Genomic DNA, 54,448 nt, shown 5'->3' on the forward strand with positions numbered 1-54,448 from the left:
TCGCGCGCACGCCGGCGGTTTTGTCGGGCGCGGGTTCAGCGTGGTACGACGTGGTCGCGGAAGAATTCGTGAAGGCGTCGGAGACCGGCAAGGTCGAGATCGTGCTGCGTCCCGGCTGCTATCTGACGCATGACGTCGGCGTCTATCGCAAGGCGCAGACGGATATTTTCGCGCGCAATCCGGTTGCGAAGAAAATGGGCGAGGGATTGCTGCCGGCGTTGCAGTTGTGGGCTTACGTACAGTCGATTCCCGAGCCGGATCGCGCGATCGTCGGTCTGGGTAAGCGCGACTCCGCTTTCGACGCGGGCCTGCCGGAGCCGTCGCGCCACTATCGTCCGGGGAGCACCGCGCCGCGCGACATCGCGCAGAGCGAAGGCTGGGAGATTTTCGGCTTGATGGATCAGCACGCGTATCTGCGGATTCCCGCCGGCGCCGATCTGAAAGTGGGTGACATGATCGCGTTCGACATCTCGCACCCGTGTCTGACATTCGACAAGTGGCGTCAGGTGCTGGTGGTCGATCCGGCGTATCGCGTCACCGAGGTAATCGAAACGTTCTTTTGACGGTACCGCGAGTGAGGCGCTGTGCGGTCATGCGGCGCGTCGTTCGCGGCACGCACGGCTTATCGCGTTAGGCAAACAAGCTTTGGCGAGTCTCGCGGTTCAGCGGGCTTGCCGGTCATGCTTAATACGCCTCAGCGCGGCCGGCCGCGCCGTGCCAGTTGTGCGTCCGAGTCACAACTGAGGCGGCGCTGCACGACCCGCGGCTTCAGCCGTCTGCTCGGCCGCCGCCGCACCCGTCGCGCTCGCCGTGGCGGCAACTTCGCCAATCCTTGCTTCGAGCATCTTCAACGCGCCCGACAGCGCACGCAACGCGTCATCCGGCAGCCCGGCCATCGTGTCATGTAAAAACGCATTGCGGCGCGGCAGGCTCGCCTCGGTCGCGGACCGCCCCGCTTGAGTCAGACGCACATTGGTCACGCGGTTATCGCGCGTATCCATGCTGCGCGCAATCCAGCCCAATCCTTCCAGCGCCTTCAACTGACGTGTGAGCGCGCCCGGATCGACCCGCAGACGCTCGACCAGGCGCTTCTGCGACGATTCGCCCGCCTGCTCGTGCAACGCGAGCAGAATGCGCCAGCGCGGCAATGGGTGGCCCACTTGCGCCTCGAATGCCGACATGAACGCCCGATACGTGCGGCCAAATTGCTGCATGACGGCGACGCGGTCCTGTTCTTCCATGATGTGCTCAGTAAAACGGTGCGGCTGAGATCAGTCCGCGTGAACCACGGGTTCCAGCTTGCGCTGCAGTTTGATCGGCGGCACGCGGCGGCATTGCCATACCGACACCACCGCGATGATCGCCGCCATCGCTAAACCCAGATGGATCGCGCCGACCAGCGCCTCGCGCGCGCTTTCCAGCAGCATGGCGCCGTTGTGGCCAGCATGCGTCAACTGTTCGACCAGCGCCGCTTGCGCGTCCCGATTGATCAGAATCTGCGGATCGCCGAGATCGGCAAACCAGTGAGACGCGTTGTCGCTGTCGAGCGCGCTGCGCACGCCGCTCGCGTACATATGGCTGACCAGCGTGCCGGTCAGCGCCGTGCCGATCATCCCGCCGATCATCCGCAGCGATTGCAGCAGCGCCGTGGCGATGCCGAGGTGTTCGCGGCCGGCCGTCTGCTGCGCGAAGATGGTCAGGTTCGGCATCACGAAACCCAGCCCCAGGCCGCCCACCACCATGAACGACATCAGCACCCAGTGCTGCATGGAACGCGTCGCGACGACCACGCCGAGGCACGCCAGAGCGACCAGCGCAAAGCCGAGGTACAGCATCAGATTCGGATTGCGCACGCGCGACACGATCCGCCCGTTGGCGATACTGCCAATCGTGATGAAGACGACCAGCGGCGTGATCACGAGCCCCGCATCTTTCGGCGACATGCCGAAACCGCCCTGAAACAGCAGCGGCGCGTAGAACAGCAGGGAGAACATCGTGAAGCCACCTAGCACGGCCAGAGTGAACAGCGCGGCCAGGCTGCGGTTGCGGAACATGTCGACCGGCAGGATCGCGGTCGGGCAGCGCTTTTCCCACTGCCACAGCGCGTAAGCCGACGCGACGCTCAGCGCGAGCAACGTCAGCGCGCTCAAGGTCACGCCATGTTTCGGCAGCAGTTCGACGAACAATTGCAGCGAACCCAGCGCCACCGCGATCAGCACGGCACCTGGCCAGTCGAGCCGCATCTTGCCCGTATGCTCGACATGCCGCAGATGCGGCAAGAAGCGCCAGACGAAGAACAGCGACAGCAACCCGACCGGCAGATTCACATAGAACACCGAGCGCCAGCCGTAGTACTGGGTGAGAAAGCCGCCCAGCGACGGCCCCACTGCATTGGCAATGCCGAACGCGGAACTCATCAATACCTGCCAGCGCAAGCGCACGACGGAGTCGGGGAACAGGTCGGGAATGCAGGCGAACGCGGTCCCGACCAGCATGCCGCCGCCGATGCCCTGCAAGCCGCGCGCGAGCACCAGAAACAGCATGTTGTTGGCCGCGCCGCACAGCACGGACGCCGCGGTGAACACGACGATCGAGGCGATCACGAACGGCTTGCGCCCGTAGTAGTCGCCGAGGCGCCCGAAAACCGGCACGGTGATCACCGAGGTCAGCAGATACGACGTGGCGACCCACGCGTACAGCTCGAAGCCCTTGAGTTCGGAGACGATGGTGGGCAACGCGGTGCCGACCACGGTCTGGTCGAGCGCAACGAGCATCGAGACGAACGAGATGCCGAGCATCGCTAGCAAGGATTCGCGGAAGGGTAGAACTTGCCCACTCGAGTGGTGGGCGGTGGTATGGACAGCCATTTTTTTGATGACGCAACAGTTGACTCGTCAAGGATTGTGAATCATAACACGGTGCCACGCTCTAAGCGGAACGCGCCGCCGCGAGCGCTCGCGCCGGCAATCAACGATCCATCCATACGACATGACGCCAGGGAGGCACATGCAATCCAGTTCGCTCGCATCACCGTTATCCGAACCGGACCTGAATGCGCTGCGGCGCGCGAAGCACCAGTTAGAGAGCCCCGCGCTAGCGATGAAGCTGGCGAGCATCGTCGGCGCGCCGCTGGAAAAGCTGTTGGCGCGAATTCCGGCATTCGCCAACGCCAAGGTCACGGACGCGACCGAACTGGCATTGCGCAAGTGTTTGTCGATTGCGCTGCGCACGCTGGGCCGGCGCGACGCCGGGTCGCTGGTCGCGCCCGACAAGCCGAGCAACCTGCTGCACAAGTTCGCGGTGGCGACCACCGGGGCGGCCGGCGGCGCATTCGGCGTGTTCGCGCTGCCGGTCGAATTGCCGGTCACCACCACGCTGATGTTCCGCTCGATCTGCGACATCGCGCGCAGCGAGGGCGAGGATCTGTCGTCGATCGACACGCAGTTGCAGTGTTTGACCGTGCTCGGCATGGGCGGCACGTCGAGCGAGGACGACGACGCCGAGCTCGGCTACTTCTTCATGCGCGGCGCGCTCGCCCAGGCGGTGTCGAAAGCGTCGTCCGACATCGCGACCAAGGGCTTCAGCTCGCATGGCTCCGCGGCGCTGCTGCGCCTGCTCAACGCGATTGCCGCGCGCTTTTCGGTGCAGGTGAGCGAGCAGATCGCCGCCAAGTCGATTCCGGCGATCGGCGCGGTATTGGGGGCAATGGTCAATACGGTGTTCATCGACCACTTCCAGCAAGTCGCGCACGGTCACTTCACGGTGCGGCGGCTGGAACGGCAGTACGGCAACGAAACGATCCAGGCCGTATATCAGAATCTCGAGATCACGCTCGATTCCTGAGCGGCTGACCGAGTTCGCGTGGCGCAGCGTTGCCGGCGCGGCCCGTCGCGCGTCGCACGAAGGCCGCCGCGTGCTGCAACGCCCGGCTCGCTTCCGGAATGAACGGCACGAACATCGGCCACACGTGCGGCATGTTCTTCCACACTTCGAATTCGCAGTCGACGCCCGCCGCACGTGCGTGGTCGGCGATACGTTGCGAATCGTCGAGCAGCACTTCCGTGCTGCCCACAGCCATGAAAAGCGGTGGCAGCCCATGAAGGTCGGCGTAGACCGGCGAAGCGTAAGGATCGGTGGCCGGGCTGTCGCCGAGATAGACCTGCGCGGCCCGCGCGATCGCCGCGCCGCAGAACATCGGATCGACGCTGTCGTTGCCGTGGATGCTCGCGCCCGTCGCGGCCAGATCGGTCCATGGGGAGAACAGCAGGCCGCCCGCCGGCAGCGCATCGCCGGCGTCGCGCAACGCTACCAGCGTGGCGAGTGCCAGGCCGCCGCCGGCTGAATCGCCGGCAATGACGATCGACGCGGGCGCGGTGTCCATCGCGATCAAGGCTCGGTAGGCCGCGAGCGCGTCATCGAGCGCCGCCGGGTAGCGATGTTCGGGCGCGAGACGGTAATCGAGCGAAAAGAGCCGCGCATTGGCGCGCGTCGCCAGTCCGAAGGCAATCGAGCGATGCGTGCGCGGCGAGCAGAAGTAGTAGCCGCCGCCGTGGCAATACAGGACGGTGGCTGCGGGCGTATCGGCAGTGGGCGCGCCATCGGCGCGCTCGAGCCATTCGCCGCGCAACGGCGCGTCGTGCTCGCCGTACGTTTCCCGCAGACGCCAGCCACGCGGCACCGGCGGCGACCACACGCGCTTCGCGGTCAGCGCACGCGCGCGATCGACATCGACGCGAGGCTTGAGCGTCTCCGGTCGAAACCGCCTGCGCAGATACCAGCATGCGAGTGCGCTTTGCCAACTCATCCCGAAGCGCTCCTTGGTGACTGTCCCGCCGCGGCGCTCGCGCTCAGCGCCGCGCCGGTCGACGGTGGCTTCCAATGCCGGGCGAACGCATGATGAACGGGCATCAGCGGCGCGCCGCCTAATTCGCCGGCAACACTTGTCCGCGAATCTCGCCCGTCGGGTTCTGCGCGGTGTGCACATTGAAGTACCACTGTCCGCCCAACAGATCCGTGACCTGTTGCTCGTTGAGCTTGGCCGATCCCTTGATCGGGCTTGCGAGCGCGCCCTTGTCGATCGGCACCTGGACTTTCGCGTTCTGACCGACCGGCGCAGGCCCGTGGAAATGCGCGGCAGTGGCCGGGCCGCTCAGGCCTTCATAGGTGATCATCCATTGCAGCGATTGCGTCGACGTGTCGAAGGTCGCGTTGAGCATGCCGTGTCCATGGCTCACCCGAGGCGGCACTTCGCTCGAAGGTTCGAGATCCGCCTTCAGGCTCACCGTGTCCGCGAACGCGACACCCGACGCGAACGCCCACAACACAACAGCCAGATTCATTTTTCGCAGCGCAATCATGTTCTTCTCCGGATGTTGATGCGCCGCGGCACCGACCGGTCGGTCAAGCGCGGCGCCACGCCATACTAGTGCAAAACGTTGGCGCCGGTTGGCGTGCGCATGACCGGGCCCGACCGGCGCTGTGTCGGGTATCGCGCGGTAGGGGCTGGCTGGGCGCCAGTTCGGTAGTTGTCCGTAGTTGTTGGTGCAGGTGATCGTGAAGCGAGGCTGCGTACTTACGCGCGACTCGAAAGCGCCCGTACGCCGAAGTCTCGATCGACCGAGCGGCCGCCCGCGACGATTTCATCGCCATATTCAAACAGTTAATTGCGGATTCTGCAGTAAATCAATCGCGGCATCTGGGCTATGCTTCTGCTTGCGAGAAGTGACTCTTTCATCGAAGGATGTCTCCAAACCTTAACGCGGCTTCGGCCGCGTTTTTTTTCGCCTCGCGCTTTTTCGGCTCGTCGGTCCGATTCGCGCGCGGCTGCATTCTCTTGCGTCCGCCTGCACTGGCTTGCATTAACCGTTGCACCGCCTGATGCAAACGCACTGACGCCTGTCCGCCGCTGTCAGCGTTCCAACAGCGACGCGCTACCGCAGCAAAGCCGCTTGCTGCTCGATGCCGTCGAGCATCGCGTTGCATTTGTCGATCAATGCGAGCCCGTCGCTACGCAAGCGCTCCGGTGTCTTGCCGGCGATACTGCGGCCATATTCGTCGAGCGCCTGTGCCAGCGGCGGATATTGCAGCACGCTTGCCGCGCCTTCCACGCGATGCAGCCACTCGCGAATGGGCGCCGTCTGAATGCGATCGAGCAGCGGCGACAAGCCCTGAATATCTTCGCGCACGGACACGACGAACGCGTCCAGCAGGGCCTTGACGGTCGATGCGCTGCCCCACAGTTGCGTCAGGTGGGTCAGGTCGACCGGCACGAACGGCTCCTCGGCGCGCTGCACGAGCGGCCCGACCATCGCCGGCGCGCCCTCCATTTCCGCGGGCGCGGCCTGCGGCGCCGCTTCGGGGCCGAACCAGCGGCTCAGGTAGTCGCGCAAGGTCGCGAGCCGGGTCGGCTTTACGAGGCTGTCGTCCATTCCTGCGTCGCGGCAGAGCTGGAGGTCGTCGGGCGCGGTGTTCGCGGTGATGCCGAGAATCGGCAAGCGGTAAGCGCCGCCCTGCTCGCTCTCGCGCACGCGCCGCGTGAGTTCGTAGCCGGACACGTTCGGCATGTGGCAATCCGTGATCAGGCAGCCGTACCGGGTGTGCTGCAGCGCGCTCAGCGCCTCGGCGCCGTCGTTGACCACGTCGCACGCGAAGCCGAGCAAAGTCAGTTGATGACGGATCAGTTCCTGATTGACCGGATGATCTTCCGCGACGAGGATCAGCCGGCCGCTGGCGCTTGCCCGTTCGCGATCCGGCGGGGTCACGACGCTTTGAGGCGCACGCGGCGCACCGGTTGCGCGCTGTGGGGCCGACGGCAGTCCCGTCATCGCAGCGGCGCACGCCGCGCCCAGGCCGCGCCACGAGATTGGATTGACGCTCACACGCACCTTGTTGTCGAGAATGCGATAGCCGGTCGGTTTCGGCTTTTCGGTGAGGCTGATGATGCGCGTGGCCTGACCGACGTTCGCGGCCACCTGCAACAGCAAGTCTTCGCTGACGAACAGCAGGTCGGTTTCCGCAAGCGTGGCACGACCGCACAGTTCGGCGGCGTCCGGTTCGAGGCCCCGCAAGCGCAGCCCGAGCGCCTCGCCGAAGTGAATCAGCGCTCGGCTAACCCGCTTGTCACCCGTCGCCACGATGGCGCGCTTGCCGCGCAAACCGCTCACGTACGAGCGCTGCACGACGACCGGCAGGGTCAGTCGCACGATCATGCGCGTGCCCCGGCCCGGTTCGCTGCGCAACGTGAGCGTGCCGTCCATCAGATCGATTAGCTTACGGCAGATGGTCAGCCCGAGGCCCGTACCGCCGAAACGCCGCGTGGTGGACGACTCCGCCTGCACGAACGGCTCGAACAGGCTTACCTGTACGTCGGGGGCGATGCCGATGCCGGTGTCCTCCACGATCATTTCGAGGGTCTGGCCGGCGTCGTTCTGCTCGACCACGGTCACGCCCACGTCGACCTGGCCCTGCGGCGTGAACTTGATGGCATTGCCGAGCAGGTTAAAGAGGATCTGCCGCAACCGTACGCTGTCGCCGCGCAGCGTGGCCGCCACTTCCGTCGCGATATCCACGCGCACCTTGAGTCCCTTTTCGTGCGCGCGCCCAGCCAGCAGTCCCACGGCGTTGTCGACCAGTTCGCGCACATCGATGGGCTCGGCTTCGAGCGTCAGCCGCCCCGCTTCGATCTTCGAGTAATCGAGCAGATCGTCGAGGATCTGCAGCAGCGCGCCCGCCGACTCGTGAATCATGCTCAGCATTTCACCTTGATCCGTATTGAGCGGCGTGCGCTCCAGCACCTCGACGAGACCGAGCACCCCGTTCATCGGCGTGCGGATTTCGTGGCTCATCATCGCGAAGAAGTTGTCTTTTGCACGCGACGCCGCTTCAGCCATGTCGCGCGCTCGCGCGAGTTCCTCGGACCGGGCCCGCTCCACGCTGGCGTCGACCCAGAAGCCGCTCCACACGACGCTGCCATCCGCCTCGCGGCGCGGCACCAGTTCGGCGCGCACCCACGTGACCTGCTGCGCGCTCTTCAGACGAAACTCCATATGCACGGGCGTTTCGCACTGGGCCGAGCGCTCCAGTTCAGCCAGCACGAGCTCACGGTCTTCGTCCGCCACCCGGTTGAAGTCGACCTGAGCGCGGTGATTCGGCGCCACGTCGTGATCGTCCAGCAGGTGGCGCGCGTTGCCGCCGATATACGGAAACGAGTAGGCGCCGCTTGCGGTGCGGCGCATCTGAAACACGACTGCCGGCAACGAGCGCGTCACATCGAACAGCAGCCGTTCCGTTTCGCGCGCGACCATTTCGGCGCGCCGGATACTGGTGATGTCGACCATCGTGCCGACGAGGCACACCGGTTGTCCGTCGCTGCTGTGGCACACGCTGCTCCAGAAGAGCCCGTGGCGTACGTCGCCGGTTTTGTTTTCGAACTGCAATTCCATCTCGGCTGTGCCGCCTTTGAGGACTTCTTGCGTCATGTCGTCGAGCAGGCGGCTGTTCACTTCGCCCCACGTGCGCACTTCCGTGGTCGTGTGTCCGAGAACGGCTTCGCGACTCTTGCCGCACGCTTCTTCATAGGCGCGGTTGACCGCTATGTAACGGCCCTGCAGATCTTTGGCGACGAACGCATAGGGCACCGTCTCCATCATCGCCTCCTGAAAATTGAGCTGCAGCGCGAGTTCGCGCTCGGTTTTCTTGCGCAGCCTGACCTCGCGCTGCAGCAGCAAATAAGCGCGCAACGTGACGAGCAGCACCACGCCGGTGCCGATCAAGACCGGCAGCAGACGCACCGCGGTCACGCTCCACGAGCCGGAGTGAGCCACGGCGCCGGTCGCCCACCTCTGCTCGATGCGCTCTTTCTCCGACGCCGGCATCGCCTGCAACGCGCGGTCGATGATCCCGGCGAGCGGGCGCAGATCCGAACGCACCGCGAAGCTGAGCGAGTCGGACTCGCCGAGCGTGCCGAGCACCTTGAGTACGCCGGCGTAGCGGCGCCTGAGCTGGAAATCGACCGCGGCCGCGTTAGCCACCAGCAAGTCCGCCTCGCCGTGCCCGACCATGCGCAGCGCATCGTCCAGGCTCGGCGCGACGACGATATGGTCGGGCGCGATGACGTCTAGCGCGTGCGGAATCGAACCGGCCAGGTGCGCCGGAATCACAGCGCGCCGCCAGGTGAAATCGTCGAGCGAGGGTGCGTCCGGCTCGGCGGCGCGCCCAACCATCACGATCGGATAGCTCGCATAAGCGCGGCTCTGGCTTGCTCCGTTCAGTGGCGGACCATGACTGGATGCGGTGGCGAGCATCGCCAGCTCGCCGCGCTGGAAAGCGCCCACGGCGGCGGGCCAGTCGGACAGGCGGGCGCGGTTGAACACGATGCCAAGAGTGCGACTCAAATAAGCCAGATAGTCAGCGGCGATGCCGGCCGGACGGCCGGAGTCGTCGAGCAGGCTAAAAGGTGGCCAATTGCTGTCGAAGCCGATCTGCAACGGCGGCAATGAATGAAGCCACTCCTTTTCTTCCGGCGTCAGCACGAAGCGACGCGCGGCGGCGGCCGGCTCCGCGCTGAAGTTGCCGGACAGCCAGCGCACGCGGATTGCCGCGCCTTCGGCGGGGTTCATCGACGCCAGCGCGCGATCGAGCTGATCGCGCAGTGCAGTCCTCGCCCGGGGCACGCCGAAGCGCAAGTCGGCAAACGTGCCGCCTTCTTCGAACGCGACATGCAGGCCGCGAAATTCTTCGGTGGCCAGCTCGTACTGGGCGACCGGCGCAAAACCGAAATAGGCATCGGCTTCGCCGCGGACCACCGCGGCGAGCGCCGCGCTCGTGGTCGCGTACGCATTGATCTCGGCGCGCGGAAAGCTCTCGTGGACCGCGCGATCGAGCGCGAAGCCGCGCTCGATCGCAAGACGCGCGCCCGCAAGTTCGCGACGGCTCGCATACCGGTTGCTGTCGCGGCGGACCACGGCCGAAATGGAAGAGCGAAAGTACGGCGCCGTGAAATTGATGCACTGTTCGCGCTCGGGCGTGCGCGCGATGCTCGTCAGCAAGTCGATGTTGCCTGCGCAGGCGGCGGCGAGCAGCTGCGGCATGTCCGGAAACACCTTCGCTTCGATGACGACGTTCGGACCCACCAGCGCGCGCAGATAGTCGCCGCTCACGCCAGTCAGCCTGCCGTCTTGCAACATGTCGAACGGCGCCCAGCCGCCGGCGAGCACGCCGACGATCAATTTCGCCGGGAACGCGCGCGCGGCCGGAACACTCGCCCCACCCCCGAACGGTTCGGCAAAGGCCGAGACGACGGCCGCCGACAGAAACAGCGCGAGCACAAGCAACAGGCCGCGCCGCAGCATGCGTTTCACCGCAAGGCCCAGCAGAGGACGCGCGACGACCGGAATGAACGGCGCCGACACGCGTTCACGCCGCGTCGCTCTTGCCGCCCGTTGGCGCGGCGGCGGACGGATCAGCGTTGCCATGCAGAAGCGAAAACAGCACGCCGGCCGCGATGCCGCCCAACAATGGCGCGGCCCAGAACATCCACAGCTGATCCAGCGCCCAGTTGCCGACGAACAGCGCCTGCGCGGTGGACCGGGCGGGATTGACCGACCCGTTGGTAATCGGAATGGAAACCAGATAGACGAGTGTCAGGCAGGCGCCGATCACCAACGGTGCGATCGACGCCATGTTTTTCCGAGCGGCGATCAACAGGCACACCATGACGAACGCAAACGACAGCGTGAATTCCACGGTCAGCGCCGAATGCAGTTGATAGTCCGCCGGCGAATGGGCGCCGAAACCGTTCGCGGCGAATTCGCTGGCGCCCAGGTCGAAACCTGGACGGCCGCTCGCCACGTACGCGAGGGCGCCGGCCGCGGCGACGGCGCCGAGCGTTTGAGCAGCGATGTACGGCAACAGATCGCGCACCGGAAAACGCTGGGCGACCGCGAAGCCGACGGTGACCGCCGGATTGAAATGGGCGCCGGAACTCGCCCCGAACGCGTAGCTTGCCGTGGCGAACGCGAGACCGAACGCAAGCGACACTTCGAGCCCGCCATACCCCTGCAGGACCACACTGGCGTCCAGCACGGAACTGCCACAGCCAGTGAACACCAGCCACGCCGTTCCCACGCCCTCGATCCACAACCGCTTACCTAGCGCGACCATTCCCTCTCCTGTTTTTCTATGTACAAGGCAGACGGCACCGCGCGATTGCAACCAGACCTTGCCCTGAATCTTTTCAGCCGGTCGCTCTCAGGATGACGGAATTACCCGACGCCTTCGGCCAAAACAACGGGCAAACAAGGGGCAAGCAGGTAATACGGCCCCAGTCAATTGGCAATTATTGAATGGCGCCCGCTTCGGACGAATCAGAAAAGTCTTAAATTATTGGTTGCGTAATAAATTAATTAATCACCCTTGCACAACTTCAAGTTAAAGATCGTTAAGCCAATCCGATTTTCCTTGCATAGTTGATTAAATCAGCTTCCGTTTCCAGCCCGAGCTTGCGCATTGCGCTGCGCTTTTGCGTGCTGATCGTCTTGCCGCTGCGTTCCAGGCGTTGCGCGATCTCGCAGACCGCCACACCCTGCACGGAGAGTTGGAAAACTTCCCATTCGCGCGGGCTTAGCGCGCCGGTTTGAAACTGCGGCGCGAGTTCCGCTGCATCCAAAGCGGCGCGCACCTGCTGCGATAAGTGAACGCCGCCGGCGGCAACCGCGGTAATCGCCTTGACCAGGTTTTCCGCGGCGTCGCGCTTGTCGACGATGCCTGTCACGCCGATATTGCGCAGGCCCGTCAGCAAGTGGCCATGGCCGATGATCGTGAGCACGACGACGTAAGGGCGCGGCTCGCGACGCAACAGGCGGCGCAGAAACGGCACCGCGTTGCTGCCGCCGTCGAGCCCCGGCATGTCGATATCCGAGACGACGACATCGCAAGCGTGCGCATCGAGCAGTACGGCCAGGTCACGCGTGTCGGCCGCCTCGCCGACCAGCTCCATATTCGGCCTGGACTGCAACAGGTATCGGATGCCGGCGCGCACGCATTGATGATCGTCGGCGACGATCACGCGGATCTTGTGTGTCATTTGTTTGTGTTGTGGAATCGGCACGCTCCGCACGCAAAGTGCTTCCCCGGAGCGATGCCAATACTTCTGCTGTTGATTCGCGCGGCGGCGCGACACTGGCCGGCTTGTCAGCGGCTTTGACTACAGCCTTCGGTAATTACGCCGTGTTGGGCGGCGAAACGAAACAGTTCCGCGTCGGTCTGCAGCGCAAGCTTGCGCATTGCCGTGCATTTTTGCGCGCTCACGGTCTTCACGCTGCGCCCAAGACGCGTGGCGATCTCGCTGACGGCGAAGCCGGACGCGTACTGCGTGAACACTTCGAGTTCGCGACGCGACAGTGTGCCGCGAATGAAATCGAGGCGCTGAGCCACGGTCGCGTCGGCAATCAGCGTGCGCACCGCGGGCCCGACATAGCACTCACGCGCGAGCGCCATGACCACCGCCACGTGAATCAGATCGATCCGGTCGCGCTTGCTGACCAGCCCGTCGACACCGAGCGAAATCACCTGCTGCAGCGCGGTCACTTCGGTTTCCATGGTGAGCACGATGAGTGCGACGTGCGGGTAGCGCACCTTGAACTCTTTGACGACGTCCAGCCCGCGGCCGTCGAAGCCACCTGGCATGTTCAGGTCCATCAGCACCAGATCGCACGGGCTGCGATCGACTTGCGTGAAAAGTTCAGTGGCGTCGGCGGCGCGGCCGACGATCTGCATGTTCGCATAGCTTCTCATCAGATGTTCGATGGCAAGCAGAACCAGTGGATGGTCGTCCGCAATGATGGCTCGAACAGGTGTCGTTATCTCAGCGGTGTCGTTCATCGTCTCCGGCTCCTTTGCCCCTGATTTTCCGTCACCCTTTTAGGCGCAACGGCGCTGCGAAGATAATTCAATATTCCTTTGCAGATAAAAATCAGATCGCTCCGAAATAAGCCAAAGCAATTGGCGCGGATTAAGCTATTTGCGCATACGACTTAAACAGCTTGCACCCGAATAGAATAAATGGAACCGTTCGCCAGAATGATTCGGAGATGAGCCGGGCTTTATCCCGTTCGTTGTAGGAATGGTTTGCGCATGCGTTCGACGAAGCAGAGATGCGCGGCACGATTTAACGCAGCCGCGCGGCGATGACCCAGCTGCCGAGGCGACAAGTCCACGTCGGCGAGCCATGAAAACCAAGGTGGTCCTTGTGCGGCAATAAGCTGATAGCTTGTTGCAGCTATAACAGCAGATAAATAGCGCTGAGGGACTTGGGCAATATCGACGCTCTCGCGTCGCCCATTTCCGCTTGCGACGCATCGACAACGACTGCGTGCGGCACGCAACGCCGCTGTGCCCGCGTCACGCTTCATCGCAAGCTCGCGCCGTCTGGATGCCGCCGTTGGGCACCGCGCGCGGAAACACCGGGAATGCGATGAGCGCGCAGGCGCTCGCCACCGCCCAAATCGTCGGCCACGAACCGATCGACAGCAGCGGCGGAATGGCGGCGGCGTCAGGAACAGCGTCAGAAACACGGAGGTATTGCCGATCGTGAGCGCCGTCCCCGAGCGGCTCGTCCCGGCCAGCGTGGCAAGCTCGGTGAAGGCAACGCCGTGCCATGCCGACGCGCTCACGCCCCCCCCAGCACGACCATCAGCGCGAACTTCACGGTAATCGCCGCGTGGTGCAAAGCGGCGAAGCCCGTCAACAGCGCGAGCGGCGCGAATCAACCGGCGGTCAACAGACTGCAGGTGCGCATGTACTGCCGGCGATTGCCACGCCGATCGGTCCAACTGCCGCTCCAGATCCAATGAAGTCCCTTCTGTTTTGCAGTAGCGCAATCGTTTCCAGAAAGAGACTGGGAGACCCGCGATGCGTTGTCCGCTGAATTCGCCAGACAGTTCGCGAGCGCACGCATGGCAGCCAAATCGAGAATAAGAGTGTTTGCAACGAGGCTTCGCTGCATCGTAGAACTATCGGATCTTCAGTTCTGTTCGCGATGGCATGCGCTCTGTTTCGTGGTGCTGCTGCAATGTCCTCGTGTGCTGCCTGGAGTTCAAGCCCGTCGGCTGGTGGATCTGGGCGAGATGGATCGCAAGGGCGCGGCGGCATGGCTGAGCGGACAATCGTCGACTTATCTCGCACAGCAGATGCGCGCGTTCGCGTCGGGCGCGCGGCGCAACGACATCAACGAACAGATGCGCAACGTGGTGCGGCAGTTGACCTCGGCGGGAATAGATAGTTTGGCCAGGTATTACGCGACCATGCAGTAATGTCCCGCTCAAGTGCGCGGCGCCTCGGGTCCCGATGGCTTAACAACCCCAGGCGCCGCGATGCAGGACGAGCCGCCACGTCAAGCCGCGGCGAATTCGCCTGCGTTGCTCAGCTTGGGTGCACCGGCCGCAGTCGCATGCCGCGTCGCCAAAGAAGCGGCCGAACCGCTGCCCGTCCGAAACACCGCCACCGCCGCTGACAAACGCCGCGCCTGATCTTCCAGCGAACTCGCCGCCGCGGCAGCCTGCTCGACCAGCGCGGCATTCTGTTGCGTCACCTCGTCCATCTGCGCGACCGCGAGATTGACCTGGTCGATGCCCGTGCTCTGCTCGGTCGCGGCCGCCGCGATCTCGCCCATGATCGAACTCACGCGCGCGATCGCGTCAACGATCTCGCTCATCGTCGACCCGGAGCGTTCGACCAGTTGCGAGCCGGCCTGCACCCGCGCGGTCGATGCATCGATCAAGCCCTTGATCTCCTTGGCCGCCGCCGCGCTGCGCTGTGCCAACGAACGCACCTCGCTCGCGACCACCGCGAAACCGCGTCCCTGCTCGCCGGCGCGCGCCGCTTCCACCGCCGCGTTCAACGCGAGGATATTAGTCTGAAACGCGATCCCTTCAATCACGCCGACAATATCGGCAATCCGCCGCGAGTCGTCGACGATGCCGTGCATCGTGCCCACCACCTGTTCGGTGAGCTCGCCGCCCTGCGCCGCAAGACTCGACGCGCCCTGCGCGAGCGAACTGGCCTGCATCGCGTTGTCGGCCGTCTGTTTGACCGTCGAGGTCAGCTGTTCGATGCTCGCCGCCGTTTCTTCGAGCGATGCGGCCTGCTCTTCCGTGCGTTGCGAGAGATCGGTGTTGCCTGCCGCAATCTCGCTCACGCCCGTGTCGATCGATTCGGTGCCCTGACGCACGGCGTTCACCGTCGCGATCAGCGATTCCTGCATTTTGCGCAACGCGGCCGCCAGACGGCCCATTTCGTTGTTGCTGGTCACGTCGATGCGGCTCGTCAGGTCGCCGTTGGCGATTTGCTGGAACTGCGCGATGGTCGCGTCGACTGGACTGACGATCGCCCGCACCAGCACGACGCGGCCCAGCCACGCGCCCAGCAGCGACACCACGATACCCACCGCGACGGCGATGGAGATCGCGTAAAACCGGTCCTGCGCCTGCTGATAGCGCTGCGCGCCGTGATCGAGCTGCCACTGTTCGAGCGCGAGCATCGACTTCTCGTACGCGCTGTAGAGCGACGGCAGCTTGTGCGCCTGCAACTGCTGGAACGCGGTGCGATCGCTCGATTTGAGGGCGCCCAGCGCCGGCTCCACGCCCTCGTGCAGGAAAGTGTCGCGCGTCGTCTGCATGGCCGTGATCATGCGCCGTTCGTCGGCGTCCGCACTCGCGCGGCTCAAATAGTGGGCAAGACGATCATCGGATGCTTTCTGGTACTGATCGAAGCGCTTGAGCACCGCATCCGCGCCCTCCTGATCGCTCAGGTCAGCCAGCGATGCGTAGGTGGCCAGCGCGAGACGCAGGCGCAGCAGCTGTCCGGCGCTGCCCTCGAGGTCCGCGACGGCGGGGGTGTCCACGGTGTACATCTGTTGCAGCGACGCGTTGCTGGCACGCAGCGCCAGCAATCCCGCGGCGGCGCCGAGCAGCAGCACGACGCCGAAGAACGCGATCATCAGGGTGAGGCTGGTGCGAATCGACAGATTTTTCCACATCCGACTTGTCTCCATGGGCTTGCCTGACAGACGATGCAGAAACGGCACCGGCCACGCATGCTGCGCCCAAACCACATTCGGCCCGGCCCGCAACTTTGTCGAGATTTAAGGGAACCCGACATAGAGGGACTACGGCGCAATTGCGGAAAACTTTATGGTGGATGGCGCATACGGCTGCGCTCGGTCAATATCTGAACGGGACGCCGGGAGGTTGTTCGCGCAAGGTGTTCATTTGCAACTAGTCGCGGTTTGTGGCGCGCTGCAGTTGAGAGAGGCGCGTGTCGTCGGAGCATGTCGATGTCAGAAGTCGGTTCGGCTCTACTGGTGTTTGCGCTTTTGCTGATGGCGACCGGCGTCGGCGTGTGGGTGCGCCCGCTTCTGCCCGAAGAGCACAAGGCGCACGAGACGGTGCAGCTCATTCAGCTGGTGATCGGCATGCTCGTGACGTTCGCCGCACTGGTGCTGGGTTTGCTGACGGCGTCGGCCAAGTCGAATTTCGATACGGCGTCGAACGATTTGCGAGCCTTTGCCGCCGATCTGATCGAATTCGACGGCAGCATGCGCGAACTGGGCAGCGATGCCGAGCCGTCGCGGCATCTGCTGCGGCAGTACACCGCAGCGGCGATCGCGTCGACGTGGCCGCGCGAGCCGGCGCCGAGCGGCGATTATCCGAAGAACATCGGCTCGCAGGAAAATACGCAGACTCTGGAGAATGCGCGGCTAGGCGATATGCTGAGCGCGGTGGGCCGCGAATTGCGGCAAGTGCAAGCGCGGGAGCCGTTGCGACAACGCGCGCTCGACGACGCGTTGACGCGATACCGGCGCGTCGTGGACGCGCGCTGGACGATCATCGAAGAAGCGCACAGTTCCATTTCGCTGCCTTTCTTCAAGACCCTGACGTTCTGGCTGTGCGTGATCTTTCTGAGCTTCGGGTTGGTTGCGCCGCGTAACACGCTGGCGCTCGTCATGATCTCGCTGGGGGCCGTGTCGATTGCTTCGGCGGTCTATGTGATCGTGGATCTGGATACGCCGTTTTCGGGGCCCATCGTCGTTTCCAGTTTGCCGATGAGGGATGCGCTCGCGCATTTGACGCGCTGATCGCGCAGCGGTGCGAGCGTCGGGCGTTCAATGAGCGCCGTCGCGCGCAATGGCTGTGCCGCGCACTGGCTATGCAAGCAGCAACCCGACCCGCCTGAAGCGCCTGACGATGCACGGCCGCCTGACAAGCAGACGGCCCAGCCGTCGTCGAGTGAGGCAAAAAATAATGGCCCCGATCCCTCGTCTTGCTGAGAGGCTGGGGCCAGCTTTACGTCTGAATGCCGTTTTTAGAAAGGTTATGGGCACTTTTGTTTGTCAATAACGCTTGGGAAGCTTGCTGCATAAGGCTCACACAATCCCATCATACTAGTAGACGTAGCTAATCTTGCCAGATGTCCCATCTTATTTACGCTTTTGTTCAGCCCGGCGTAGCCGGGCTCTAACTTTTGGTGCTTTCGCTTTTCGGTCAGGAAATATCTTTAATCGCTTTTAGGGGGTGCAGGGGGGAGAGCAGCGCAAGTTATCCACAGGTCCCTGCGCGGCCCCTCATCGACGGCTCCTGCCGGCCAACGATGACTTCTTTGCCGGCTGAAGTGGTTTGCTTCGTTCGCGGTCCACGGCAGGAAGCGGATTGTTCAGGAATTCCTTGGTCAGATTCCGCGTCTGGGCGTTGTAGGCCCATCGTGCAAACTGCTCAAGCAGTGCGTTGTTCTCCGCTTCCAGGCGGCGATTTTCGCCTTCCAGCCTGGCTATCCGCTCTAGGGCGACCTGCAACTCCGGCGACGCCGTCTCGCGTGTCTGCTCCTGCCCCGACAGGGCCTTCTTTCGTACCGTATAAGCCAGTCGGATTCGCTCGTGGCGGTGAAGCGTCTGCCGTGTGTATCTGAGGCCCTCTCGCCTCTCGACTGCCTCGACTAGCGCGTCCCATGTCAACCTGCCGCTCCACCCATCAAGGACCTCAACGATGGTGGCAGCGACCTTGTCATCAAGGTTTCTCTCTCTCACCCTGGTCATGCTGCCGCCTCCTCGGGTGCCGATGACGAGTCCAGCTCAATGGGCGCCGGCAGCAGTGCACGGGCTTGTGCCGCATGCTCAAGCCGGGACGGGATATCCGCAGGCAGCAGTTGGATGACGGCGCCGAGCGGAACGGCGGGGTCATCCAGAATGTCGAGCAGCGCAGTTATCCGGGCCAGTTGGGCCTTGTGGTGCTCGGCCCATTCACCGGCCCCGAACTCGCCGTCGGCGTCCGCCTGCTCGGCCATCGCCAGCAACCGAGTCGCCTCGGCATGGGCCTGCCGGATTCGCTTTTCCTTCTCCGCCTCACCCTTTACGCAAACCTGTTCGCCACAATTCAGGCAATCGCGATGCATCTGGCATGGCGCCATCACATAGTCGTGAATGCAGTAGCCGAAGTCCGTCGTGTGCGCAGTCGGCACTTTCAGCCGCGCAAATTCGTCCCGCGTGATGAGTGCAGCCCGGGGCCCCTTAGCCAGCGGACCAAACATGCGTGTATCGTCACCGACGGCGGTCCGGATGCGCGCGATGATGGCAGCCGGTGTCTCGTGGTCATAGTACTTGTTCTGCCTCACATCCTTGCGCCCAGACCACTTGGCTATGTCAAGCTGGCTCAAACCTCCGGCCTGCGCGAGGGTGTTCAGGTAATGTCGGAACTGATGCGTGTTCACACGAATCGGAGTGCCGTCCGGCTCGTAAAAACCACAACGGTCGAAGATGGACTGGATACCCGTGGTTGACCGCGCACCCAGCCGGTTGTGGATGTGCGGGTGAGTCACCCGCTCAATCACGCAACGGTAGCGAGCCTTGGTGGTCTCTAGCGCGTTGCGCTGAATCACGAAGAGCGCATCGCTGTACTTGAGGCCCGTCGACTCGTCAGCAACGGGAAACCCCTTCGGCAACTGTCGGAGCACCGCCGTTTCCACGTCAGCGAAACGGACGTAAATCTTCCTCCCGCCAAGCTGCTGCGTCGGGATTTCGTTGGTGACGCACCACAGGCGCGACGAGTTCGGGCTTACTGCGTCAGCAAAGATGATTTCGCCAACATCCGCCATGCTCAGCCATTCTTCTGCGCGGAAGTGCTCCGTATCCTGGGTCAGGTAAAGCCGCCTCTGATTCTCCTCATACCAGCGCGCAACCTTGCGCGCTTCGTCGGTGAGCTGGCGGATTTTTTCGACAGCCTCTTCGACGACCGCCGCCATCGATGGAATAATCCACTTCACCATTGGCGCGGCTCCCTTTGCGGGCCACCATCTCAGGCCGTAGGCATCGTCATCCGCCCCGTCGCGCTTCTGCCGGACCTCGCAATTGACCGGAAGGTCCAATACTTCGCTGATACGGTCGGGCGCCGAACAGAGAATCGCAGTGGCCGACGACACGAGGACGTCAGCCGGCTCTGTGGCCAGCAGGAATACCTTGGGCAAGGCATCGAGCGCCGCCTGGCTCGGCATTTTCGCCTCCCGGCGCTCGTCGGCCTCCTTGCCAACGCGTATCGTATCGCTGGGCCGCTTCAGCGGGTTCCGCCATCGGGTTGGCACGGCGGTCAAACGGCTGTCGCACAGGAAGTCGGCAATCATTTCGAGTTGCCCGCCGGTCCTGTACGCGACGGTCGCAGCGCCCCGGCCGCCGAGAAGCTGGGCAGCACGGTTCAGAACGTGGCTGTCGATTTGTACGGGGTCCGCCGTTCCTCTCTCCAGCAAGGCCGCCTCCAGCGCCCTAAGCGCCCCCATGCGCTTGCCGACGTCAACCGTCGGGCTCATGCCATGCTGATATCGCATGTAGGACTTCGCGAACGACCTGAAGGGTTCCTGCATCATGACAAGCGCCCGCTTGTTGCACGTGTCGAGGTTACTGAACACCAGTCGCAGCGCGCTGGTCTTTCCCGACAGCTTGATGGTGTCGGACACGTCCCAGGAGTCGGCCTCAAAGTCCAATGCATGACCGAATATCGTCAGCCTTGTCTTGCACAGTTCGATGAAGGCTGCCAGATTGGCCCGAGCATCGAGGTCAGCCTGCGGCACAAACGTAATAAGGTCAGCCATGAGCCGCGCTCCCTTCATTACGCGCAGCCTCGCAGAGCTGGATGACTTCCGCGACCGCGAGGATGGCGCGGTCATTAATTGACGCAATTCGCGCGTCGCCGGCAGCCATCAGACGCTCCCGCTCCGCAATCAGATACTCCAGAACCTGTTCGTGCGGACCGTCCACCCATGGCTCGAAGCTGTTGCAGGTATAGCAGGCGACCGGCTTGAGGAATCCACAGAAGCCGTGCTTCCCGCAACTGGACATCGCTTCGATTTTGCCCGTAATGGCGGGAGCCCGAATCTGGCTTCCCGGGTCGTCGCGACGAGAGGCCTCGGACGATGTATCAATGAGCTTGCCGGCAAACGCCTGCGCAAGGGGCGCAAGCTGCATTGCGACCGCCCGGTCGATGCGTTCCACAATGGCCGGGGTTGAACGCACATACACGCCCACATTTTGCGTATCGGAATGGTCAAGCAGCTCGGCTATCACCAACTCTCCGTGGCCTTCTTCTGCCGCGCGAGTGCCTACTGTCTGGCGGAATCTCCTCGGCCCGATATGAATGAAGTCACCGGTGCGCTCCGAGATGACCTCGAGCCGCCTCATCGCCGCATTAATCCTGTTCCCGATTTCATGAGCCGTCTGGTGATACTCATACCCACCAATCGCGCCTTGCTGGTCTCCGGGAAACAGCGGGGCGTTCATGGGGTCATCGAGCAAACCGGCGAAGCGCGCCTGGACCTTTTGGGCATATTTGGCCACCAGTGCTCCAATTTCCGGAGTCAGCACGCGCTCCTTGAACTCCCCTCGCGGGTTGCCGTCACGCGTTTTCCCTCTTGGCATCCGCAGGGAATAGGTTGTTGCCTGCCCCGTTTTATGAATGGCCGCAAAATCGCAAACTTTTAGCGCCGCATACTGCTTCGGCCGCTGACCCAGCATCATCAGCAACCAGCAGAGCACATACTCTTGAGTGGCGACATCTCCTCGCGCGTAGGCAGCGTTGAGCGCCGTTTGCAGTGCCTCGAGTTCCAGCGCAGTGAACGGCCCCGTCACGGGGTCCATCGTCGCTACGCCTACCCCCTTGGGGTTGCCTTTCAGCCGCAACTGTGACAGCAGCACATCGGCATCTAAGGTGACACCGGTGTAACCTAGCCGCCGCCAACGCCTCAAGAAGCCGGATAACGTACCAAGATGCCATTCATTGCTCGGTCCAATGTGCGCCCTGTAGTTCAGCAGGTCCACACTCGAAATCTCGACCAGCGCGGCCTCGCTCGTTTCAGCCATGAATTCGAACAAGCAACGTGCCCGGTAGAACATGTTCCTCAAGTGCGGCAGGGACTCATTTTGCGCATACCAAACCAGCGTCGACCGGAAAGCCAACTCGAAATAGCGTCCGAGTTCAGGCAATGTGCCGAACTGGAGATTTACCTTGACGGTAGCCTCTCGAATTTTCCACTCATCGTCGCGGGGGTCGAACGTTGCTCCCCCACGAGTCTTCACTTCAAGGGGAAGGGTACCGGCATATGGGACAGCGACCGGCAAATCAACATCGCTACTCATTCTCATTGCGAGGTTTCACCATCTTGTTCTGCAGTTGTAGCGAGGCCTCGCGCGCCTTTCGTTCGATTTCCCGCCGCGTATAGGTTTCCGCTGTGCCGGAGGTCTCCGACCAGCCCATAATGTGCGACCGCGTCTTCTTTTCCACTTCGGGGTCCATGCCCTGTTCGTCGGCGACCTTCGAGAAGTTGTAGTTGTTCGTGTGGCGGAACAGGTGCGGAAAGAGACCCAGCAAGTCGGGATGCCTTGCGTTCAGCACATCGAATATCTTGTTGAGTCCGCGAAGCGAGAGCGGCGCCCCGCCGTTCGCGACGAAGAGGAACTCGTGCTTTCGTGCGGCGGGAAAGCGGCGCCGTTCCTCAAAGATGTAGTGCCGCGTGCGCTGCGCCAAATCGGCGCTGATAGCCAGGAGGCGGTCGGCCGTCTTGGCATTGGGCTGGTGGACGCGTGGGTCATCCGGGTCATCCGCGCGCCGGGCAATGAACACTTCATTCGCCCGGAAGTTCATATCCCTGACCTTCACACCGAGAAGTTCGCCGCGCCGGACGCCAAGCCCCATGAACCAGCGCACGATGAGTTCGTTGCGCACCCGTGCGTGCCGGCCTTCCCACGGATTCTCTGGCGAATTCACATCAACGATTTGCCACAGACGCTCCTGTGCCGCCTCATCCAGCGCCCTTCGGCCACGTGCCCTGTTGCGGCCTTTGTCATCAGGGACACGGGCGGTCAAGCCGGAGGTCACAATCTCCCTCGCGCTGAGCAGCGCCGCGCGCGACGGGTGTCGCGCGCTCAGACTCAGCAAACATCTGTCGGTCAACCAGCCGACGAACTGCCGGATATACCGAATCCGCACGCCAGCGGTATCCACGGCGACTTCAGGAATGGCTTTGTTTGCCCTGGCCCGGTAATTTTCGAGGGAAACGACCGCAGGCCCGGCCACGTTCGGGCTGGCATCGACCTGTGCCTCGATATCGGGCATTGGAAGGCGGCACAGCTGTACAAGCGCGTCGAGCTCGCCCAGCTCGAGCAGCCGCCCGTCCAGCATGCGCTCGGGCAGGTCGATTTGATACTTGTCGCAGAAAAGCAGGAACACCTTCAGCGCGCGCAGGACCTGCTCGATGGTGGCGCTCGCCCGGTTGCGCGCCCGGAATTCGGTAAGCGCGAAGACAGTCGGCTCGAACAGCGGAACGCCGGTGCAGACATTGACCAGCATCGGGAAGCGCTCGCCTGACTCGAAAACGGGGTTCCTGACGGTGTAGCGCTCGGCCATTTATTTACATTTTCAAAAGTGCCCGGTTCGCAGCACGATACCGAAACGCATAAAAAATGTATATAAGAAAAAAGCCCGCAACCACAAGGGTTGCAGGCCTGCTAATTACACTTCCTGAAAGTGCCCGTCAGAACGGAATATCGTCATCCATCTCATCAAACCCGCCGCCGGCCGGCGCGCTCGGACGGCTCGCACCGCCGCCGGCGTTGCCGCCACGCGAAGCGCCACCCGACACTGCGCGAGCGCCGCCACCGCCGCCGCTACGCTCGGACGGCTCAGCGCGGCTATAACCGCCTTCATCGCCGCCGCCCATCGACGCGCCACCGCGGCCGCCCAGCATTTGCATCTGCTCGGCGACGATTTCGGTCGAGTAACGATCGGTGCCGTCCTGCGCCTGCCATTTGCGGGTGCGGATGCGCCCTTCGATGTACACCGACGAGCCCTTCTTCAGGTATTCCGAAACGATTTCCGCGAGACGGCCGAAGAACGACACGCGGTGCCACTCGGTGGCTTCCTTCATCTCGCCGGACGCTTTGTCCTTATACCGATCCGTCGTCGCAAGGCGGATGTTCGCCACTGCGTCGCCGCTCGGAAGATAACGGACTTCCGGATCGGCTCCGAGATTGCCGACGAGAATGACCTTGTTCACGGATGCCATGATTTCTCCTGTTGATTCCGTTACGGGCGGTGCGGCAATGTGCGGCTCGCGTCTCATGGCTGTGGGCCCGAGACCCGAATCGCGCCTCTGCCCGCCGCCGGGTGAGTTCTGTGTGAGTTCGGGAAGTACCCCCGAACGTGCCGCGTCTCTCGTCCGGAGTGCGCCGTACTAAGCTTTGCGCGGCGGCTGTTTCATCTTTGCGGCGATTATAAGCCAGCAAAAGACGAGCCCCGAACACGTGAAGAACACCGCACTTTGTCCATCTACTTTCAGCAGCCAGCCGCCGATCATGCCGCCCAGCGCAAGACCGATCGACTGTGTGGTGTTGTAGACGCCGGCCGCCGCCCCTTTACGGGTTCCCGGCGCCAGTTTGGATACCAGCGAGGGCTGCGACGCCTCGAGAATATTGAAGCCGAGAAAGTACACGAAGAGGATCGCCGCGACACTGAGAATCGTATGCGTGGCGACGCCCAATAACAACTGGCCGATCAGGATAAGACCGATCGCGGAAAGCAGCACCATCTTCATCTTGCCGCGCTTCTCGGCGGCGATGATCGCCGGCACCATCATCACGAAAGACAGCCCCATCACCGGCAAATACACCTTCCAGTGGGACGCGACCGGCAAGCCGCCGGCTTCGAGAATGCGCGGCACCACGAGGAACAGCGCGGTCTGCGTCGCGTGCAGCACCAGCACGCCGAAGTTCAGGCGCAGCAACTCGACGTTGTGCAGCACTTCGGCGAATGGCGCGCGCACGTGCACCGGCTTCGGCGCATCGGGCACGACCCACAACACGAGGCCGATCGCGAGTATCGAGAAAATGCCGACCAGCGTGAACAGGCCGCTCATCCCGACCCAGTGGAACACGACCGGCGCACCGACGATCGCCACCGCGAACGACACGCCGATACTGCCGCCGACCATCGCCATCGCCTTGGTGCGATGCTCGTCGGACGTCAGGTCCGCGATGAAAGCGATCACCGCCGACGACACCGCGCCCATGCCCTGGATCACGCGGCCGACGATGATCCACGTCATGTCGTGCGCGCCCGCCGCGACGAAACTGCCGAGCGCGAAGATCAGCAGCCCGGTCGCAATGACCGGCTTGCGGCCGACCTTGTCCGAGATCCACCCATAGAAGATGTAGAGCATCGACTGTGTGACGCCGTATGCGCCGAGCGCGATGCCCACCAGCAGCACGTTGTCGCCGCCCGGGATGGTCTTCGCGTAGATCGTGAACACCGGCATGATCATGAAGAGACCCAGCATGCGCAGCGCGAAGATGGCGGCAAGCGACACGGTCGCGCGCAGTTCGGGCGCGCTCATGCGTGTGGAAGTGGCGGACGGATTGGACATCGGGAGCGTTATTTGGATGAGCTGGGCAGCACAGTACGGGCGACCGGCGGGTGGCGAGCGGCTGCGGGAGGCCTGGCCATTGCGACGGCAATACCTGGCGCTTCACGCCGAAGGGGCACGACGCGGTTGGCGCGGCTGTCGCGCCGTCGGCCTCGCAGCACTGCGCTGGCGCTTCGCCGTGCCTTGTACTCGCCGAAAACGGCCCCAGTTAAACCGTCTTCCCGCGGCGCTAAACCGCTGCCTTACAGCTTGCCCCGTGCGCTGTTCCCGCTGTCAGGAAGCCGTAACGGCGGCCTTGAAAAGTCGTTATAGTAGCAGGTTTAGCCCCTTCCCCTTTCCGCCAGTTCATGGAATAAATCCGTGGAACAAATCCGTATTCGTGGGGCTCGCACCCACAACCTGAAGAACGTCAATCTGGACTTACCGCGTCACAAGCTCGTCGTCATCACGGGCCTTTCCGGCTCGGGCAAATCGTCGCTGGCATTCGACACGCTCTATGCGGAAGGACAGCGGCGCTACGTCGAAAGCCTCTCCGCCTACGCTCGCCAGTTCCTGCAGTTGATGGAAAAACCGGACGTCGATCTGATCGAAGGGCTGTCGCCGGCAATCTCCATCGAACAGAAAGCGACCTCGCATAATCCGCGCTCCACGGTCGGCACGGTCACCGAAATTCACGACTATCTGCGCTTGCTGTTCGCGCGAGTCGGCACGCCCTATTGTCCCGATCACGAGATTCCGCTGCAGGCGCAAAGCGTGTCGCAAATGGTCGACGCGGCCCTCGCGTTGCCGGAAGAGACGAAGCTGATGATCCTCGCGCCGGTGGTGGCGAACCGCAAGGGCGAACACGTCGAACTGTTCGAGGAGATGCAGGCGCAGGGCTTCATCCGTTTCCGGGTGCGCTCGGGCGGCGGCACCGCCAATGAAGGCGTTGCGAAGATCTTTGAAGTGGACTCGCTGCCGAAGCTGAAAAAGAACGACAAGCACACCATCGACGTGGTCGTCGACCGGCTGAAGGTGCGTCCTGACATGAAGCAGCGCCTCGCCGAATCGTTCGAAACGGCGCTGCGTCTCGCCGACGGCCGCGCGATCGCGTTTGAAATGGACACGGACAAGGAGCACTTGTTCAGCTCGAAGTTCGCCTGCCCGATCTGCTCATATTCGCTACAGGAACTCGAGCCGCGGCTCTTCTCGTTCAACAACCCGATGGGCGCCTGCCCGGAGTGCGACGGCCTCGGCCAGATCACCTTCTTCGATCCGAAGCGGGTGGTCGCGCATCCGTCGTTGTCGCTCGCGGCGGGCGCGGTGAAGGGCTGGGACCGGCGCAATCAGTTCTACTTCCAGATGCTGCAAAGTCTCGCGGCGTTCTACGAGTTCGACATCGACACCGCCGTCGAAGACCTGCCGGAAAAGGTCCGCAAGATCCTGCTGTTCGGTTCGGGCAAGCAGGAGATTCCGTTCTCGTACATCAACGAACGCGGCCGCACTTCCGTGCGCGAGCATGTGTTCGAAGGGATCATCCCGAATCTGGAGCGGCGTTATCGCGAGACCGATTCGGTCGCGGTGCGCGAAGAGCTCGCCAAGTATCAGAATAACCAGCCCTGCCCGGCTTGCGCCGGCACGCGCTTGCGCCGCGAAGCGCGCTTCGTGCGCATCGGCGCGGACGGCGACGCGCGCGGTATCTTCGAAATCAGCGGCTGGCCGTTGCGCGATGCGCTCGGCTATTTCCAGACGCTGCGGCTGGAAGGCTCCAAACGCGAGATCGCCGACAAGGTCGTGAAGGAAATCGTCGCGCGGCTGATGTTTCTGAACAACGTCGGGCTGGACTACCTGTCGCTCGAACGCAGCGCGGAAACGCTGTCGGGCGGCGAAGCGCAGCGCATTCGCCTTGCCTCGCAGATCGGCTCGGGGCTGACCGGCGTGATGTACGTGCTGGATGAGCCGTCGATCGGCCTGCATCAGCGCGACAACGACCGGCTCATCGCCACGCTCAAGCATCTGCGCGACCTGGGCAACTCGGTGATCGTCGTCGAGCACGACGAAGACATGATCCGCATGGCCGACTACGTGGTGGACATGGGCCCAGGCGCGGGCGAGCACGGCGGCATGGTGATCGCCGAGGGCACGCCCAAGCAGGTGCAGTCGAACGCGGCGTCCATGACCGGCCAGTACATGTCCGGCGCGCGCAACATCGAATACCCGGACGAGCGCAAGACGCCGGACGAGCGGCTGCTGCGCATCGTCGAGGCGCACGGCAACAATCTGCAACGCGTGTCGCTGGACCTGCCGGTCGGCCTGCTGACCTGCGTAACCGGCGTCTCCGGCTCGGGCAAGTCGACGCTGATCAACGACACGCTCTACCACGCGGTCGCGCATCACCTGTACGGCTCGGCCGCCGAGCCGGCGCCGTACGAGTCGATCGAAGGCCTCGAACATTTCGACAAGGTCATCAACGTCGACCAGTCGCCGATCGGCCGCACGCCGCGTTCGAACCCCGCTACCTACACGGGCCTCTTCACGCCGATCCGCGAGCTGTTCGCGGGCGTGCCGGCAGCCAAGGAACGCGGCTACGATCCGGGCCGCTTCTCGTTCAACGTAAAGGGCGGGCGTTGCGAAGCCTGTCAGGGCGACGGCGTGCTGAAGGTGGAAATGCACTTTCTGCCGGACGTGTACGTGCCTTGCGACGTCTGCCACGGCAAGCGCTACAACCGCGAGACGCTCGACGTTCAGTACAAGGGCAAAAATATCAGCGAAGTGCTCGACATGACCGTGGAGAACGCCTATGAGTTCTTCAAGCCCGTGCCGGTCGTCGCGCGCAAGCTGAAAACCTTGCTGGACGTGGGTCTGGGCTATATCCGCCTGGGCCAGTCGGCCACCACGCTGTCGGGTGGCGAGGCGCAGCGGGTCAAACTATCTCTGGAACTGAGCAAGCGCGACACGGGTCGCACGCTATACATTCTTGACGAACCGACCACCGGCCTGCACTTTCACGACATCTCGCTGTTGCTGGAAGTGATCCATCGTTTACGCGACCAGGGTAATACCGTCGTGATCATCGAGCATAATCTCGATGTAATCAAAACAGCCGACTGGGTCATCGACCTCGGTCCCGAAGGCGGAGCGGGCGGCGGGCAGATCATCGCTCAAGGCACACCCGAGCAGATTGCGAAGTCGAAGGCAAGTTTTACCGGCAAATATCTGGCACCGATGCTGAAGCGGGCCGCCGCCAAAAAGTAACGCTGCACAACACGGGTTGGAGACGGAAAAACTCATGGCCAAGCGGAATCAGGCGCGCGACGACGGGCAAGTGCAGGACCTACGCCCACGCCCGGTCAGGCTGACTAGCGATATGAGCCTGCCGCAACTGTCGGCAGTCGAAATCGGAAGTTACGTTGTGATGCTGGTCGGCATGTGGGCGGTGATCGAACTCAAGCTGCTCGGCGCGCTGCTCGCCGGACTGCTCGTGTTCCAGCTCGTGCATCTGATCGCGCCGCGCATCGAGCGCCACATGTCCAGCAAGCGGGCGCGCTGGCTTGCCGTGGTGATCCTGTCGGCGGTGATCGTGGGCGCGCTCACGGGGCTCACGCTCGGCATCATCGAGCATTTCGAGAACGACGTGCCGAGCGTGCAGAATCTGCTCGACCAGGCCATGCAGCTGATCCACCAGGCGCGCGGCCGGATTCCCCAATTCATCGCCAACTCGTTGCCGGTCGACACCGAGCAAATGAAGGCCAAGGCCGAAGAGTTGATGCACACGCACGCCAACATGTTGCAGCGAAGCGGCACGACCGCGGCGCGCGGCTTCACGCACATCCTGATCGGCATGATCATCGGCGCGATCGTCGCGGTCGGCGCACAGAAGCAAATGCACCGGCTGCCGCTGTCCACGGCCTTCGTCACGCGCGTCACGCGTTTTGCCGACGCGTTTCGCCGCATCGTGTTCGCACAGGTGAAGATTTCCGCAATCAACGCGATCTTCACCGCCATTTACCTGCTGGTCATCCTGCCGATCGTTCACGACCCGTTGCCGCTGTCGAAAACCCTCGTGCTGCTGACGTTCATCATCGGCTTGCTGCCGGTGATCGGCAACCTGATCTCGAACACGATCATCGTCGCGGTGGCGCTGTCGGTGAGCTTTCCGGCGGCGGTCATGTCGCTCATATTTCTGATCCTGATTCACAAACTCGAGTACTTTTTGAACGCGCGCATCGTCGGCGGGCAGATCGAGGCGCGCGCGTGGGAATTGCTGATCGCCATGCTCGTCATGGAAGCGGCGTTCGGCATCCCGGGGGTCGTCGCGGCGCCCATCTTCTATGCGTATATCAAACGGGAACTGATCTACTTGCGGCTGGTGTGAGCTTCGCGACACGCTGCCCGGGCGCTGACGGGCCCTCGAACTATTTGAAGACCACCGTCTTGCTGCCGTTCAACACGACGCGATGCTCCACATGCCACTTCACCGCACGCGCGAGCGTCACGCACTCGACGTCGCGGCCGATCGCCGTCAACTGCTCCGGCGTCATGCTGTGGTCGACACGCTCCACTTCCTGCTCGATGATCGGACCTTCGTCGAGATCCGTCGTCACATAATGCGCGGTTGCGCCGATCAGCTTCACGCCGCGGTCGAACGCCTGGTAGTACGGCTTCGCGCCCTTGAAGCTCGGCAGGAACGAGTGATGGATGTTGATCGCGCGGCCGGCCAACGCTTCGCACAGCTTCGGCGACAAAATCTGCATGTAGCGCGCGAGCACCACCAGATCCGCCCGATGCTCGTCGATCACTTCCAGCACGCGCGCTTCCTGCGCGGCCTTCGCCTCCGGTGTGCTGCTCAGTAGCGGGAAGTGATGGAATGGAACGTCGTAGCTGGCGGCGAGCTGATAGAACTCCTTGTGGTTCGAGATGATCGCCGCAATCTCGATGGCCAGTTGACCGGTGCGGTAACGGAACAGCAGATCGTTCAGGCAGTGGCCGATCTTCGACACCATGATGACCACGCGCGGCTTGAGCGACGCGTCGTGCAACTCCCAGCGCATGCCGAACTGGGCGGCAAGCTCCGCGAACGACTCGCGTAACGCGTCCAGCCCCGGATCGCCGCCCACCTGCTGAAAATGCACGCGCATGAAGAACTCGCCGGTGCGGCTGTCGCCGAACTGGGCGGAGTCGAGAATATTGCTGCCACGCTCGAACAGAAAGCCCGACACGGCGTGAACGATGCCGGGCCGGTCGGCGCACGACAGTTTGAGAATAAAGCTGTGATCGGTCGACATGACCTGGGTGACTCCCTTCTTCAATGCGTAGATTGTTCAGTCTGTATTGCTGGGCACTGTGTGCCGCGGGCGCTCGTCGCGCGAGTGCACGGCCTACCGTTGATGCAAGCTCCTACGGGAGCGCCGGCGGCGCAAACAACGATTGAATGCCTTCACACGCGTATTCATCGATCCACCGGCGGCGCAGCAGGCAATCCAGCGTGGCGAGACTCGCGTCCACCGTCAACGCGCCCTCTTCGATCCAGCGCGCCACTTCGTCGACGCGCGCGAGCCGGTGTTCACCCACTTCGCCGTCCTGATTGCGCGGCGCGAAATCGGCCGGCAGCGCGAGGTCGTAAATGAACACCTGCTCTGCCTGCGTGCCTTCCGGCAACGATTGCAGCACGTGCGCGGTGCGTCCCGCCACAGCGCGCACGGCGATCTCCTCGGGGATGCCGGCCTCTTCCCAGCACTCCTTGATGATCGTCGCCTCGATGCTAAAGCCCCAACCGATCCCGCCCGCGACCACATTGTCGAGCATGCCGGGGTCGGTGGCCTTCGTGTCGCTGCGGCGCGCGATCCACAATTGCGGCGCGCCTTCCGGGTATTCTACGACGCCGTTCAGATGCACCGCGTAGGTCATCGTTCCGAAGAAGCGTGACGCGGCGCGTTCGATGTACGCGAGCGGCGGTTCATCGAACGCATTACGGATCGCGTAGGTCTCGTCGCGCCAGCCGGGGATGCGGCCTTCGGCGGCGAGCGCACCGATCACCGAGCCGAGCGCCGCGCTGCGCAGATCGACGGTATTGAACGCAGCCCTGAGCGTCACGCGGCTGCGGTGATCACTGTCGTGACCGCTATAGAACTCGAACACATCGGGCCAGCGCTCGAGCAACGGCACGTCGGTCGCGCGGATCCAGCCGACCTGTTCGGCACCGATCCAGAACGGCCAATGCGCGGTGACGTCGAACCGACGCGCGGCGGTGATGCACGGCAAGCTCATCTGCAGCTCCAGCTGATTTTTCTGTCTGCGCGGGCGGTGGGCCCGCACGCTGAACCCATCACGTCAGTCGCGCAACGCGACGCGAATTCCAATGGCGATGAACGTAGCGCCCGCCAGGCGGTCGAGCCACACGCCCACGCGCGGCCGGCGCTTGAGCCAGCCGCCAATGATCCCCGCGCACACGCCGAATAGCGAAAACACCACCACGGTCTGCGTCATGAACAGCACGCCGAGTTCGAGCATCTGCACGGTGACGCTTTGCGCGCCGCGAGGCTGCACGAACTGGGGCAGAAATACGACGAAGAACAGCGTCACCTTGGGGTTGAGCAGATTGCCGAGCACGCTCTGGCGAAACACCGTCATTAACGGCTGCGGTGCGCGCTGATGCGCGGTCGCAAGCCCCTGGCTGCGCAGCGCCTTGATGCCGATCCACACCAGATACCCGGCGCCGGCCAGCTTGATCGCCTGGAACGCGAGCGGCGACGAGCGCAGCAGCGCCGCGACGCCGAGCGCGGCCAGCGTCGTGTGAAACGTGATGCCGGCCGCGAAGCCGAGTGCGGCGACAAGACCCGCCGCGCGGCCCTGCGAGATGCCGCGGGCGAGCACTTGCAGATTGTCCGGGCCGGGGGCCACGGTAATTGCGATCGACGTAGCGAGGAACAGCAGGAAGTTGGGCATGGTTGTTACCTTCTTCGTGTGCGGCCGAATGTGCTGAGAAACGCGCGTGGGATCGCGTGCGGCCAAACGTGTGACGAACCGTATGGCAAAACGCGCAGCGAATCGCCCATCGACACGCGTATCGGAACGCGCCGATCCGCTTCAATGACCGCCGAAGCTCGTCGCCGTGTAGAGTGCGAGCCCGCCGTCGCGCAGCAGCTTCGAGCCGCCCAGATCGGGCAGATCGACAATCGCCGCACCTTCCACGACCACGGCGCCGAGCCGTTCGAGCAGCATCTTGCCGGCCATCATCGTGCCGCCGGTGGCGATCAGATCGTCGATGATGACGACCCGGTCGCCGGGCTCGCATGCGTCCTCGTGAACCTCGACGGTGGCTGTGCCGTATTCGAGCTCGTACGATTGCGCGAACCGCTTGTAAGGCAGCTTGCCCGACTTGCGAATCGGGATGAAACCGAGGTTCAACTCATAGGCGAGGATCGGTCCGATGATGAAGCCGCGCGCATCCAGCCCGGCGATGTAGTCGAGCTTCGCGTCGATATAGCGCTGCACGAACAGGTCGATCAGCACGCGCAGCGATCTGGGCTCGCGCAGCAGCGGCGTAATGTCGCGAAACTGCACGCCCGGCTGCGGCCAGTCGGGCACCGTGCGGATGTGGCTTTTGATGTAGTCGGCCGCATCGAGCGGCGCGCTCATGAGCGCGTTGGACATGATGTCTCCGGGTGGACCTCGACAGGTCCGGTGAAAAGCTGATTCGCGGTGCTCCATGCCAGCTGGACTGCAAACGCGATGCAGCACCAACGGCCACGGGCCAGCCAAACCGGGCCGCGCCTCGCGCTTTTGAAGCATCTTGCGACCGACCCGCTAGGCCGCGGCCGCACCCGCCCGACGATGTTTCGAAAGCCGTTCTTCGGCCACCGCCAGTTGTTCCGGCATCCCGCGCAGCACCACGATATCGCTCGCGCGCAGCTTGGTGGACGGGTCCGGCTCGACGCCGCGAATGCCATGCCGGCGAATCGCCGTCACTTCGACTCCCAGCTCGAACAGCCCCAGCTCCGCCAGCGTGCGACCCACCGCGTCGGCGTTGGCATCGACCGGCACCGATTGTAGCCGCACCTGTTCGTGACCGTCGTCGTCGTCGATGTCGTCGGCGCCGTGGAAATAGCCGCGCAGCAACGCATAGCGCTCGTCGCGCATCTCCTCCACGCGCCGCACCACTCGCCGCATCGGCACGCCCATCACCACCAGCGTATGCGAGGCCAGCATCAGACTGCCTTCGACGATTTCCGGAATCACTTCCGTCGCGCCGGCGGCCAGCAGCTTTTCGAGATCTGCGTCGTCGACGGTGCGCACGATCACCGGCAGCGTCGGCTCAAGTTCGTGGATGTTGTGCAGCACGCGCAATGCCGAGGGCGTGTTCGCGTAGGTGATCGCGATCGTCGCCGCGCGATGGATACCGGCGGCGAGCAACGACTCGCGCCGCCCGGCGTCGCCGAACACGACCGATTCGCCCGCCGCGGCCGCCGCCGACACGCGATCGGGATCGAGGTCCAGCGCGACGTACGACAAACCTTCGTGCTCGAGCATGCGCGCCAGGTTCTGGCCGGAGCGGCCGTAGCCGCAAATGATCACGTGACCGCTTTGCTTGAGGCTTTGCGTCGCGATACGCGTCATCTGCAACGACTGCATCATCCATTCAGTCGACGAAAGCCGCAGCACGATACGGTCCGCGTTCTGGATCAGAAACGGCGCGGCCAGCATCGACAGCAGCATCGCCGCGAGAATGGCCTGCAACAGCGTGGCGTCGACCAGATGCCTGTCGAGGATCAGATTCAGCAGCACGAAGCCGAACTCGCCGGCTTGCGCAAGGCCGATACCGGTGCGCATCGCCACACCTGGCGACGCGCCGAACAGCCGCGACAAGCCCGTGATCATCACCGCCTTGAGCAGCAGCGGGCCGACCAGGAAGCCCAGCACGACGAGCGGATGCTTCCAGATCACGAGCGGATTGAGCAGCATCCCGGTGGTCACGAAGAAGAGGCCGAGCAGTACGTCGCGAAACGGCTTGATGTCCTCTTCCACCTGATGCCGGTACGGCGTCTCGGCGATCAACATGCCGGCAATGAATGCGCCGAGCGCGAGCGACAGTCCGAACTTGTCCGTGATGAACGCCGAGCCGAGCGTCACCAGCAACAGATTGAGAATGAAGAGTTCCTGCGAACGACGCCGCGCGACCACGTTGAACCAGCGCGTCATGAAGCGCTGCCCGACGATCAGCAGTAGCGCCAATGCCACCACGATCTTGATGGCGGCGACACCGAGCGCGCTGACGAGATCTTCCGACTTGCCGCCGAGCGCCGCGATGATGATCAACAGCGGCACCACCGCCAGGTCCTGGAAGAGCAGGACCCCGAAGATATTGCGGCCGTGCTCCGTTTCGATTTCGAGCCGCTCTGCCAGCATCTTGCTGACGATCGCCGTCGACGACATCGCCAGCGCGCCGCCCAGCGCCACGCTCGCCTGCCATGTGATATGCACCCAGCGCTCGAGCAGGAAACCGAGCGACACCGCCACGGCGATCGTGCCGATCACCTGCAACAGGCCGAGTCCGAATACCAGCCGGCGCATCGAGCGCAGCTTGGCAAGCGAGAACTCGAGCCCAATCGAAAACATCAGGAACACCACGCCGAATTCGGCGAGGTTTTGCGCGCCGGCCGAATCGGGAATCAAACCCAACGCGTGCGGCCCGACGACGATGCCGACCGTCAGATAACCGAGCATCGGCGGGAGATTCAGAAAGCGAAATACGACCACGCCCGCTACCGATGCCAGCAACAGGAACAACGTCATCTCGAGCGGGGAAATCATCGGCAAAAACGCATCGGTAAAGCGTCCTCGTTCGTCAGCGGAACCGCGCACGGGAAGCGCCGTGCGACAAGGTTGAGGGGCCGGTAAAAAGGCTGATGAAGGTAGCGGCTTGGCACGGCAGGCCCGGCGCGGCGAACAGGCGCCTTTGCTATACTCCGCGCATGATAGCGAAAATCAATGGCGACCGGGCACTCATGCTCGCTCGCGACGTGCTCGACATCGAGGCGGACGCCGTGCGCGCCCTGCGCGAACAACTCGACGATGGCTTCGTAGGGGCAGTGGATTTCATCCTGGGCTGCCGTGGGCGGGTGGTCGTCTCCGGCATCGGCAAATCCGGCCATGTGGCCCGCAAGCTCGCGGCCACCCTGGCCAGCACCGGCACTCCCGCGTTTTTTGTGCATCCGGCGGAAGCCAGCCATGGCGACCTCGGCATGGTCACGCAAGACGACGTGTTCCTCGCACTATCCAATTCCGGCGAAACCGAAGAACTCGTGGCGATCCTGCCGCTCATCAAGCGGCTCGGCGCGAAGCTGATCGCGATGACCGGACGCCCGTCGTCGAGCCTCGCGCAACTGGCCGACGTGCATCTGAATTCCGCCGTGGCGAAAGAAGCCTGCCCGATGAATCTCGCGCCGACCGCCAGCACCACCGCCGCGCTCGCGCTCGGCGATGCGCTCGCGGTCGCGGTGCTCGACGCACGCGGCTTCGGTCGCGACGATTTCGCGCGCTCGCATCCCGGCGGCGCGCTTGGCCGGCGCCTGCTCACCTACGTACGCGACGTGATGCGCACCGGAGAACAGGTGCCGATGGTCGCGCCCGAGGCCACGGTGCGCGACGCGCTGTTCCAGCTGACCGCCAAGCGCATGGGCATGACCGCGATCGTCGACCACGACGGCCGCGTCACCGGCATTTTCACCGACGGCGACTTGCGCCGCGTGCTCGAACGCGACGGCGATTTCCGCCAGCTGTCGATCGTCTCCGTGATGACCGCCGGCCCGCGCACCATCGGCCCGGACCAGCTCGCGGTGGAAGCGGTGGAACTGATGGAGCGCTTCCGCATCAATCAGATGCTGGTCGTCGACGAGGCAGGCAAGCTGATCGGCGCACTCAACATGCACGACCTGTTCTCGAAGAAGGTGATCTGATGGCCATCGCCCCTCCTACCGCGACCGAACGCGCAAGCCGCGTGAGGCTGATGATTTTCGACGTCGACGGCGTGCTGACCGACGGCGGCCTTCTGTTCACGGCGGAAGGCGACACGATGAAGGGCTTCAACTCGATGGACGGCCACGGCATGAAGCTGCTGCGCCAGGCCGGCATCGAAACGGCGATCATCACCGGGCGCAAGTCGGGCATCGTCGCGGCGCGCGCAAAGGAAATGAACATCACGCACGTTTATCAAGGCGTGCAGGACAAGCCCGAGGCGTTTGCCGACCTTTTGAAGCAAACCGGTATGCGTGCGGAAGAATGCGGCTACATGGGCGACGACTGGGTCGACCTCGCGGTGATGCTGAAAGTCGGCTTTGCGGCAGCGCCGGCCAATTCGCATCCGGAAGTGATCGCGCGCGCTCACTGGGTCAGTGAAGCGCGCGGCGGCCACGGCGCCGCGCGTGAAGTCTGCGACGCGCTGCTGCGCGCCCAGCACAAGTATGAGGCGCTGCTCGCCGCTGCCTGCAGCGGCGAACAACGGGGCCTCGTCGGATGAACCAGTTCCGGCTGACGTCACTGATTCCGCTCGTGGCGATGGCCGCGCTCGCCGGTATCACATGGTGGCTCCTGCAAGCCACACTGCCACGGCAGAACGAAAGCGCGCCCCACCGGAAGGAACACACGCCCGACTACTTTGCGGACAATTTCTCGGTTTCCGAACTCGATCAATCGGGCGCGACGCAATACCGGCTGAACGCACAATCGCTGGTTCATTATGAAGACGACGAACTGAGCGATCTGGTCAAGCCGGCCATGCGCGCATTCCAGCCCGGCAAGCCGATCGTCACCGCGACCGGCGACACCGGCAAGGTGAACGCGGACGCATCGATCGTCGACCTCTACGGCAATGCGCGCATCTTGCGGGCTCCCGGCAACGGCGATCCGCAGATGCAGGCAGATTCGGAGCATTTTAGGGTGCTGGTCAACGACGATGTGATCGAGACCGAAAAGCCGGTTAAACTTCAGCGCGGCATGTCAGTGATGACTGCCAGCGGCATGAACTACAACAACGTCACCCGGGTGATGCAGCTGTTCGGCAACGTGAGAGGCGCCATCGCCGCGTCCGACGCCGGCGGCGGCTCGCCCAAGCAACCCGGGTAATCTATTCCAGGCGTGACTGCATGAACGAATCGTTTCCCCGTGTCAACACCGGCCGCTCGCGCATTTTGTCCGCGTGCCGCGCCGGGCTCGCCGCGCTCGTCGTCGCGCTGCCGCTCGCCGGCTTCGCGCCGCTCGCGCACGCGGATCGCGCCGACAAGGACAAGCCGCTCAATATCGAAGCGGACAACATGACTTACGACGACCTCAAGCAGGTCAACGTCTTCACCGGCCACGTGGTCGCCACCAAAGGGACGATCGTGATCAAGGCCGATCGTGTCGAAGTGACGCAGGACCCGCAGGGTTATCAGTACGCCACTGGCACGTCGAGCGGCGGCAATCTGTCGTATTTCCGCCAGAAGCGCGAAGGTCTGGACGAATACATCGAAGGCACGGCCATCCGTATCGACTACGACGGCAAGCGGGATCTGACCACGCTGACCACCAACGCCACGGTTCGCCGCCTGCAAGGTCTGTCGACGGTGATGGACCAGGTGCGCGGCAGCGTCATTACCTATGACGGCCAAAGCGACTTCTATACCGCGAAGGCGGGCAAGGACGTCGCCGGCCCTGGCAACCCGACCGGCCGCGTGCGCGCGATGCTGTCGCCGCGCAACGGCGGCCCCGCACCGCTTACGGGCGCATCGGCCACGCTCGCGCCGTCCACCTCGATCCAGGGAGCGCCGAATCAGTGAGTACCTCCGCGTCCCTACCCAACCGCAAGCCGGCTGGCACCAGCAGTTCGCTGGCCGTGCGTAGTCTGAAAAAGCGTTACGGTTCGCGCACGGTCGTCAAAGATGTATCGCTCGATGTGAAAAGCGGTGAAGTGGTGGGCCTGCTCGGCCCTAACGGCGCCGGCAAGACCACCTCGTTCTACATGATTGTCGGCCTCGTACCGCTCGACGCGGGCGAGATCGATCTGGACGGCAAATCAATCAGTCTGCTGCCGATCCATAAGCGCGCATCGCTCGGGCTGTCATATCTGCCGCAGGAAGCTTCCGTATTCCGCAAGCTCTCCGTTGAGGAGAATATTCGCGCGGTGCTGCAATTGCAGCACGAAGACAATGGCAAGCGGCTTACCAAAGACACCATCACGTCGCGCACCGAAGCTTTGCTCGACGAGCTGCAGATCGCGCACTTGCGCGAAAATCCGGCCCTGTCGCTATCGGGCGGCGAGCGTCGCCGGGTGGAAATTGCCCGGGCGCTGGCCACCAACCCCAGCTTCATTCTGCTCGACGAACCGTTCGCCGGCGTCGACCCCATCGCCGTGCTAGAAATCCAGAAGATCGTCAAGTTTCTGAAGCAGCGCAACATCGGCGTCCTGATCACCGACCACAACGTGCGCGAAACGCTCGGCATCTGCGATCACGCGTACATCATCAGCGACGGCAGCGTGCTGGCCGCCGGCGCGCCGAGTGAAATCATCGAAAACGAAAGCGTGCGGCGCGTCTATCTGGGCGAACACTTCCGCATGTAAGCGCACAAAGGAATAGCGGCGGTGCGAGCGCGCACCCGCCGCTCCTTCTGCGGCAACCGTACATCCGCATTTTTGACTTGGGCCGTCCTGCGCCCGGCTCCGCCGAAAACGGGGCGCACACGCAATTGCGAATGTCGCAAGGTATCGCGGTCGTGGCAAACTCTCTACAATGAATCTCAACTTGCCATGAAAGCCAGCCTCCAACTCCGCCTATCGCAGCATCTTGCGCTGACCCCCCAACTGCAGCAGTCCATCAGGCTGCTGCAGCTGTCTACGCTCGAACTGCAACAGGAGGTGGCAACGGCAATCTCGCAGAATCCGCTCCTCGAAAACGAGGACGACTGGATCGCGAGCCCTTTGCGCGTGGCGGCGGACGGTTCGCTGATCACCCAGGCGCCCAGTTCTTCCGCACCGCCGGACCAGATGGGCGGCAATGGGTCGTCCACTTCCGCCAGCGGCAGCGAGCGCGCCGAAAACGGCGAGCCGCAGGGGGTCGACGAATACAACGGCCTTTCGGGCGACGGCAACGGCGATGGGTCGCAATGGAACCTCGACGACTACGGCCGCTCGGGCAACGCGTCGGACGACGACGATCTGCCGCCGCTGCAAATCCACGAATCAAGCACTTCCCTGCGCGACCACCTGATGGCGCAATTGCGCGTCACGCAGGCAAGCCAGCGCGACCGCGCGCTGATCACCTTCCTCATCGAGTCACTCGACGACGACGGCTATCTCGCCGCGACGCTCGAAGAAGTGCAAGCGGATCTGCCCGAAGAACTGGAAGTCGACCTCGACGAACTGAATGCGGCGCTCGCGCTGTTACATAGCTTCGACCCGGCCGGAGTTGGCGCGCGTTCCGCATCGGAATGTCTGAAGCTGCAACTGCTGCGGCTCGATCGCTCGCCTACGCGAACGCTGGCGCTCGAGATCGTCGCCCACTATCTGGAACTGCTCGCGGCACGCGATTTCACGCGTCTGCGCAAACATCTGAAGGCGAACGACGACGACCTGCGCGATGCGCACATGCTGATCCGCTCGCTCGAACCGTTTCCTGGCGCTGCGTACGGCAAGGCGGAAGCGGACTACGTGGTGCCGGACATCATGGTACGCAAAACCGCGCAGGGTTGGCAGGCCGAACTCAACCCCGAGGTGGTGCCCAAGCTGCGTATCAATCACCTGTACGCGAACATTTTGCGCAACAACCGGGGTGATCCGGGCAGCGGGTCGTTGCGGCAGCAACTGCAGGAAGCACGCTGGCTCATCAAGAATATCCAGCAGCGATTCGAGACGATTCTTCGCGTCGCGCAGGCCATCGTGGAGCGTCAGAAGAGCTTTTTCGTACACGGCGAAATTGCCATGCGCCCCTTGGTTTTGCGGGAGATTGCTGATACGCTGGGCCTACACGAGTCGACTGTCTCGCGTGTGACAACCGGTAAATACATGCTGACCCCATTCGGGACGCTGGAATTCAAGTATTTCTTCGGTTCACACGTCTCAACCGACACGGGCGGCGCGGCCTCTTCCACGGCGATTCGCGCGCTCATCAAACAACTGATAGGAGCGGAAAACCCGAAATCGCCGATCTCAGACAGTCGCATAGCCGAACTGCTGGCGGAGCAGGGCTTCGTGGTCGCACGGCGTACCGTGGCGAAGTATCGCGAAGCGCTCAAGATCCCGGCAGTCAACCTGCGCAAGTCTCTGTAGCCCGTCGCCTTCCGTGGCGGGCATTTACCGGCCGCTCCGCAGTTGGCGGACAGGCCGGCCGATGCGACCTGCCAGATGTCAGTCACCGGGGGGCGACTCAGGCAGGCCGACAGATCGACCGGACTCTGTCATCGTGCGGAACAAGCGGCCACTAGCTTGGAGAAGCACTATGAATCTGCAGATCAGTGGACACCACCTCGAAGTAACGCCTGCGTTGCGCGAATACGTGATCACCAAACTGGATAGGGTGCTAAGACATTTCGATCAGGTCATCGACGGCAGTGTGGTCCTCTCGGTCGACAACCACAAGGAAAAGGAAAAGCGTCAAAAGGTTGAAATCAACCTGCATCTGAAGGGCAAAGACATTTTTGTCGAGAGTTGCGACAGCGACCTTTACGCTGCAATCGATCTGATGATCGACAAGCTCGACCGGCAGGTGATACGCCACAAGGATCGGCTACAAGGCCATCAGCATGACGCGATCAAGTACCAACCCGCGCCGCAACTGGACGTGCCGCCCCAATAAGGGCAATGAGAGCAGTGTCCTCGTGACGCTCAGGTTGGCAAAACCGCCCGAAATCGGGCGGTTTTTCGTTTCCGGACGCGTTTTTCCCAAGCCGGCGCAGCGTGTGGACCGAATCGTTAGAAACCCATCGCGCATGGATGGCGCGCCGCACCATCAGCAGCTACCCTGTTCTATAATGTTCCGGTTACCATCGGGGTCAAGCTAGCTCACACGGAAATCGGCCGGTCGGAGACTTGCGCTTTGAGGCTCCAACGCACGTGTTTCCGAGCATCGAACGAATGGAACGCCACTCAAACGCCCTAGCGAGGAGAACCCAGGCCACGTTTTCGCCTGTCAACATGAATCGTTTAGCCAAATTTCTTCCCCTCGAGAACGTCGTCGTCGGACTATCGGTCACCAGCAAGAAACGTGTGTTCGAGCAAGCAGGCCTGATCTTCGAGAACCAGAACGGCATCGCCCGTAGCACAGTCACTGACAATCTGTTTGCGCGCGAGCGCCTCGGATCGACGGGGCTGGGTGAAGGCGTCGCGATTCCGCACGGTCGGATCAAAGGTCTGAAGCAGCCGCTCGCCGCGTTTGTGCGTCTTGCGGACCCCATCCCCTTCGAGTCGCCCGACGGTCAGCCGGTCTCGCTGCTGATCATCCTGCTGGTGCCCGAACAGGCTACCCAGCAGCACCTGGAAATCCTTTCAGAAATCGCCCAGTTGCTCTCAGACCGGGAGGCACGCGAGCGCCTGCACACCGAAGAAGACCGCGAATCGTTGCATCGCCTGCTTACTCAGTGGCAACCTTGATGCATCGGCGGTTATCCGCCGGCATGCGAATACCGCCCGGCAACGCGCGCGGCCCGGGTTAGCGCGCCCGCGTCCTTGCGCGGCAAGCGGCCCACACTGGAGTCACTGACTCATGGATACGTCCAGCATCAACGCCCAAAGCATTTTCGACGACAACGCCGCCGCGCTGAAACTCAGCTGGCTGACGGGGCATGAAGGCTGGGAGCGCGGCTTTTCTTCGGAATCGGTCGCCAATGCCACGTCGAGCGCCGATCTCGTCGGCCACCTGAACCTGATCCACCCGAACCGGATCCAGGTGCTCGGCGACGCCGAAATCGACTACTACAAACGCCAGACCGACGAAGACCGCTCGCGCCACATGGCCGAGCTGATCGCGCTGGAGCCGCCGTTTCTGGTGGTGGCGGGCGGCGTCACCGCGCCGCCGGAACTGGTGCTGCGCTGCACGCGCTCGTCCACGCCGCTGTTCACCACGCCGATGTCCGCGGCCGCAGTGATCGACAGCCTACGTCTGTACATGTCGCGCATTCTCGCGCCGCGCGCCACGCTGCACGGCGTGTTTCTCGACATACTCGGCATGGGCGTGCTGCTTACCGGCGACTCCGGGCTCGGCAAGAGCGAACTCGGGCTGGAACTCATCAGCCGCGGTCACGGCCTCGTAGCCGACGACGCGGTGGATTTCGTGCGCCTCGGTCCGGACTTCGTCGAAGGGCGCTGCCCGCCGCTGCTGCAAAACCTGCTCGAGGTGCGCGGTCTCGGCTTGCTGGACATCAAGACGATTTTCGGTGAAACGGCCGTGCGCCGCAAAATGAAGCTGAAACTGATCGTACAACTGGTGCGCCGTCCCGACGGTGAATTCCAGCGGCTGCCTCTGGAGAGTCAGACCGTCGACGTGCTCGGCCTGCCGATCAGCAAGGTCACGATCCAGGTGGCCGCAGGCCGCAACCTCGCGGTCCTCGTCGAAGCGGCGGTGCGCAACACGATCCTGCAACTGCGCGGCATCGACACGCTGCGCGACTTCATGGATCGCCAGCGCCTCGCGATGCAAGATCCCGACAGCCAGTTTCCCGGCAAGCTCGTCTGAAGCAGCAAAACCCTGTACGCGCAGCCAGGGCTGACCGCGGGTACGCGCCGGTGGTACCAGATGCTATGATGAAACGTACGGTTTCGACGACCCCATGCGCATAATTCTGATCACTGGTATCTCCGGCTCCGGCAAGTCAGTTGCCCTCAACGCGCTCGAAGACGCGGGCTATTACTGCGTCGACAATCTGCCGCCGCGCTTTCTGCCCGAACTCGCCGCCTATCTCGCCGACGACGGACAAGACCGCCTTGCAGTCGCAATCGACGCGCGCTCGAGCGCGTCGCTCGACGACATGCCGGCAATGATCCGCGATTTGTCGCGCGCTCACGATGTACGCGTGCTGTTCCTGAGCGCCAGCACGCAGTCGCTGATTCAGCGCTTCTCCGAAACGCGCCGCCGCCATCCGCTGTCAGGCTCCCCCGCGCACGATGCAGACGTCGGCCTGCTCACCTCGCTCGCGGAAGCCATCGAGCGCGAGCGCGAACTGGTGGCGGGTCTCGCCGAGTTCGGCCATCAGATCGACACCAGCAACCTGCGCGCGAACGTGCTGCGCGCATGGGTCAAACGCTTCATCGAGCAGAAAGAGGCGGGGCTCGTGCTGATGTTCGAGTCGTTCGGCTTCAAGCGCGGCGTGCCGCTCGACGCGGATTTCGTCTTCGACGTACGCACGCTGCCCAACCCCTACTACGATCATGAGTTGAGGCCGCTCACGGGCCTCGACAAACCGGTGATCGATTTTCTCGACGCGCTGCCGGTCGTGCATGACATGATCGACGACATCGAGAAATATCTCTCGAAGTGGCTGCCGCATTTCCGCGACGACAATCGAAGTTATCTGACCGTCGCAATCGGCTGCACGGGCGGCCAGCACCGCTCGGTGTTCATTGCGGAGACGCTTGCCGCGCGTCTCGCAGCGTCGGCGAATGTGATCGTGCGGCATCGCGATGCGCCGGTCGATGTCGGCGAATCATCAAAGCTAGTGGCTTAACCGGCCGCGCCGCGCGGCCTTAACCCGAAGCGTTGCGCCATGTCTACTACGTCTACTGTGCTCGCCGATGTGCCGCTGTTTCCGCTGCATACGGTGCTGTTTCCCGATGGGCTACTGCCGCTGAAAATTTTCGAAGCGCGCTACCTCGACATGGCGCGCGACTGTCTGCGGGAAAAGACGCCCTTCGGCGTGTGCCTGCTGAAAAGCGGCGCGGAAGTGGCGCGCGAAGAAGAGCCTTCGGTGCCCGAAGCAATTGGCTGCCTGGCTGAAATCGAAGAGTGCGACGTTGAAGCTTTCGGCATGCTGTTAATTCGAGCGCGGGGCACACGGCGGTTTCGTCTGTTGTCGCATCGCGTTGAAAGCAGCGGTCTGCTGGTCGGCATGGCGGAACCGATCGGCGACGACATGCCGCTCGAAGGCAATGAGCTGCTCGCAAAGTTCGGCGCGTGTGCGGAAGTGCTCGAACGGATCATCGCGACGATCCGCGAGCGCGACCCCGACAGCCTGCCTTTCGCGGAGCCGTTCAGGCTCGACGATCCGTCGTGGGTGTCCAACCGTCTTGCCGAAGTGCTGCCGATCGCTCTGCGGGCGCGCCAGAAGCTGATGGAGCTGCGCGACGCCGGCGCGCGGATCGATGTGGTTCATCACTACATGCAGCAGCATCAACTTTTATAGCTGGCTCTTTGACTGCGGCAGCGCGTTTAGCGGACGATCGGACGCGTTGGGTCAGATCAACGAACCCTGCAAACCTTCCAGCAGTTTGCGCACCGGCGCGGGCACGCCGAACGAGTCCAGATCGCTGAGCGCGACCCACGCGGTGTGCGCATCGTCAAGCGCGGCCAATGCGCCCAAGCCGCGATCGAGTTCCGCGAGCCGCGGCTCGATGTCCAGCTTGAAATGCGTGAACACATGCGTGAGCGGCGCAAGCGGCGAAACGCCACCGTCGCAGCCGAAAGCGCGTGCACGCTCGGCGAGTGCAACTTCATCTGCGGCTTCCGGCAGGCTCCACAAGCCTCCCCAAATGCCCGACGGCGGACGCTTTTCCAGCATCACCGCATTGCCGTCGCGCAGCACCAGCATCCAGGTTCGGCGCCTCGGCACGGCTTTCTTTGGACGTGCCGTGGGCAATTCGCGTTGGCGTGCGCTGACGTTGGCCACGCAATCCGGCGCGAACGGGCATCGCAGACAGTCCGGCTTGCCGCGCACGCACAGGGTCGCGCCAAGGTCCATCAAACCCTGCGTGTACGCGCTCACGTCTTCATCCGAAGCATTGGACGGCAGCAGCGACTCTGCCAGCGTCCACATCGCAGTTTCGATCTTTTTTTCGCCGGGAAAGCCTTCGACTCCGAACACGCGAGCCAGCACGCGCTTGACGTTGCCGTCGAGAATCGTCGCGCGCGCGCCAAAGGCAAACGAAGCAATGGCCGCCGCCGTCGAGCGGCCGATGCCGGGCAGCTCAGCGAGTTCGTCGACCGACGCCGGGAAAGCGCCGCCATGCTGCTCGGCCACGACTTGCGCGCAGCGGTGCAGATTGCGCGCACGCGTGTAGTAACCGAGGCCTGCCCACAACGCCATCACGTCATCAGAAGATGCGGCCGCGAGCGCAGCAACATCCGGAAAGCGCGCAAGAAATTTCGCGTAGTACGGAATCACCGTCGACACCTGGGTCTGCTGCAGCATAATTTCCGACAGCCAGATGCGATACGGATCGCGCGTGTTCTGCCACGGCAGATCGTGACGCCCATGCCGACGTTGCCATGCGATCAGGCGCTCGGAAAAATCCGGCATTACGGGAAACGCGGCCGCGTTGGACGCAGTTGGCGAATTGGCACGCGGCGTTAAGCGGGAAGGCATTGAAGTTCTAGCGCTGGCAGGTGGGACAGAAATAGGTGGAACGCTGACCCTGCACGATCTGCCTGATCGGCGTTCCGCAGACGCGGCATGGCAGGCCCGCGCGATCATAGACGAAATAGTCGAGCTGGAAGTAGCCGCTTTCCCCGTCGCTGCCGACGAAATCGCGTAGCGTGCTACCACCCTTCTCTATGGCGGCGGCAAGCGTCACTCGCACGGCGTCCGCGAGCAGGCCGTAGCGCACCAGCGAGACGCGGCCCGCCGCGGTGGTCGGCCGGATGCCAGCGCGAAACAGGCTCTCCGACGCATAGATATTGCCCACGCCGACAACGATGTCACCGGCCAGCAGCGCCTGCTTCACCGACACCGTGCGCCCGCGCGTGAGCCGATGCATCAGCGCGCCGGAGAACGCGGGCGAGAACGGCTCGACGCCGAGCCCCGCGAGCAGCGGATGCTCCAGGACGTCGCCGGTTTCGCGCGGATGCCATAGCACCGCACCGAAGCGCCGCGGGTCGCGATAGCGCAAAATGACCTCGTCGAAGATCCAGTCGACGTGGTCGTGTTTGGCCGCAGCCGGCGGATGAGGCACGTGCCGCAGTACACGCAACGTCCCGGTCATGCCAAGATGGACGATGAACCAGCCGGCGTCGATTTCGAACAGCAGATACTTGCCGCGCCGCTGGACTTTGCGCACCACCTGACCCCGCAGGGTTTTCGCGAGGTCGGCCGGAATCGGCCAGCGCAGCGCGGGCGTGCGCACCTCGACGCGTTCAACCTTGCGGCCGGACACATACGGTTCGATACCCCGTCGGGTAACCTCGACTTCTGGCAACTCTGGCATGTCTAACTGGTCTGCAACTTGCGTCAGTGGTTGTGCGCGTATTGTAGCGAGCGCGTTACAATCGTCCGAAACATTGAACGGATTTCCATGAACTTGTCCTTCGTGAAGCTGTTTTCGAAACGCCCGGCTCGCGCACCGCGCGTGCCGCACGCCGTGTCCGCTCGCCGGATGCTGGGCGCAGCCGCGCTCGCCGTCTGGACGCTGGCCGCCGTGCCCGCGCATGCACAGGACCCGTCATCGGATCCGGATGGCAATTCGGTCACGCTGCCCGACTCGTTCGGCCCGACATCGGCGGAAGACGAAAAGTCACTGCCCAATGTGCCGTTGACGAGCCAGATCGTCTTCCAGGTGCTCGCCGCCGAAGTGGCGCTGCAACGCGACGAGCCGGCGCCCGCCTATCAAACCTACCTCGCCCTTGCGCGCGACACCCACGACCCGCGCATGGCGCAGCGCGCCACGGAAATCGCGCTGGCCGCGCAAAGTCCATCGGACGCGCTGGCCGCCGCCCAGTTGTGGCAGCAGTATGCGCCGGACTCGGAGCGCGCCGAGCAAATCGACGCGTCGTTGCTGGTGCTGTCCGGCAAACCCGACGACGCTGCGCCGATCCTCGCTCGCGAACTCGCGAAAGTGCCCGCGCAGAATCGCGGCAGCGCCCTTCTGGCCTTGCAACTGCTGTTGTCGCGCGGCCCGAACCGGATCGGCGGCTTGCACGTGTTGCAGGATCTTCTGAAGAACGACATGAACCGGCCGGAGGCTCAACTGGCCATTGCGCGCCAGCAGTTGCTGTCGAACGACGCGCCGGGCGCGCGCAAGTCGCTCGAGCAGGCGCTGGCCCTGAAGCCGGACTATCTGCCGGCAGCGCTGACGTTGTCGCAGATGGGTCCCGAGGAACGCCAGGAAGGCATCTCGTCGCTCGAACACTACGTGCAGCAGAACCCGAAGTCGCATGACGCGCGTCTCGCGCTCGCCCAGATATACCTTGCGAGCGACCGCCTGGACGACGCGCAGAAGCAGTTCGAGATCATGCACAAGGCCAACGCGAACGACCTGACGCCGATCATGGCGCTCGCGCTGATCAAGATCCAGCAGAAGAATTTCGCCGACGCGCAAAACTTCCTTGTTCAGTACGCGCAGCTGGCCGAAAAAACACCGGGTGCGGATGCGGGCCAGGCGTACATTTACCTTGCCCAGCTGTCGCTCGAACAGAAGAACGAAGCGGCGGCGAGCGACTGGCTGAACAAGATCGCGCCGTCGAGCCAGCAATACATGCCGGCGCAGATCACGCGCGCGCAACTGCTTGCGAAACAAGGCAAGATCGACGACGCGCGCAGGCTGCTGGCCGGCCTGCAGGCGTCGGATCCGCGCGACCAGGCGTTGCTCGCCCGCACCGACGCGGCGATCCTGTTCGACGCGAAGCGCTACCTGGAAGCGGAAGCACGTCTGCAAGAAGCCACCGCGGCCTTCCCCGACGATCCGGATCTCACCTACGACTACGCAATGGCCGCGGAAAAAAATGGTCATTACGACGTGATGGAAGCCGAGTTGCGCAAGCTGATTCAAACGCAACCGAACAATCCGCAGGCGTACAACGCGCTGGGCTATTCGCTGGCCGATCGCAACCAGCGCCTGTCGGAAGCGGACAAGCTGGTCAAGAAGGCATCGTCTCTGGCGCCGAACGACGCGTTCATCATGGACAGCGTCGGCTGGGTCAAATACCGGATGGGCGATACGTCGGACGCCATCAAACTACTGCGCAAGGCCTACGAGCTTCAGCCCAACGCCGAAATCGGCGCGCATCTGGGCGAAGTACTGTGGAAAAGCGGCGACCACGAGCAAGCTCGCGCCGCATTCCGCGACGCGCGCAAGCTTGAGCCGAACAACGATACGCTCGTCAAAACGCTGCAACGTCTTCAGGTAAACGATCTTTGATGCGTCTTTCCCGTCTGATTTTCTTTCCCCGGGCGCCGCGTGGCGCAGCGCTTGGTTTCGCAACGGCAGCGGTTGTCGCATTGGCCGGCTGCGCTTCGGTGAAACCGCAGGGGCCGTCCACGTCGAATGCGGCGACTGCGGTCACCGCGCAAACGAGCCGTTCCTACCAGGGCCGCTTCGCGGTCCAGTACACCGATCAGAATGGCCAGCCACGCAACGCTTACGGTAATTTCTCGTGGCAGGAAACGGGCGACACCGTCACGCTGCAATTGCGCAACCCGCTCGGCCAGACGCTGGCTATTGTGACGTCATCGCCGGCGTCGGCCACGCTCGAGTTGCCGAACCGTCAGCCGCTCACCGCTGACAACGTCTCTACGCTGATGCAAAATGCGCTCGGTTTCGCGTTGCCCGTCGAAGGGCTGCGTTACTGGCTGCAGCCATCGCCCGCGCCTACGTCGCGCGCCAGAACCGAGAAGGACCCTGAGCAGCCATCGCGCCTGAAACAGATCACGCAGGACGGCTGGACGATCGACTATCTCGCCTATGCCGATGCCCCGCCCACCGCCGTGAAGCGCGTGAACCTGAGCCGTGCGGAGCCGCCGCTCGATATCAAGCTCGTGCTGGATCAGTGACCGGCGTGGCCGCGTCGGTTGACGCAGTTTGCCGCTCGTTTGCGCTCGTTTGCGCTTGTTCCGCGCCGCCTTGGCCCCTGTAGCCCCGACTCATGATTGAAACGACCGATTCGCTGCGCGATTGCCTCGCGCCAGCGAAACTCAACCTCTTCCTGCATATCACCGGCCGCCGGCCGGATGGTTATCACACGCTGCAAACGGTCTTCCAGTTGCTCGACTGGGGCGACACTCTGCATTTCGAACGACGCAACGACGGACTTATCACGCGCAGCAGCGAGATCCCCGACGTGCCGCCGGAACACGACCTCACCGTGCGCGCGGCGACGCTGCTCAAGACGCATACGGGCTCGCCCGAAGGCGTCGATATTCAAATAGAGAAGCGCTTGCCGATGGGCGGCGGCCTCGGCGGCGGCAGCTCTGATGCGGCCACGACGCTGCTGGCGCTGAACCGCTTGTGGAAGCTCGATTTGCCGCGCCTGGAACTGCAGGCATTGGCATTGAAGCTGGGTGCGGACGTGCCGTTCTTTGTTTTTGGAAAAAATGCGTTCGCCCAGGGTGTCGGAGAATCTTTAGACGTTGTACAATTGCCGCCGCGTCACTTTCTAGTAGTGACACCGAGGGTACAAGTTCCAACTGCAGCGATTTTTTCCGAAAAAACGTTGACAAGGAATTCAAAGCACCTCATAATTACGGACTTTCCTGCAGAATTTAGCTGCAACACTGAGTGGCCCGAAAGTTTTGGTCGCAATGACATGCAGCAGGTTGTCGTAGGAAAGTATGCGGAAGTAGCGCAAGTGCTGCGATGGTTTGAAAACATCGCGCCGGCGCGGATGTCTGGATCAGGTTCAAGTGTCTTTGCAGCGTTCCGTAGCAAAGCTGAAGCAGAAGCGGCTCAGGCCAAACTGCCCGGCGAATGGGGCAGCGCAGTGGCCGCCGGTCTGGATCAGCATCCACTCTTTACTTTCGCATCATAAGTTTTGCATCGTCGAACGAAACTCCACGTTCGGCGGGGCTCAAGGTTAGTGTAGGGGAGTCGCCAAGCTGGTTAAGGCACCGGATTTTGATTCCGGCATGCAAAGGTTCGAATCCTTTCTCCCCTGCCAAAATTCTCGCGTTTCCCCTCGCCCCCCAGCCTGAAGCAGGTGCATGATGAGCAGCCATGACGGCCTGATGGTTTTTACTGGCAACGCGAATCCCGCGCTTGCGCAGGAAGTCGTCAAGATCCTCGGTATCCCCCTCGGCAAAGCAATGGTTAGCCGTTTCTCGGACGGCGAAATTCAGGTCGAGATCCAGGAAAACGTGCGTGGCAAGGATGTCTTCGTCCTGCAATCCACGTGCGCACCGGCGAACGACAACCTGATGGAACTGATGATCATGGTCGATGCGCTCAAGCGCGCATCCGCAGGCCGGATCACCGCCGCCATCCCCTACTTCGGTTATGCCCGCCAGGATCGTCGCCCGCGTTCCGCGCGCGTCGCCATTTCGGCGAAGATCGTCGCGAACATGCTGGAAATCGCCGGTGTCGAGCGGATCATCACGATGGATCTGCACGCCGACCAGATTCAAGGCTTCTTCGACATCCCGGTCGACAACATCTACGCAACGCCGGTGCTGCTCGGCGATCTGCGCAAGCAGAACTACGAGAACCTGCTCGTCGTTTCGCCGGACGTCGGCGGCGTGGTGCGGGCCCGTGCCTTGGCCAAGCAGCTCAATTGCGATCTGGCGATCATTGACAAGCGTCGCCCCAAGGCGAACGTCGCCGAAGTGATGAACATTATTGGTGAGGTGGAAGGCCGTACTTGCGTGATCATGGACGACATGGTCGACACTGCGGGCACGCTCTGCAAGGCAGCACAAGTCTTGAAAGAACGCGGTGCCAGGCAGGTGTTCGCTTACGCTACCCACCCGGTCCTGTCGGGCGGCGCAGGCGAGCGTATCGCCGCTTCGGCACTCGACGAACTCGTTGTCACGGACACGATCCCGCTGGGCGAAGAAGCCCGCTCATGCGCGAAGATCCGTTCGTTGACCAGCGCCGGCCTGCTTGCCGAAACGTTCTCGCGCATTCGCCGCGGCGATTCGGTAATGTCGCTGTTCGCTGAAAGTTAAGTATTTGCGAAGGCGCAGGGTATCGCTTCATGGGGTCCGCTGCGTTTTTGCACAATCGGCATGAACGAACGAAGGTTCGTGCCGCAGCTCTGGGGCCTCAGCCGTAACGGCTTCGAGGCCCTGTTTTTACTGCCTGGTCGCGGGCAGTGCATTGGAGATTGAACATGAAAGTAGTCGCTTTCGAGCGTTCTGTGCAAGGTACGGGTGCGAGCCGCCGCCTGCGTAACTCGGGCAAGACCCCGGGCATCGTATATGGCGCTGGTGCTGAAACGCAATTGGTCGAACTGGACCACAACGCGCTGTGGCACGCGCTGAAAAAAGAAGTTTTCCACTCGTCGATTCTCGAACTGGAAGTGGCCGGCAAGTCGCAACAGGTTCTGCTGCGCGACGTGCAATACCACCCGTTCCGTCAGCTCGTGCTGCACGTCGACTTCCAACGCGTCGACGCGAAGAAGAAGCTGCACACCAAAGTACCGCTGCACTTCATGAACCAGGAAACCAACCCGGCAGTCAAGCTGTCGAGCGCGGTCATCTCGCACGTCGTCAATGAACTGGAAATCGAGTGCCTGCCGTCGGCACTGCCGGAATTCATCGAAGTCGACCTGGCGACGATGCAAGCCGGTCAATCGGTTCACGCCAAAGACATCCCGCTGCCGGCAGGTGTGTCGCTGGTTGCTCACGTCGAAGCAGAAAACCCGGTGATCGCCGCTGCAACGATCCCGGCGGGCGCAATCGCCGAAGGCGATGCCGCCGCTGCCGAAGGCGAAACGCCGGCTGCTTAAGGACCTTTCGGGTACCGAGCAAGCAATCCTCTCGATCCGTTTCGATGAAACGGTCGATGTGACCCGCCGCGGTTCGCCTCGGCGGGTTTTTTTTTCGGTTTTTTCGGCCCCGCAGATTTCGACTCTCAGGCCAGATGGACCTATGCAATCATGATCAAGCTGATCGTCGGGCTCGGCAATCCGGGCGCCGAATACACCGCGACGCGCCACAATGCCGGCTTCTGGCTGGTCGATCAACTGGCGCGCGAAGCGGGCACCATGCTGCGCGACGAGCGGCGCTTCCACGGTTTCTACGCGAAAGCGCGGCTCCACGGCGAGGAAGTGCATTTGCTGGAGCCGCAAACGTATATGAACCGATCCGGGCAATCGGTCGTGGCGCTGGCGCAATTCTTCAAAATCCTTCCGGACGAGATTCTGGTCGCGCATGACGAACTCGATATGCCGCCAGGCAGTGTCAAGCTGAAGCTTGGTGGTGGCAGCGGCGGTCATAACGGGCTGAAGGACATCACCGCGCATCTGTCGTCGCAACAGTTTTGGCGGTTGCGGATTGGCATCGGCCATCCGCGCGATCTGATTCCCGAAAGCGCGCGCGCCGGCGCCAAGCCGGACGTCGCCAATTACGTGCTGAAGCCGCCGCGGCGCGAGGAACAGGAAGTGATCGATGCATCCATTGAGCGCGCGCTCGCGGTGATGCCCAAAATCATCGCCGGGGAGCTTGAGCGCGCGATGATGCAATTGCATCGCAACCCGTGAGTTCGCGGGCGCTAATGTATGTTGTTGGGCTATGGACGAGCTAACTGGTCGACCGCCTTGCATGGAGGAGAATGGCTTGAGCCGCTACTGGAGTGACATCGTTCACCGCTTGACGCCGTATGTGCCAGGCGAGCAGCCGCTGGTCGCGCATCCGGTAAAGCTGAACACCAACGAGAATCCGTATCCGCCGTCGCCGCGCGTGCTCGACGCGATCCGCCGGGAACTGGGCGAGACCGGTGAGGCGCTGCGCCGCTATCCCGATCCGACGGCACTCAGGCTGCGTGAGACGGTTGCCGCACATCATGGCCTCCGCGCCGGCCAGGTGTTCGCGGGCAACGGCTCTGACGAAGTGCTGGCGCTGACGTTCCAGGCACTACTCAAACACGACAAACCGCTGTTGTTCCCGGACATCACGTACAGCTTTTATCCGACCTACGCACGTCTGTTCGAAGTGGATTATCGGACGGTCCCGCTCGACGACAGCTTCGCCATCCATGTCGACGATTACGCGACGCCGAATGGCGGCGTGCTGCTGCCAAATCCGAACGCGCCGACCGGCCGTCCGCTGACGCTCGCCGAGATCGAGCGCCTGCTGGCGAGCAACACCGAATCGGTCGTCGTGATCGATGAGGCCTATGTCGACTTCGGCGCCAAGTCGGCGATTGCGCTGCTGGAACGCTACCGGAATTTGCTGGTGGTTCAGACGGTGTCGAAATCGCGCTCGCTGGCCGGCATGCGAGTCGGCTTCGCGTTCGGCGATCCGACGCTGATCGATGCGCTGAACCGCGTGAAGAACAGCTTCAATTCGTATCCACTCGACCGTCTTGCGCAAGTGGCCGCCATCGCCGCGTACGAAGACGATGCCTGGTTTCGCGACAATTGCACGAAGGTGATCGCAAGTCGCGAACGGCTGGCCGCGGAATTGAAAGGGCTTGGCTTCCAGGTTGTGCCGTCCGCCGCCAACCTGCTGTTCGCGCGCCATGAAGGCTACGATGCAGCCACGCTTGCGCTGCGGCTCAGGGAAAAACAGATCTTCGTGCGCCACTTCAAGGCGCCGCGAATCGACCAGCATCTGCGAATTTCAATCGGCACGGACGAAGAATGCCGGATTCTGGTGGACGCGCTGCGCGATATCTTCGGCGCTTAGGCCGGACAGCAATCAGGCCGCACAGCGGCAAATAATGCCGCCGCAAAAAAATCGGCGAGGCCAAGGCCTCGCCGTTCGTTCATCCATTCGCACATCGGATCTCAAGCGCCCTTGGAAGCCTGCAGTGCGTGGTACTTCGCCATCAAGCCATCGGGCGTTTCCAGATGTTCGGGGTCGCGCGGGATGCATTCAACGGGGCACACCTGAATGCACTGCGGCTCGTCGAAATGACCGACACACTCGGTGCATTTCTTCGGGTCGATTATGTAGATTTCCGGGCCCATGGAGATTGCGTCGTTCGGGCACTCGGGCTCGCACACGTCGCAATTGATGCACTCGTCGGTAATCATCAAGGCCATACTGCCACCAACTTTCCTAGGAAAAACAATACATTATAGCTTTTTGGCGTTCCGCACGGTCGTGCAAATTCCCCGAAAATCATGTTTTTGAGTTGCGGCTGAGTTGCACAGCTGTTGCAAATTGTGCAGCGCGCAAAGTCCAGACAGCACGCCAAGCTATGCGAGCCAGAGTGCCCGAACGACGCGATTTCGATGGGCCCGGAAATCTACGTGATCGACCCGGCCTGCCGAATTGGTGACCCAACGAGCATTGGAGCGGCCCAGTCTCAGCCCGAACGCAGGCCGGGGTGCAACCGTAGGCAGAAATTGCGGGAGGTGTCAGGAATTTCGTGTGCTGAGGTCGGTTAAAAATCTCAGCTGATGGCGGCGGTGAATCGCTCGCCGAACAGGATGGCGAACTGATTGACGGCTTGCCGCCAGGTGATAGGTGGCAT

General features: G+C 63.0%; 46 protein-coding genes, 1 tRNA gene and 2 pseudogenes (1 of these 49 cut by a window edge). 25 read left to right on the forward strand and 24 right to left on the reverse strand.

The window, feature by feature from the left end:
• Nucleotides 1-563: the 3' portion of an amino acid deaminase gene (locus ABQJ48_RS16345; protein WP_367839048.1), read on the forward strand. 715 nt of this gene lie to the left of the window's left edge; only the last 563 of its 1,278 coding nucleotides appear in the window; the start codon falls outside the window, past its left edge; it ends in the stop codon at nucleotides 561-563.
• Between the two features lie 171 nt (nucleotides 564-734).
• Here the strand turns inward: ABQJ48_RS16345 and ABQJ48_RS16350 are convergent, their stop codons facing one another.
• Together ABQJ48_RS16350 and ABQJ48_RS16355 are read right to left on the reverse strand one after the other, a co-directional pair.
• Nucleotides 735-1,241, reverse strand: a complete 507-nt coding sequence (locus tag ABQJ48_RS16350; protein ID WP_367839049.1) for a MarR family winged helix-turn-helix transcriptional regulator — start codon at nucleotides 1,239-1,241, stop codon at nucleotides 735-737.
• A gap of 30 nt (nucleotides 1,242-1,271) precedes the next feature.
• Complete coding sequence (locus ABQJ48_RS16355; RefSeq protein ID WP_367839050.1) at nucleotides 1,272-2,867, reverse strand: MDR family MFS transporter; 1,596 nt, start codon at nucleotides 2,865-2,867, stop codon at nucleotides 1,272-1,274.
• 139 nt (nucleotides 2,868-3,006) lie between these two features.
• On the opposite strand from ABQJ48_RS16355, the gene ABQJ48_RS16360 reads away from it, so the two are divergent.
• A complete protein-coding gene (locus ABQJ48_RS16360; RefSeq protein ID WP_367839051.1) occupies nucleotides 3,007-3,843 on the forward strand; it encodes an EcsC family protein in 837 nt (278 codons plus the stop codon).
• On the opposite strand, the gene ABQJ48_RS16365 is transcribed toward ABQJ48_RS16360, so the two are convergent.
• From ABQJ48_RS16365 to ABQJ48_RS16395, 7 genes and pseudogenes are all read right to left on the reverse strand, one after another.
• Nucleotides 3,827-4,804 carry an alpha/beta hydrolase gene (locus ABQJ48_RS16365; protein ID WP_367839052.1) on the reverse strand — a complete coding sequence of 326 codons (978 nt, stop codon included), beginning with the start codon at nucleotides 4,802-4,804 and terminating at the stop codon, nucleotides 3,827-3,829. The two genes, ABQJ48_RS16360 and ABQJ48_RS16365, sit on opposite strands and share 17 nt — an antisense overlap.
• 118 nt (nucleotides 4,805-4,922) lie before the next feature.
• The gene (locus tag ABQJ48_RS16370; protein WP_367839053.1) at nucleotides 4,923-5,357 is read right to left on the reverse strand and encodes a CHRD domain-containing protein; all 435 of its coding nucleotides are present in this window, start codon (nucleotides 5,355-5,357) and stop codon (nucleotides 4,923-4,925) included.
• A gap of 573 nt (nucleotides 5,358-5,930) precedes the next feature.
• The gene (locus tag ABQJ48_RS16375) at nucleotides 5,931-10,349 is read right to left on the reverse strand and encodes an ATP-binding protein (RefSeq protein ID WP_367839094.1); all 4,419 of its coding nucleotides are present in this window, start codon (nucleotides 10,347-10,349) and stop codon (nucleotides 5,931-5,933) included.
• A gap of 64 nt (nucleotides 10,350-10,413) precedes the next feature.
• Nucleotides 10,414-11,160, reverse strand: a complete 747-nt coding sequence (gene aqpZ, locus ABQJ48_RS16380) for an aquaporin Z (RefSeq protein WP_367839054.1) — start codon at nucleotides 11,158-11,160, stop codon at nucleotides 10,414-10,416.
• A 277-nt stretch (nucleotides 11,161-11,437) separates the two neighbouring features.
• Nucleotides 11,438-12,082: a response regulator gene (locus ABQJ48_RS16385; protein ID WP_367839055.1), complete on the reverse strand. Its 645-nt coding sequence runs from the start codon at nucleotides 12,080-12,082 to the stop codon at nucleotides 11,438-11,440.
• A gap of 107 nt (nucleotides 12,083-12,189) precedes the next feature.
• A complete protein-coding gene (locus tag ABQJ48_RS16390) occupies nucleotides 12,190-12,879 on the reverse strand; it encodes a response regulator (RefSeq protein WP_367839056.1) in 690 nt (229 codons plus the stop codon).
• Between the two features lie 519 nt (nucleotides 12,880-13,398).
• Nucleotides 13,399-13,843 (reverse strand): annotated as a pseudogene (locus tag ABQJ48_RS16395) (MFS transporter); the annotation flags it as partial.
• A 274-nt stretch (nucleotides 13,844-14,117) separates the two neighbouring features.
• Between ABQJ48_RS16395 and ABQJ48_RS16400 the strand changes: the two are divergent.
• Nucleotides 14,118-14,309: pseudogene (locus ABQJ48_RS16400) on the forward strand (c-type cytochrome); the annotation flags it as partial.
• Nucleotides 14,310-14,389: 80 nt separating this feature from the next.
• Here the strand turns inward: ABQJ48_RS16400 and ABQJ48_RS16405 are convergent.
• Nucleotides 14,390-16,033 (reverse strand): methyl-accepting chemotaxis protein, encoded by a 1,644-nt coding sequence (locus ABQJ48_RS16405; RefSeq protein ID WP_367839057.1) that lies wholly within the window; start codon nucleotides 16,031-16,033, stop codon nucleotides 14,390-14,392.
• A 297-nt stretch (nucleotides 16,034-16,330) separates the two neighbouring features.
• On the opposite strand from ABQJ48_RS16405, the gene ABQJ48_RS16410 reads away from it, so the two are divergent.
• The gene (locus ABQJ48_RS16410; protein WP_367839058.1) at nucleotides 16,331-17,131 is read left to right on the forward strand and encodes a bestrophin-like domain; all 801 of its coding nucleotides are present in this window, start codon (nucleotides 16,331-16,333) and stop codon (nucleotides 17,129-17,131) included.
• A 486-nt stretch (nucleotides 17,132-17,617) separates the two neighbouring features.
• Here ABQJ48_RS16410 and ABQJ48_RS16415 read toward each other — a convergent pair whose 3' ends face one another.
• From ABQJ48_RS16415 to ABQJ48_RS16440, 6 genes are all read right to left on the reverse strand, one after another.
• Nucleotides 17,618-18,085, reverse strand: coding sequence for a hypothetical protein (locus tag ABQJ48_RS16415; RefSeq protein ID WP_367839059.1), 468 nt, complete (start codon nucleotides 18,083-18,085; stop codon nucleotides 17,618-17,620).
• The gene (locus tag ABQJ48_RS16420) at nucleotides 18,082-20,127 is read right to left on the reverse strand and encodes an integrase (RefSeq protein ID WP_367839060.1); all 2,046 of its coding nucleotides are present in this window, start codon (nucleotides 20,125-20,127) and stop codon (nucleotides 18,082-18,084) included. The genes ABQJ48_RS16415 and ABQJ48_RS16420 overlap by 4 nt, the downstream gene beginning before the upstream one ends.
• Nucleotides 20,120-21,667: a site-specific integrase gene (locus tag ABQJ48_RS16425; RefSeq protein WP_367839061.1), complete on the reverse strand. Its 1,548-nt coding sequence runs from the start codon at nucleotides 21,665-21,667 to the stop codon at nucleotides 20,120-20,122. Before ABQJ48_RS16425 ends, ABQJ48_RS16420 begins: the two co-directional genes overlap by 8 nt.
• Nucleotides 21,660-22,934: a tyrosine-type recombinase/integrase gene (locus tag ABQJ48_RS16430; protein ID WP_367839062.1), complete on the reverse strand. Its 1,275-nt coding sequence runs from the start codon at nucleotides 22,932-22,934 to the stop codon at nucleotides 21,660-21,662. Before ABQJ48_RS16430 ends, ABQJ48_RS16425 begins: the two co-directional genes overlap by 8 nt.
• A 127-nt stretch (nucleotides 22,935-23,061) precedes the next feature.
• A complete protein-coding gene (locus tag ABQJ48_RS16435; RefSeq protein WP_367839063.1) occupies nucleotides 23,062-23,592 on the reverse strand; it encodes a single-stranded DNA-binding protein in 531 nt (176 codons plus the stop codon).
• 168 nt (nucleotides 23,593-23,760) lie between these two features.
• Nucleotides 23,761-24,948: an MFS transporter gene (locus ABQJ48_RS16440; RefSeq protein ID WP_367839064.1), complete on the reverse strand. Its 1,188-nt coding sequence runs from the start codon at nucleotides 24,946-24,948 to the stop codon at nucleotides 23,761-23,763.
• Nucleotides 24,949-25,308: 360 nt separating this feature from the next.
• On the opposite strand from ABQJ48_RS16440, the gene uvrA reads away from it, so the two are divergent.
• Together uvrA and ABQJ48_RS16450 are read left to right on the forward strand one after the other, a co-directional pair.
• Entirely contained in the window at nucleotides 25,309-28,182 is a 2,874-nt protein-coding gene (gene uvrA, locus ABQJ48_RS16445) for an excinuclease ABC subunit UvrA (RefSeq protein ID WP_367839065.1), read from the forward strand.
• A 34-nt stretch (nucleotides 28,183-28,216) separates the two neighbouring features.
• Nucleotides 28,217-29,302 carry an AI-2E family transporter gene (locus ABQJ48_RS16450; RefSeq protein WP_367839066.1) on the forward strand — a complete coding sequence of 362 codons (1,086 nt, stop codon included), beginning with the start codon at nucleotides 28,217-28,219 and terminating at the stop codon, nucleotides 29,300-29,302.
• A 40-nt stretch (nucleotides 29,303-29,342) separates the two neighbouring features.
• Here the strand turns inward: ABQJ48_RS16450 and purU are convergent, their stop codons facing one another.
• The 5 genes from purU to ABQJ48_RS16475 form a co-directional block, all read right to left on the reverse strand.
• Nucleotides 29,343-30,212 carry a formyltetrahydrofolate deformylase gene (purU, locus tag ABQJ48_RS16455; RefSeq protein WP_367839067.1) on the reverse strand — a complete coding sequence of 290 codons (870 nt, stop codon included), beginning with the start codon at nucleotides 30,210-30,212 and terminating at the stop codon, nucleotides 29,343-29,345.
• A gap of 112 nt (nucleotides 30,213-30,324) precedes the next feature.
• Entirely contained in the window at nucleotides 30,325-31,194 is an 870-nt protein-coding gene (locus ABQJ48_RS16460) for an NUDIX hydrolase (protein ID WP_367839068.1), read from the reverse strand.
• A gap of 63 nt (nucleotides 31,195-31,257) precedes the next feature.
• The gene (locus tag ABQJ48_RS16465; RefSeq protein WP_367839069.1) at nucleotides 31,258-31,872 is read right to left on the reverse strand and encodes a LysE family translocator; all 615 of its coding nucleotides are present in this window, start codon (nucleotides 31,870-31,872) and stop codon (nucleotides 31,258-31,260) included.
• 141 nt (nucleotides 31,873-32,013) lie between these two features.
• A complete protein-coding gene (locus tag ABQJ48_RS16470; protein ID WP_367839070.1) occupies nucleotides 32,014-32,580 on the reverse strand; it encodes an adenine phosphoribosyltransferase in 567 nt (188 codons plus the stop codon).
• A gap of 153 nt (nucleotides 32,581-32,733) precedes the next feature.
• A complete protein-coding gene (locus tag ABQJ48_RS16475) occupies nucleotides 32,734-34,737 on the reverse strand; it encodes a monovalent cation:proton antiporter family protein (protein ID WP_367839095.1) in 2,004 nt (667 codons plus the stop codon).
• A gap of 161 nt (nucleotides 34,738-34,898) precedes the next feature.
• On the opposite strand from ABQJ48_RS16475, the gene kdsD reads away from it, so the two are divergent.
• The 11 genes from kdsD to ABQJ48_RS16530 all read left to right on the forward strand — a co-directional run bounded on the left by kdsD (nucleotide 34,899) and on the right by ABQJ48_RS16530 (nucleotide 44,289).
• A complete protein-coding gene (gene kdsD / locus ABQJ48_RS16480; RefSeq protein WP_367839071.1) occupies nucleotides 34,899-35,882 on the forward strand; it encodes an arabinose 5-phosphate isomerase KdsD in 984 nt (327 codons plus the stop codon).
• Nucleotides 35,882-36,442: a KdsC family phosphatase gene (locus ABQJ48_RS16485; protein WP_367839072.1), complete on the forward strand. Its 561-nt coding sequence runs from the start codon at nucleotides 35,882-35,884 to the stop codon at nucleotides 36,440-36,442. Before kdsD ends, ABQJ48_RS16485 begins: the two co-directional genes overlap by 1 nt.
• Complete coding sequence (lptC, locus tag ABQJ48_RS16490; RefSeq protein WP_367839073.1) at nucleotides 36,439-37,047, forward strand: LPS export ABC transporter periplasmic protein LptC; 609 nt, start codon at nucleotides 36,439-36,441, stop codon at nucleotides 37,045-37,047. Before ABQJ48_RS16485 ends, lptC begins: the two co-directional genes overlap by 4 nt.
• Before the next feature lie 20 nt (nucleotides 37,048-37,067).
• Nucleotides 37,068-37,739, forward strand: a complete 672-nt coding sequence (gene lptA / locus ABQJ48_RS16495) for a lipopolysaccharide transport periplasmic protein LptA (protein WP_367839074.1) — start codon at nucleotides 37,068-37,070, stop codon at nucleotides 37,737-37,739.
• On the forward strand, nucleotides 37,736-38,521 hold the full coding sequence (gene lptB / locus ABQJ48_RS16500) for an LPS export ABC transporter ATP-binding protein (protein ID WP_367839075.1): 786 nt from the start codon (nucleotides 37,736-37,738) through the stop codon (nucleotides 38,519-38,521). The genes lptA and lptB overlap by 4 nt, the downstream gene beginning before the upstream one ends.
• 186 nt (nucleotides 38,522-38,707) lie before the next feature.
• Nucleotides 38,708-40,225 carry an RNA polymerase factor sigma-54 gene (locus tag ABQJ48_RS16505; protein WP_367839076.1) on the forward strand — a complete coding sequence of 506 codons (1,518 nt, stop codon included), beginning with the start codon at nucleotides 38,708-38,710 and terminating at the stop codon, nucleotides 40,223-40,225.
• A 169-nt stretch (nucleotides 40,226-40,394) separates the two neighbouring features.
• Nucleotides 40,395-40,751: a ribosome hibernation-promoting factor, HPF/YfiA family gene (gene hpf / locus ABQJ48_RS16510; protein WP_179735939.1), complete on the forward strand. Its 357-nt coding sequence runs from the start codon at nucleotides 40,395-40,397 to the stop codon at nucleotides 40,749-40,751.
• 278 nt (nucleotides 40,752-41,029) lie between these two features.
• A complete protein-coding gene (locus ABQJ48_RS16515) occupies nucleotides 41,030-41,545 on the forward strand; it encodes a PTS sugar transporter subunit IIA (protein ID WP_367839077.1) in 516 nt (171 codons plus the stop codon).
• Between the two features lie 112 nt (nucleotides 41,546-41,657).
• Entirely contained in the window at nucleotides 41,658-42,626 is a 969-nt protein-coding gene (hprK, locus tag ABQJ48_RS16520; protein WP_367839078.1) for an HPr(Ser) kinase/phosphatase, read from the forward strand.
• A 94-nt stretch (nucleotides 42,627-42,720) separates the two neighbouring features.
• The gene (rapZ, locus tag ABQJ48_RS16525; RefSeq protein ID WP_367839079.1) at nucleotides 42,721-43,614 is read left to right on the forward strand and encodes an RNase adapter RapZ; all 894 of its coding nucleotides are present in this window, start codon (nucleotides 42,721-42,723) and stop codon (nucleotides 43,612-43,614) included.
• Between the two features lie 39 nt (nucleotides 43,615-43,653).
• Nucleotides 43,654-44,289: an LON peptidase substrate-binding domain-containing protein gene (locus tag ABQJ48_RS16530; RefSeq protein WP_367839080.1), complete on the forward strand. Its 636-nt coding sequence runs from the start codon at nucleotides 43,654-43,656 to the stop codon at nucleotides 44,287-44,289.
• Nucleotides 44,290-44,340: 51 nt separating this feature from the next.
• On the opposite strand, the gene mutY is transcribed toward ABQJ48_RS16530, so the two are convergent.
• Nucleotides 44,341-45,468 (reverse strand): A/G-specific adenine glycosylase, encoded by a 1,128-nt coding sequence (mutY, locus tag ABQJ48_RS16535; protein ID WP_367839081.1) that lies wholly within the window; start codon nucleotides 45,466-45,468, stop codon nucleotides 44,341-44,343.
• A 7-nt stretch (nucleotides 45,469-45,475) separates the two neighbouring features.
• Entirely contained in the window at nucleotides 45,476-46,306 is an 831-nt protein-coding gene (mutM, locus tag ABQJ48_RS16540; protein WP_367839082.1) for a bifunctional DNA-formamidopyrimidine glycosylase/DNA-(apurinic or apyrimidinic site) lyase, read from the reverse strand.
• Nucleotides 46,307-46,393: 87 nt separating this feature from the next.
• Between mutM and ABQJ48_RS16545 the strand changes: the two genes are divergently transcribed.
• From ABQJ48_RS16545 to hisC, 8 genes are all read left to right on the forward strand, one after another.
• On the forward strand, nucleotides 46,394-48,235 hold the full coding sequence (locus ABQJ48_RS16545; RefSeq protein WP_367839083.1) for a tetratricopeptide repeat protein: 1,842 nt from the start codon (nucleotides 46,394-46,396) through the stop codon (nucleotides 48,233-48,235).
• The gene (lolB, locus tag ABQJ48_RS16550) at nucleotides 48,235-48,867 is read left to right on the forward strand and encodes a lipoprotein insertase outer membrane protein LolB (RefSeq protein WP_367839084.1); all 633 of its coding nucleotides are present in this window, start codon (nucleotides 48,235-48,237) and stop codon (nucleotides 48,865-48,867) included. The genes ABQJ48_RS16545 and lolB overlap by 1 nt, the downstream gene beginning before the upstream one ends.
• Before the next feature lie 92 nt (nucleotides 48,868-48,959).
• Complete coding sequence (gene ispE / locus ABQJ48_RS16555; RefSeq protein ID WP_367839085.1) at nucleotides 48,960-49,841, forward strand: 4-(cytidine 5'-diphospho)-2-C-methyl-D-erythritol kinase; 882 nt, start codon at nucleotides 48,960-48,962, stop codon at nucleotides 49,839-49,841.
• A 52-nt stretch (nucleotides 49,842-49,893) separates the two neighbouring features.
• Nucleotides 49,894-49,970: transfer RNA gene (locus tag ABQJ48_RS16560), tRNA-Gln, on the forward strand.
• Nucleotides 49,971-50,016: 46 nt separating this feature from the next.
• Nucleotides 50,017-50,973: a ribose-phosphate pyrophosphokinase gene (locus ABQJ48_RS16565; protein ID WP_367839096.1), complete on the forward strand. Its 957-nt coding sequence runs from the start codon at nucleotides 50,017-50,019 to the stop codon at nucleotides 50,971-50,973.
• A gap of 164 nt (nucleotides 50,974-51,137) precedes the next feature.
• The gene (locus ABQJ48_RS16570; RefSeq protein ID WP_367839086.1) at nucleotides 51,138-51,755 is read left to right on the forward strand and encodes a 50S ribosomal protein L25/general stress protein Ctc; all 618 of its coding nucleotides are present in this window, start codon (nucleotides 51,138-51,140) and stop codon (nucleotides 51,753-51,755) included.
• Between the two features lie 150 nt (nucleotides 51,756-51,905).
• The gene (pth, locus tag ABQJ48_RS16575; protein ID WP_367839087.1) at nucleotides 51,906-52,508 is read left to right on the forward strand and encodes an aminoacyl-tRNA hydrolase; all 603 of its coding nucleotides are present in this window, start codon (nucleotides 51,906-51,908) and stop codon (nucleotides 52,506-52,508) included.
• Nucleotides 52,509-52,584: 76 nt separating this feature from the next.
• Entirely contained in the window at nucleotides 52,585-53,655 is a 1,071-nt protein-coding gene (gene hisC / locus ABQJ48_RS16580; RefSeq protein WP_367839088.1) for a histidinol-phosphate transaminase, read from the forward strand.
• 101 nt (nucleotides 53,656-53,756) lie between these two features.
• Here hisC and ABQJ48_RS16585 read toward each other — a convergent pair whose 3' ends face one another.
• A complete protein-coding gene (locus tag ABQJ48_RS16585; RefSeq protein ID WP_367839089.1) occupies nucleotides 53,757-54,014 on the reverse strand; it encodes a YfhL family 4Fe-4S dicluster ferredoxin in 258 nt (85 codons plus the stop codon).
• Nucleotides 54,015-54,448: the final 434 nt, after the last annotated feature.

This window comes from Paraburkholderia suaedae (genome assembly GCF_040812055.1).
GTDB lineage: Bacteria > Pseudomonadota > Gammaproteobacteria > Burkholderiales > Burkholderiaceae > Paraburkholderia.

Coding starts and splice junctions, on each gene's coding strand:
- ABQJ48_RS16570 (WP_367839086.1), top strand. CDS start 51,138: ATGAAAGTAGTCGCTTTCGAGCGTTCTGTGCAAGGTACGGGTGCGAGC.
- ABQJ48_RS16405 (WP_367839057.1), bottom strand. CDS start 16,033: ATGTGGAAAAATCTGTCGATTCGCACCAGCCTCACCCTGATGATCGCG.
- ABQJ48_RS16385 (WP_367839055.1), bottom strand. CDS start 12,082: ATGACACACAAGATCCGCGTGATCGTCGCCGACGATCATCAATGCGTG.
- rapZ (WP_367839079.1), top strand. CDS start 42,721: ATGCGCATAATTCTGATCACTGGTATCTCCGGCTCCGGCAAGTCAGTT.
- ABQJ48_RS16530 (WP_367839080.1), top strand. CDS start 43,654: ATGTCTACTACGTCTACTGTGCTCGCCGATGTGCCGCTGTTTCCGCTG.
- ABQJ48_RS16565 (WP_367839096.1), top strand. CDS start 50,017: ATGAGCAGCCATGACGGCCTGATGGTTTTTACTGGCAACGCGAATCCC.
- ABQJ48_RS16470 (WP_367839070.1), bottom strand. CDS start 32,580: ATGTCCAACGCGCTCATGAGCGCGCCGCTCGATGCGGCCGACTACATC.
- mutM (WP_367839082.1), bottom strand. CDS start 46,306: ATGCCAGAGTTGCCAGAAGTCGAGGTTACCCGACGGGGTATCGAACCG.
- ABQJ48_RS16515 (WP_367839077.1), top strand. CDS start 41,030: ATGGAACGCCACTCAAACGCCCTAGCGAGGAGAACCCAGGCCACGTTT.
- hpf (WP_179735939.1), top strand. CDS start 40,395: ATGAATCTGCAGATCAGTGGACACCACCTCGAAGTAACGCCTGCGTTG.
- lolB (WP_367839084.1), top strand. CDS start 48,235: ATGCGTCTTTCCCGTCTGATTTTCTTTCCCCGGGCGCCGCGTGGCGCA.
- ABQJ48_RS16465 (WP_367839069.1), bottom strand. CDS start 31,872: ATGCCCAACTTCCTGCTGTTCCTCGCTACGTCGATCGCAATTACCGTG.
- aqpZ (WP_367839054.1), bottom strand. CDS start 11,160: ATGGTCGCGCTAGGTAAGCGGTTGTGGATCGAGGGCGTGGGAACGGCG.
- ABQJ48_RS16485 (WP_367839072.1), top strand. CDS start 35,882: ATGGCCATCGCCCCTCCTACCGCGACCGAACGCGCAAGCCGCGTGAGG.
- mutY (WP_367839081.1), bottom strand. CDS start 45,468: ATGCCTTCCCGCTTAACGCCGCGTGCCAATTCGCCAACTGCGTCCAAC.
- ABQJ48_RS16460 (WP_367839068.1), bottom strand. CDS start 31,194: ATGAGCTTGCCGTGCATCACCGCCGCGCGTCGGTTCGACGTCACCGCG.
- kdsD (WP_367839071.1), top strand. CDS start 34,899: ATGATAGCGAAAATCAATGGCGACCGGGCACTCATGCTCGCTCGCGAC.
- ABQJ48_RS16425 (WP_367839061.1), bottom strand. CDS start 21,667: ATGAGTAGCGATGTTGATTTGCCGGTCGCTGTCCCATATGCCGGTACC.
- ABQJ48_RS16430 (WP_367839062.1), bottom strand. CDS start 22,934: ATGGCCGAGCGCTACACCGTCAGGAACCCCGTTTTCGAGTCAGGCGAG.
- ABQJ48_RS16440 (WP_367839064.1), bottom strand. CDS start 24,948: ATGTCCAATCCGTCCGCCACTTCCACACGCATGAGCGCGCCCGAACTG.
- ABQJ48_RS16420 (WP_367839060.1), bottom strand. CDS start 20,127: ATGGCTGACCTTATTACGTTTGTGCCGCAGGCTGACCTCGATGCTCGG.
- ABQJ48_RS16370 (WP_367839053.1), bottom strand. CDS start 5,357: ATGATTGCGCTGCGAAAAATGAATCTGGCTGTTGTGTTGTGGGCGTTC.
- ABQJ48_RS16545 (WP_367839083.1), top strand. CDS start 46,394: ATGAACTTGTCCTTCGTGAAGCTGTTTTCGAAACGCCCGGCTCGCGCA.
- ABQJ48_RS16585 (WP_367839089.1), bottom strand. CDS start 54,014: ATGGCCTTGATGATTACCGACGAGTGCATCAATTGCGACGTGTGCGAG.
- hprK (WP_367839078.1), top strand. CDS start 41,658: ATGGATACGTCCAGCATCAACGCCCAAAGCATTTTCGACGACAACGCC.
- ABQJ48_RS16450 (WP_367839066.1), top strand. CDS start 28,217: ATGGCCAAGCGGAATCAGGCGCGCGACGACGGGCAAGTGCAGGACCTA.
- ABQJ48_RS16505 (WP_367839076.1), top strand. CDS start 38,708: ATGAAAGCCAGCCTCCAACTCCGCCTATCGCAGCATCTTGCGCTGACC.
- lptC (WP_367839073.1), top strand. CDS start 36,439: ATGAACCAGTTCCGGCTGACGTCACTGATTCCGCTCGTGGCGATGGCC.
- ABQJ48_RS16350 (WP_367839049.1), bottom strand. CDS start 1,241: ATGGAAGAACAGGACCGCGTCGCCGTCATGCAGCAATTTGGCCGCACG.
- pth (WP_367839087.1), top strand. CDS start 51,906: ATGATCAAGCTGATCGTCGGGCTCGGCAATCCGGGCGCCGAATACACC.
- ABQJ48_RS16375 (WP_367839094.1), bottom strand. CDS start 10,349: ATGCTGCGGCGCGGCCTGTTGCTTGTGCTCGCGCTGTTTCTGTCGGCG.
- ABQJ48_RS16475 (WP_367839095.1), bottom strand. CDS start 34,737: ATGATTTCCCCGCTCGAGATGACGTTGTTCCTGTTGCTGGCATCGGTA.
- ABQJ48_RS16435 (WP_367839063.1), bottom strand. CDS start 23,592: ATGGCATCCGTGAACAAGGTCATTCTCGTCGGCAATCTCGGAGCCGAT.
- ispE (WP_367839085.1), top strand. CDS start 48,960: ATGATTGAAACGACCGATTCGCTGCGCGATTGCCTCGCGCCAGCGAAA.
- purU (WP_367839067.1), bottom strand. CDS start 30,212: ATGTCGACCGATCACAGCTTTATTCTCAAACTGTCGTGCGCCGACCGG.
- ABQJ48_RS16355 (WP_367839050.1), bottom strand. CDS start 2,867: ATGGCTGTCCATACCACCGCCCACCACTCGAGTGGGCAAGTTCTACCC.
- ABQJ48_RS16410 (WP_367839058.1), top strand. CDS start 16,331: ATGTCAGAAGTCGGTTCGGCTCTACTGGTGTTTGCGCTTTTGCTGATG.
- ABQJ48_RS16365 (WP_367839052.1), bottom strand. CDS start 4,804: ATGAGTTGGCAAAGCGCACTCGCATGCTGGTATCTGCGCAGGCGGTTT.
- lptA (WP_367839074.1), top strand. CDS start 37,068: ATGAACGAATCGTTTCCCCGTGTCAACACCGGCCGCTCGCGCATTTTG.
- ABQJ48_RS16390 (WP_367839056.1), bottom strand. CDS start 12,879: ATGAACGACACCGCTGAGATAACGACACCTGTTCGAGCCATCATTGCG.
- ABQJ48_RS16415 (WP_367839059.1), bottom strand. CDS start 18,085: ATGACCAGGGTGAGAGAGAGAAACCTTGATGACAAGGTCGCTGCCACC.
- ABQJ48_RS16360 (WP_367839051.1), top strand. CDS start 3,007: ATGCAATCCAGTTCGCTCGCATCACCGTTATCCGAACCGGACCTGAAT.